At 61.4% G+C, this 57,671-nt stretch carries 51 protein-coding genes, 3 tRNA genes and 2 pseudogenes (1 of these 56 running past the window's edge); 28 read left to right on the top strand and 28 right to left on the bottom strand.

Going from position 1 to position 57,671, the window contains the following annotated elements:
• Nucleotides 1-783, top strand: the end of a protein-coding gene (gene carB, locus L981_RS09345) for a carbamoyl-phosphate synthase large subunit (protein WP_043614319.1). 2,709 nt of this gene lie to the left of the window's left edge; the window shows 783 of its 3,492 coding nt (coding positions 2,710-3,492); its start codon lies off the left edge, out of view; its stop codon occupies nt 781-783.
• Nucleotides 784-915: 132 nt separating this feature from the next.
• A complete protein-coding gene (locus L981_RS09340) occupies nt 916-1,251 on the top strand; it encodes a hypothetical protein (protein ID WP_052201690.1) in 336 nt (111 codons plus the stop codon).
• Nucleotides 1,252-1,305: 54 nt separating this feature from the next.
• Here the strand turns inward: L981_RS09340 and L981_RS09335 are convergent, their stop codons facing one another.
• A complete protein-coding gene (locus tag L981_RS09335) occupies nt 1,306-2,799 on the bottom strand; it encodes an MFS transporter (RefSeq protein ID WP_052201689.1) in 1,494 nt (497 codons plus the stop codon).
• Between the two features lie 292 nt (nt 2,800-3,091).
• Between L981_RS09335 and greA the strand changes: the two genes are divergently transcribed.
• Complete coding sequence (gene greA, locus L981_RS09330; protein ID WP_034791305.1) at nt 3,092-3,568, top strand: transcription elongation factor GreA; 477 nt, start codon at nt 3,092-3,094, stop codon at nt 3,566-3,568.
• A gap of 88 nt (nt 3,569-3,656) precedes the next feature.
• Nucleotides 3,657-4,715: a glycosyltransferase family 4 protein gene (locus tag L981_RS09325; protein WP_043614315.1), complete on the top strand. Its 1,059-nt coding sequence runs from the start codon at nt 3,657-3,659 to the stop codon at nt 4,713-4,715.
• A 38-nt stretch (nt 4,716-4,753) separates the two neighbouring features.
• Here the strand turns inward: L981_RS09325 and L981_RS09320 are convergent, their stop codons facing one another.
• Genes L981_RS09320 through L981_RS09310 form a run of 3 tightly spaced genes read right to left on the bottom strand, consistent with a single transcriptional unit; the run spans nt 4,754 to nt 7,085 of the window.
• Nucleotides 4,754-5,776, bottom strand: coding sequence for a glycosyltransferase (locus L981_RS09320; protein ID WP_043614312.1), 1,023 nt, complete (start codon nt 5,774-5,776; stop codon nt 4,754-4,756).
• 7 nt (nt 5,777-5,783) lie between these two features.
• Nucleotides 5,784-6,605, bottom strand: coding sequence for a glycosyltransferase family 2 protein (locus L981_RS09315; RefSeq protein ID WP_043614309.1), 822 nt, complete (start codon nt 6,603-6,605; stop codon nt 5,784-5,786).
• A gap of 9 nt (nt 6,606-6,614) precedes the next feature.
• Complete coding sequence (locus tag L981_RS09310) at nt 6,615-7,085, bottom strand: Lrp/AsnC family transcriptional regulator (RefSeq protein WP_043614306.1); 471 nt, start codon at nt 7,083-7,085, stop codon at nt 6,615-6,617.
• Between the two features lie 636 nt (nt 7,086-7,721).
• Here L981_RS09310 and trxB point away from each other — a divergent pair.
• The 5 genes from trxB (at nt 7,722) to L981_RS09285 (ending at nt 12,650) form a co-directional block, all read left to right on the top strand.
• Nucleotides 7,722-8,696, top strand: a complete 975-nt coding sequence (gene trxB, locus L981_RS09305) for a thioredoxin-disulfide reductase (protein ID WP_034791290.1) — start codon at nt 7,722-7,724, stop codon at nt 8,694-8,696.
• Nucleotides 8,697-8,812: 116 nt separating this feature from the next.
• Nucleotides 8,813-9,709 (top strand): LysR family transcriptional regulator VtlR, encoded by an 897-nt coding sequence (locus L981_RS09300; RefSeq protein WP_043614622.1) that lies wholly within the window; start codon nt 8,813-8,815, stop codon nt 9,707-9,709.
• Nucleotides 9,710-10,324: 615 nt separating this feature from the next.
• Nucleotides 10,325-10,615 (top strand): helix-turn-helix transcriptional regulator, encoded by a 291-nt coding sequence (locus tag L981_RS09295; RefSeq protein WP_043614302.1) that lies wholly within the window; start codon nt 10,325-10,327, stop codon nt 10,613-10,615.
• A gap of 46 nt (nt 10,616-10,661) precedes the next feature.
• Entirely contained in the window at nt 10,662-11,783 is a 1,122-nt protein-coding gene (locus L981_RS09290; protein ID WP_043614299.1) for an alkene reductase, read from the top strand.
• A 63-nt stretch (nt 11,784-11,846) separates the two neighbouring features.
• A complete protein-coding gene (locus L981_RS09285; protein WP_043614296.1) occupies nt 11,847-12,650 on the top strand; it encodes an aminoglycoside phosphotransferase family protein in 804 nt (267 codons plus the stop codon).
• A gap of 2 nt (nt 12,651-12,652) precedes the next feature.
• On the opposite strand, the gene L981_RS09280 is transcribed toward L981_RS09285, so the two are convergent.
• The gene (locus tag L981_RS09280) at nt 12,653-13,222 is read right to left on the bottom strand and encodes an XRE family transcriptional regulator (protein ID WP_043614293.1); all 570 of its coding nucleotides are present in this window, start codon (nt 13,220-13,222) and stop codon (nt 12,653-12,655) included.
• A gap of 37 nt (nt 13,223-13,259) precedes the next feature.
• Between L981_RS09280 and L981_RS09275 the strand changes: the two genes are divergently transcribed.
• Nucleotides 13,260-13,769: a GNAT family N-acetyltransferase gene (locus L981_RS09275; RefSeq protein ID WP_043614290.1), complete on the top strand. Its 510-nt coding sequence runs from the start codon at nt 13,260-13,262 to the stop codon at nt 13,767-13,769.
• An 88-nt stretch (nt 13,770-13,857) separates the two neighbouring features.
• Nucleotides 13,858-14,820, top strand: coding sequence for a lytic transglycosylase domain-containing protein (locus tag L981_RS09270; protein ID WP_043614287.1), 963 nt, complete (start codon nt 13,858-13,860; stop codon nt 14,818-14,820).
• A 46-nt stretch (nt 14,821-14,866) separates the two neighbouring features.
• Here L981_RS09270 and L981_RS09265 read toward each other — a convergent pair whose 3' ends face one another.
• The gene (locus L981_RS09265; protein WP_043614284.1) at nt 14,867-15,874 is read right to left on the bottom strand and encodes an NAD(P)H-binding protein; all 1,008 of its coding nucleotides are present in this window, start codon (nt 15,872-15,874) and stop codon (nt 14,867-14,869) included.
• A 92-nt stretch (nt 15,875-15,966) separates the two neighbouring features.
• On the opposite strand from L981_RS09265, the gene L981_RS09260 reads away from it, so the two are divergent.
• Complete coding sequence (locus tag L981_RS09260) at nt 15,967-16,890, top strand: LysR family transcriptional regulator (RefSeq protein ID WP_043614281.1); 924 nt, start codon at nt 15,967-15,969, stop codon at nt 16,888-16,890.
• Nucleotides 16,891-16,992: 102 nt separating this feature from the next.
• Here the strand turns inward: L981_RS09260 and gyrA are convergent, their stop codons facing one another.
• Nucleotides 16,993-19,773 carry a DNA gyrase subunit A gene (gene gyrA, locus L981_RS09255; RefSeq protein ID WP_043614278.1) on the bottom strand — a complete coding sequence of 927 codons (2,781 nt, stop codon included), beginning with the start codon at nt 19,771-19,773 and terminating at the stop codon, nt 16,993-16,995.
• Between the two features lie 421 nt (nt 19,774-20,194).
• Here gyrA and L981_RS09250 point away from each other — a divergent pair, with 421 nt between their 5' ends.
• Entirely contained in the window at nt 20,195-20,824 is a 630-nt protein-coding gene (locus L981_RS09250) for a MarC family protein (protein WP_043614273.1), read from the top strand.
• Between the two features lie 91 nt (nt 20,825-20,915).
• On the opposite strand, the gene L981_RS09245 is transcribed toward L981_RS09250, so the two are convergent.
• Nucleotides 20,916-21,470, bottom strand: coding sequence for a single-stranded DNA-binding protein (locus L981_RS09245; RefSeq protein ID WP_043614270.1), 555 nt, complete (start codon nt 21,468-21,470; stop codon nt 20,916-20,918).
• 279 nt (nt 21,471-21,749) lie between these two features.
• Here L981_RS09245 and uvrA point away from each other — a divergent pair, with 279 nt between their 5' ends.
• The 5 genes from uvrA to L981_RS09220 all read left to right on the top strand — a co-directional run bounded on the left by uvrA (nt 21,750) and on the right by L981_RS09220 (nt 31,163).
• On the top strand, nt 21,750-24,671 hold the full coding sequence (gene uvrA, locus L981_RS09240; protein ID WP_043614268.1) for an excinuclease ABC subunit UvrA: 2,922 nt from the start codon (nt 21,750-21,752) through the stop codon (nt 24,669-24,671).
• A 41-nt stretch (nt 24,672-24,712) separates the two neighbouring features.
• Entirely contained in the window at nt 24,713-25,165 is a 453-nt protein-coding gene (locus L981_RS09235) for an N-acetyltransferase (protein WP_052201702.1), read from the top strand.
• Nucleotides 25,166-25,208: 43 nt separating this feature from the next.
• A complete protein-coding gene (locus L981_RS09230) occupies nt 25,209-26,012 on the top strand; it encodes a DUF72 domain-containing protein (protein WP_043614262.1) in 804 nt (267 codons plus the stop codon).
• 786 nt (nt 26,013-26,798) lie between these two features.
• Entirely contained in the window at nt 26,799-30,596 is a 3,798-nt protein-coding gene (locus L981_RS09225) for a vitamin B12-dependent ribonucleotide reductase (RefSeq protein WP_043614260.1), read from the top strand.
• A gap of 138 nt (nt 30,597-30,734) precedes the next feature.
• Nucleotides 30,735-31,163, top strand: a complete 429-nt coding sequence (locus L981_RS09220; protein WP_043614257.1) for a GNAT family N-acetyltransferase — start codon at nt 30,735-30,737, stop codon at nt 31,161-31,163.
• Between the two features lie 136 nt (nt 31,164-31,299).
• Here L981_RS09220 and L981_RS09215 read toward each other — a convergent pair whose 3' ends face one another.
• Nucleotides 31,300-33,648, bottom strand: a complete 2,349-nt coding sequence (locus tag L981_RS09215) for an ethanolamine ammonia-lyase (protein WP_043614617.1) — start codon at nt 33,646-33,648, stop codon at nt 31,300-31,302.
• Between the two features lie 149 nt (nt 33,649-33,797).
• Nucleotides 33,798-34,823, bottom strand: coding sequence for an alcohol dehydrogenase AdhP (gene adhP / locus L981_RS09210; protein WP_043614254.1), 1,026 nt, complete (start codon nt 34,821-34,823; stop codon nt 33,798-33,800).
• Nucleotides 34,824-35,203: 380 nt separating this feature from the next.
• Between adhP and L981_RS09205 the strand changes: the two genes are divergently transcribed.
• Nucleotides 35,204-35,279: transfer RNA gene (locus L981_RS09205), tRNA-Ala, on the top strand.
• Nucleotides 35,280-35,430: 151 nt separating this feature from the next.
• On the opposite strand, the gene L981_RS09200 is transcribed toward L981_RS09205, so the two are convergent.
• Both L981_RS09200 and L981_RS09195 read right to left on the bottom strand, forming a co-directional pair.
• Nucleotides 35,431-36,033 carry a hypothetical protein gene (locus L981_RS09200; RefSeq protein WP_156134020.1) on the bottom strand — a complete coding sequence of 201 codons (603 nt, stop codon included), beginning with the start codon at nt 36,031-36,033 and terminating at the stop codon, nt 35,431-35,433.
• A gap of 118 nt (nt 36,034-36,151) precedes the next feature.
• Entirely contained in the window at nt 36,152-36,880 is a 729-nt protein-coding gene (locus L981_RS09195) for a hypothetical protein (protein WP_156134019.1), read from the bottom strand.
• Between the two features lie 274 nt (nt 36,881-37,154).
• Here L981_RS09195 and L981_RS09190 point away from each other — a divergent pair, with 274 nt between their 5' ends.
• Nucleotides 37,155-37,406, top strand: a complete 252-nt coding sequence (locus L981_RS09190; RefSeq protein ID WP_052201701.1) for a hypothetical protein — start codon at nt 37,155-37,157, stop codon at nt 37,404-37,406.
• Nucleotides 37,407-37,643: 237 nt separating this feature from the next.
• On the top strand, nt 37,644-38,366 hold the full coding sequence (lexA, locus tag L981_RS09185) for a transcriptional repressor LexA (protein ID WP_043614246.1): 723 nt from the start codon (nt 37,644-37,646) through the stop codon (nt 38,364-38,366).
• 85 nt (nt 38,367-38,451) lie between these two features.
• Here the strand turns inward: lexA and L981_RS09180 are convergent, their stop codons facing one another.
• From L981_RS09180 to L981_RS09165, 4 genes are all read right to left on the bottom strand, one after another.
• Nucleotides 38,452-38,784: a hypothetical protein gene (locus L981_RS09180; protein WP_156134018.1), complete on the bottom strand. Its 333-nt coding sequence runs from the start codon at nt 38,782-38,784 to the stop codon at nt 38,452-38,454.
• 209 nt (nt 38,785-38,993) lie between these two features.
• Nucleotides 38,994-39,067, bottom strand: a tRNA-Cys gene (locus L981_RS09175).
• Between the two features lie 152 nt (nt 39,068-39,219).
• Complete coding sequence (locus tag L981_RS09170; protein WP_043614241.1) at nt 39,220-39,954, bottom strand: thermonuclease family protein; 735 nt, start codon at nt 39,952-39,954, stop codon at nt 39,220-39,222.
• A gap of 215 nt (nt 39,955-40,169) precedes the next feature.
• Complete coding sequence (locus L981_RS09165; RefSeq protein WP_043614612.1) at nt 40,170-40,463, bottom strand: hypothetical protein; 294 nt, start codon at nt 40,461-40,463, stop codon at nt 40,170-40,172.
• A 159-nt stretch (nt 40,464-40,622) separates the two neighbouring features.
• Between L981_RS09165 and L981_RS09160 the strand changes: the two genes are divergently transcribed.
• The 4 genes from L981_RS09160 (at nt 40,623) to L981_RS09145 (ending at nt 43,354) form a co-directional block, all read left to right on the top strand.
• Nucleotides 40,623-40,697 (top strand) — tRNA-Asn (locus tag L981_RS09160).
• A gap of 169 nt (nt 40,698-40,866) precedes the next feature.
• A complete protein-coding gene (locus tag L981_RS09155) occupies nt 40,867-42,189 on the top strand; it encodes a DUF6538 domain-containing protein (protein ID WP_043614239.1) in 1,323 nt (440 codons plus the stop codon).
• A 222-nt stretch (nt 42,190-42,411) separates the two neighbouring features.
• Nucleotides 42,412-42,957, top strand: a complete 546-nt coding sequence (locus L981_RS33255) for an ImmA/IrrE family metallo-endopeptidase (protein ID WP_052201686.1) — start codon at nt 42,412-42,414, stop codon at nt 42,955-42,957.
• A 40-nt stretch (nt 42,958-42,997) separates the two neighbouring features.
• On the top strand, nt 42,998-43,354 hold the full coding sequence (locus L981_RS09145; RefSeq protein WP_156134017.1) for a hypothetical protein: 357 nt from the start codon (nt 42,998-43,000) through the stop codon (nt 43,352-43,354).
• On the opposite strand, the pseudogene ligD reads toward L981_RS09145, so the two are convergent.
• A pseudogene (gene ligD, locus L981_RS33685) lies at nt 43,344-44,247 on the bottom strand (non-homologous end-joining DNA ligase). The gene L981_RS09145 and the pseudogene ligD overlap by 11 nt on opposite strands.
• A gap of 134 nt (nt 44,248-44,381) precedes the next feature.
• Between ligD and L981_RS09135 the strand changes: the two are divergent.
• Nucleotides 44,382-44,768: a hypothetical protein gene (locus L981_RS09135; protein ID WP_043614232.1), complete on the top strand. Its 387-nt coding sequence runs from the start codon at nt 44,382-44,384 to the stop codon at nt 44,766-44,768.
• 6 nt (nt 44,769-44,774) lie between these two features.
• On the opposite strand, the gene L981_RS09130 is transcribed toward L981_RS09135, so the two are convergent.
• The 7 genes from L981_RS09130 to L981_RS09100 all read right to left on the bottom strand — a co-directional run bounded on the left by L981_RS09130 (nt 44,775) and on the right by L981_RS09100 (nt 52,965).
• A complete protein-coding gene (locus tag L981_RS09130; protein WP_043614228.1) occupies nt 44,775-45,146 on the bottom strand; it encodes a DUF1515 family protein in 372 nt (123 codons plus the stop codon).
• Nucleotides 45,146-45,385 carry a hypothetical protein gene (locus L981_RS35515; RefSeq protein ID WP_043614606.1) on the bottom strand — a complete coding sequence of 80 codons (240 nt, stop codon included), beginning with the start codon at nt 45,383-45,385 and terminating at the stop codon, nt 45,146-45,148. The genes L981_RS09130 and L981_RS35515 overlap by 1 nt, the downstream gene beginning before the upstream one ends.
• 120 nt (nt 45,386-45,505) lie before the next feature.
• A complete protein-coding gene (locus L981_RS09120) occupies nt 45,506-46,468 on the bottom strand; it encodes a chitinase (protein WP_043614225.1) in 963 nt (320 codons plus the stop codon).
• A gap of 114 nt (nt 46,469-46,582) precedes the next feature.
• Nucleotides 46,583-47,332, bottom strand: a complete 750-nt coding sequence (locus tag L981_RS09115) for a hypothetical protein (RefSeq protein WP_156134016.1) — start codon at nt 47,330-47,332, stop codon at nt 46,583-46,585.
• Between the two features lie 254 nt (nt 47,333-47,586).
• Nucleotides 47,587-50,427: a WD40 repeat domain-containing protein gene (locus L981_RS35000; protein ID WP_052201683.1), complete on the bottom strand. Its 2,841-nt coding sequence runs from the start codon at nt 50,425-50,427 to the stop codon at nt 47,587-47,589.
• 70 nt (nt 50,428-50,497) lie between these two features.
• Entirely contained in the window at nt 50,498-52,567 is a 2,070-nt protein-coding gene (locus tag L981_RS09105; protein ID WP_043614223.1) for a hypothetical protein, read from the bottom strand.
• The gene (locus L981_RS09100; protein ID WP_043614222.1) at nt 52,567-52,965 is read right to left on the bottom strand and encodes a hypothetical protein; all 399 of its coding nucleotides are present in this window, start codon (nt 52,963-52,965) and stop codon (nt 52,567-52,569) included. The genes L981_RS09105 and L981_RS09100 overlap by 1 nt, the downstream gene beginning before the upstream one ends.
• Before the next feature lie 67 nt (nt 52,966-53,032).
• On the opposite strand from L981_RS09100, the gene L981_RS09095 reads away from it, so the two are divergent.
• Nucleotides 53,033-53,287: a hypothetical protein gene (locus L981_RS09095; protein WP_043614220.1), complete on the top strand. Its 255-nt coding sequence runs from the start codon at nt 53,033-53,035 to the stop codon at nt 53,285-53,287.
• A 66-nt stretch (nt 53,288-53,353) separates the two neighbouring features.
• Here the strand turns inward: L981_RS09095 and L981_RS09090 are convergent, their stop codons facing one another.
• The 3 genes from L981_RS09090 to L981_RS09080 are packed head-to-tail and all read right to left on the bottom strand — an operon-like array spanning nt 53,354 to nt 56,896.
• The gene (locus tag L981_RS09090) at nt 53,354-53,923 is read right to left on the bottom strand and encodes a hypothetical protein (protein ID WP_245281610.1); all 570 of its coding nucleotides are present in this window, start codon (nt 53,921-53,923) and stop codon (nt 53,354-53,356) included.
• Nucleotides 53,923-54,636 carry a hypothetical protein gene (locus L981_RS09085; RefSeq protein ID WP_043614219.1) on the bottom strand — a complete coding sequence of 238 codons (714 nt, stop codon included), beginning with the start codon at nt 54,634-54,636 and terminating at the stop codon, nt 53,923-53,925. The genes L981_RS09090 and L981_RS09085 overlap by 1 nt, the downstream gene beginning before the upstream one ends.
• A complete protein-coding gene (locus tag L981_RS09080) occupies nt 54,629-56,896 on the bottom strand; it encodes a tape measure protein (RefSeq protein ID WP_082005950.1) in 2,268 nt (755 codons plus the stop codon). Before L981_RS09080 ends, L981_RS09085 begins: the two co-directional genes overlap by 8 nt.
• 15 nt (nt 56,897-56,911) lie before the next feature.
• Here L981_RS09080 and L981_RS09075 point away from each other — a divergent pair, with 15 nt between their 5' ends.
• A complete protein-coding gene (locus L981_RS09075) occupies nt 56,912-57,283 on the top strand; it encodes a hypothetical protein (RefSeq protein WP_043614216.1) in 372 nt (123 codons plus the stop codon).
• A 112-nt stretch (nt 57,284-57,395) separates the two neighbouring features.
• On the opposite strand, the pseudogene L981_RS09070 reads toward L981_RS09075, so the two are convergent.
• Nucleotides 57,396-57,671: pseudogene (locus tag L981_RS09070) on the bottom strand (hypothetical protein); the annotation flags it as partial.

Genomic DNA, 57,671 nt, shown 5'->3' with positions numbered 1-57,671 from the left:
GCGCTCAATGTCGGCGGCCTGATGAACGTGCAGTTCGCGATCAAGGACGGCACCATCTACGTGCTTGAAGTGAACCCGCGCGCCTCGCGCACCGTGCCCTTCGTCGCCAAGACCATCGGCGCGCCGATCGCCAAGATCGCCGCCCGCGTCATGACAGGCGAAGCGCTCGACGTTGCGATTGCCGCCTATGGCGAAAAGCCGGATCCGCGCAACCTCAAGCACATCGCCGTCAAGGAAGCGGTCTTCCCGTTCGCACGCTTCCCCGGCGTCGACACTCTGCTCGGCCCGGAAATGCGCTCGACCGGCGAAGTCATCGGCCTCGACACCGACTATGCGCTCGCCTTCGCCAAGTCGCAGCTCGGCGCCGGCGTCGACCTGCCGCGCGATGGAACGGTGTTCGTTTCGGTGCGCGACGAGGACAAGACCCGCGTGCTTCCGGCAATCCGCATCCTCGTCGATATCGGCTTCAAGGTGATGGCGACCGGTGGTACGGCCCGCTTCCTCGGTGAACACGGCATTGCCGCCACCAAGATCAACAAGGTCCAGGAAGGTCGGCCTCACGTTGAGGACGCGATCCGTAACCGTCACGTCCAGCTCGTCTTCAACACCACCGACAGCAACAAGGCGATCTCGGACTCCAAGTCGCTGCGTCGCGCGACACTGATGCAGAAGGTGCCCTACTACACGACCATGTCGGGTGCGGAAGCGGCTGCCCATGCCATCAAGGCTCTGAAGGCCGGCAGCCTCGAAGTGCGCCCGCTGCAGAGCTACTTCAAGGCCTAAGAACGAGAGCGGCGCGCGAAACCTTCGCGCGCCGCCGTCATGCCCGAGGACTGTTGTGCTTCAACAGCCCGCTCTCCGCTGAACGCCGCATGAACGACCGGTTCAGCCTGTATTCCCCCAGCACATGTTTCTATGACCCTGCGCACAGAGAGATCGGCGGCTTCGCCGGCGGGCGCGACATGGGGCAAGATCGTGCAACTCTATTTCTTTGATTTGCTGTGGGGCGACGAGCACTTCGTCGATGAAGACGGTATCTGCCATTTCGACGAGGGATCGGCCCTCTATTACGGCCAGCGCATCGCAGACAAGATCGGCCGCGATGCCGACTATGGTTCGCTGAAGGTCCAGGTCCTCTCCAGCAACCGCAAGCTGCTGGCAACGATCGTGCCTTCCATCGGCCGGGGCATCGAACAGCGGGCGCTGCTCGCCCGCCGCCACGTCGGCGCGTCTCTGTCAGCTGCAGCCTGAATCAGTACCAAGAGCAAAGCGCGGGAACAGCCATCCTGCGCTTGATCGCACTGATCAGTCTGCCGCCAGGGCCTCGGCAGCCGTTCTGCCCCGATCACGACGCGCGTGGCTCGCTGCGAGCCGCACGGTTCTGACACCCAAATACAGAGAAGCCGTGGAGATCAGGAACGCGACGACGAAGACCGTGAACAAGGCGGCGTGCATCGTGGCAACGTTCGCCTGCTCGTCGAAACCGCGAAGATTGGCCGTCAGCCCGCAGATCGCCGCGCCGATCGCATAACCGGCCGACTGCAATGTCGGCAGAAACGCCGAGGTCTTGTCCCGCTCTCCTCGCAAGGAGACGTCCATCATCAGTTGGCTGAGCGTGCCCCACGATATGCCGAACCCTGCGCCAACGGCGATCTGGCTCGGGAAGACCAGCCGGTAATCGTCGATCGCGAAGGCGACCATCAGGCCAGCAAGCCCGAGACTGAGAAGCGCTGGACCCGCAGGGATCAACTTCACGCGCAGAGCGTGAGAGTGCAGGCTTGCGACGGCGATTGCGGTCACGCTCCAGGATATCGCCATCAGTGCTGCGGAAAAGCCAGCGGTCGTAGGGCTGAAACTCCAGACATGTTGCAGGCCGTAGATGAGATATACCGAGCCGGACGCCTGAGCGAGGGGCATCAGCAGCACGACCCAAAGTCCGGTGCCGAGCGGTTTTGTGAGCTGAAAAGCACCGGCGGGCAGGATCGAATGCTCTGCCCGGCGGTCTGTTGCGACGGCCGCCCAGAGGATGGTCAGCGCCGTTGCCAGCGCCGCCGCCATCAGGGGGACGCTGCTCGCCGTATTTGAGACCGATATCAGCAATATGCCGGAACCGACGACGGTTAGCCGCAGAAGCGGAATTGGGCGAGGCGTGTCGCTCGATGGCACCTTGCGTGCCGGCACGATCCACAGAACGAGCGCGACGAAGATGACGGTTGCGGGAACATTGACGGCGAAGGCCGCACGCCATGACCAGTATTCCGTCAGGAAGCCGGATACGAGCGGGCCGCCAAAGGCCGCCGTTGCCCAGACGATGGCCTCGGCTCCAAATACCTTCGGGACCAGGCGCGGCGGGAAGAGTTCGGGGATCAGCGCGTAGCAGACCGCTGCAATGATCCCCTCGCCGAATCCTTGAAACACACGACCGGCGAGGACCTGCGGCATGCTGCCGGCGGCAGTCGCGACGAAGGTGCCGACGACAAAGATGAGCGCGGCCGCAATCAGCGTCCCGCGTGCGCCAAACCTGGACTTGAGCGTGGCGGCAACAGCGCCGCCGAGAATGGCAAAGACGAGATAGAGCGTGACGGCCCAGGACAACAGCGTAGCGCCGCCGATCTCTTCGACGGCTGTGGGCAGCGCGGTCGCTACGAAAAACTCGTTGAAGGCGAACAACGCGACCCCGAGGCAAAGGGCAGCCGTCGTCGCCAGATAGTCTGGCCGCAGCAGTTCGCTCCAGCGGCCGTCCTCCTGAAGTGCGGTATCGCCTGAGCCTGCCTTCGTTTCGTCCCTCGCCAGAACCATGCCCAACGTACCTCGTGCTATCTCTTCGGAACACTTCTGTTACGACCTCAACCGCAGTTGAGGTAAAGCGCTTTCTGCGCAGCTTGCCACCCCGTCGCCTCCCCCACAAGTTGCAGCGGCATTTCAGGGTTCGGTGGACGACGGCGAAATATCTGGCTTTCGCGCTTCCGTTTCTGCTATAACGAAGGTTCGAAGTTTCGGACGGTTCCGGCGTTTGCGCGCCGGAGACCGTTTTCTTTTGCGTTGGCGCCGCCCAAAGGGCGGCGCCTCGTGCTTGATGAAGGACATTGAAATGGTCGAAAAAGTGCCGATGACCCAGGGCGGATTCGTCAACCTGCAGGAGGAGCTGCGCTGGCGCCAGCAGGAAGAACGACCGCGAATCATCGAGGCTATTGCCGAAGCCCGTGCACATGGCGACCTGTCGGAAAATGCCGAGTACCACGCTGCCAAGGAAGCGCAGAGCCACAACGAAGGCCGCATTACCGAGCTCGAAGACTTGATCGCCCGCGCGGAAGTCATTGATCTCTCGAAGATGTCCGGCTCCAAGATCAAGTTCGGCGCCAAGGTGAAGCTCGTCGACGAAGACACCGAAGAGGAAAAGACCTACCAGATCGTTGGCGACCAGGAAGCCGACGTGAAGGCCGGCCGCATCTCGATCTCGTCGCCGATCGCCCGCGCGCTGATCGGCAAGGAAGTCGGCGATTCCATCGAAGTGAACGCCCCCGGCGGCTCCAAGGCCTACGAGATTCTCGCCGTCAACTGGGGCTGATCAGCCCCAGTTAGGGGCGAAGCCTTCCTTCGCCCCCTTTTCTCTTTCTCCCAAAGACGATCATTGCTCGCGCAAGGAGTGCGCTTTCGTGGCCGATATCCGGAACGTCGAGGTCATCGCTCCCAATTTCAAGCGCCGTCTCTCGGGCGTGACGTCTACCATCATCCAGTTGATTCCGATCCAGCGCGCGCTCGGCGAAAAGATCGCCGTGCTTGGTCCGGGCTTGCCTGACACACTGCCCTCGATCCGCTTCCGCGATCTTCTGCGTCTGTGGAGCGCACCGGACGGCCGGCCCTGCCGGGTCTGGCATGCGCGCCGCAACGTCGAGATGCTGCCGGCGATCGTGCTGCGCGACCTGCTGGGCATGAAGCTGAAGATCGTCTTCACCTCCGCTTCTCAGCGCCGCCACACCGGCTGGAGCAAGTTCCTGATTTCGCGTATGGACGCGGTGATCGCGACGAGCGGCAAGACCTCCGCCTATTTGCAGGTGCCGAACACGGTCATCCTTCACGGCATCGACACCAAGCGCTTCCAGCCACCGGCCGACGCAGGTGCGGCCAAGGCCGCGCTCGGCCTGGATCCGGCGCAAAAATATGTCGGCTGCTTCGGGCGAGTGCGCAAGCAGAAGGGCACCGATCTCTTCGTCGATAGCATGATTGCGCTTTTGCCGTGCCGGCCCGGCTGGAGTGCCATCGTCGCCGGTCGCGCGACCGGCCCGCATGTCGCATTCGAGAACGAGTTGAAAGAACGGGTCGCAAAGGCCGGGCTCACCGACCGCATCCGTTTCGTTGGCGAACATACCAACATTCCGGACTGGTATCGTGGGCTCGATCTCTTCATCGCGCCGCAGCGCTGGGAAGGTTTCGGGCTGACGCCCCTCGAAGCGATGGCAACTGGCGTTCCTGTTATCGCAACCGACGTCGGCGCATTTTCGGAACTGGTCGTCGTCGGCGAGCAGGAAACCGGAACGGTGATCGCCGCCAACGATCTGCAGGCGATGGTCGAGGCGACTGCCGGCTTCATGGACGATGATCACCGCCGGGCCTTGGCTGGCGCCAACGGTCTAGGCCTAACCCGCGCATCTTTTGCGATCGAGGGCGAGGCCCGCGCGATCAACGCCGTCTATGAACGCCTGATGCGTCTCTGACAGGCTGCCACCGCGTGGCAGCCTCGCACTAAACTCTCTTAGCGCTTCGAAGCGAAGAGCTTCAGATAGGCGTCGGTAATCGCCTGCTTCGAGAACTGGTTCATCAGCGTCTCATGGCCGCGTTCCGCAAGGCGTTCCCCCAGCGACGGATCGCCTGCGATGCGGTCGATCGCCTGGGCAAAGCCGTCAGCGTCACCGATATCGACCATCAAGCCGTTTTCGCCGTCGCGCATGAACCATTGCGGTCCTTCCGATCGGCTGGACACGACAGGCGTGCCTTGCGCCCAGGATTCGAGGATAACGTTGCCGAGCGGCTCATGGCTCGATGCCATGACGAAGATATCCGAAGCCGCAAGGAAAGGCCGCGTGTCCTTCTGCCAACCGGCAAAGCGCACGCGCTTCGACACGCCGAGGTCGGCAGCGAGCTTTTCCAGGTTTGCCCGCTCCTCGCCGTCACCCACCAGCCAGAGATAGGCATCCGGCACCTTGGCGATCGCCTGGATCAGGGTGTGGAAACCCTTGCGCGGGACGAAGCGCCCCATCGACATGACCACAGGCACGTTCTCAGGCGTGTCGAGCGTAGCGCGGCTGATCGGCGCGACCCGCTCGGTTCCGGTGAAGTTGGAAATCACCTCGACGTCGCGCTTCCAGCCGATCTTGCGCACATGCTCGGCAATGCCCGGCGTGTTGCAGACGAGGCAATCCGTGTTGCGGAAATAATCGAGGCGCAACGGATAGTCGCCGAGACGCGAGATCTTGATGCAGCCCTTGTAGTTGGGCATCAGACGGCTGGCGCGCGGCATCCAGGCAAAGAGCGCGTCGGGCCTCTCGCGCCGCGCCATGCTGCTGACCTTCATCGGCAAGAGAATGCGGTCGAGCGACAGGTTGCGGAAGTTGCTTTCGATGATGCGCGTCGCGCCCTCGATGTCCTTCCGCCAGATGCGTCCCGGCCGGATAACCGAGGTCTGCTCGACGCCGCGCTCGCCGAGCGCGTTCACCAGGTGGACGAAGAAGCGCTCAGCGCCACCGTCCTTGCCGAAGTGAAAATGCATGACTTTCATGGAAACCTCACCGCTGGTTCTGCCGCCGATCCATGTCGTCATGGTTCGGGTGGCGCTTCAGCGCGTGCCTCTGATAGATCTTGGCGGCAGTCAGGAAAGCGTAGACCGCCCCCGTCATCGCCTCGATGAAGCCTGGAAAGCCGCAGCGCCACAGGCCGTTACGGAAATAGAGCCGGAGGAAATAGAGCGGCGGGCTGAACAGCATCTTGTAGGGCCGCGCCGACTTGCCGGCGGCGAACTGCTGGTCGGCCTTGAGCGTCGAATACTTGTTTTCCTTGAGGATCTGCTCGTCGATGATCAGCGGCCGGTAGTGCAGCAGACTGCCCTTGGGGGCAGCGCCGACCGCGCCATCCGGCACGATGCCTTCGTGGACCTTCTGGTTAAGGTCGTAGCGGCCCCTGCCCTGGCGGATAAGCCGCAGATTCCGTCGCTCGTGCGCGCGCTCCGGCGTGTAGCCGTAGCCGATCAGGTAGGGCCTGCGCGCGACGCGCCAGCCAACCGTCTCCGGTGGCGCATCGAGCAGTGACGGCAGCAGCGCCTTCAGCGGTTTGTCGAGGCGTTCGTCGGAATCGATGTTGAAGCACCAGGGCTGCGTGCATTGATCAAGCGCGAACTGCTTCTGGCCGGCATAGCCCCGCCACGGCTCATGCAGGAAACGGATCGGCCAGCCATTGTCGATATAGGACTGCACGAGTGCCGGCGTTCCGTCGGTCGAACCGGAATCGACGATGACGATTTCTGAGCATTGCTCGAGGCTCTCGATGCAATTGCCGAGATAGGCTTCTTCGTTCTGGCAGATGATGAAGGCGGACAGCGGAAGCTTGTTCATGGGCAGGCCTTAGATCTGGACGAGGCCGATATCCTTGACCTGGCGAATGGTCAGCATCGTGCGCACCGTATCGACGCGTTCGTTGGCCGTCAGCACTTCGATGACGAAATCCTGGAAAGTCGTGAGGTTTTCGGCGACACAATGCAGGAGAAAGTCGCTTTCGCCGGAAACCGTCCAGGCCTGCCGGACGATCTGCCATTCGGCGGTGGCGGCCGCGAAGGCCTTGAGATCGGCTTCCGACTGGCGCTTCAGGCCCACCATGCAGAAGGCGACGAGATCAAAGCCGAGCGCCGGAGCGTTCAAGAGCGCGTGATAGCCCTTGATGACGCCCGTCTCTTCGAGCTTGCGCACGCGCCGGAGGCACGGCGGCGCGGAGATGCCGACCCTTTGCGCGAGATCGACATTGGTCATCCGGCCATCACGCTGGAGCTCGCGAAGGATCTTGAGATCGATAGCGTCGAGCTCGACTTGTTTCGTCATGAACGTTCGTCCTTTTCGTGGTGACTTTGAGCGCGAGGCAAAGTCGAAAACTTGTGTCTGCCGATGGTGAGGTTGCCCCGATCGTGGGCGACGTCGACTGATGCGTCCCTATCCCGGCGCTGCCGCGATCGTCTCGGTCGAGATTTTCGGCAAGGCGCGCTCGTCAAGGGCAAGGTCGTCTCGAGTCGGTGCGTGGCCGAGCGCAGCGCGTTCGCAGTGCAACCATGCACGGCCGGCATTCAACCCCATATGCTTCTCCAGCAAAGTGAATCCGCGTGAAATATCGTCAAACCCGCTGGACAACAAGCAGCCCGGCCGACTATTCGCGGGAAAACGGCGTTGGCGATGCCGGCAGATGTGCAAATAGAGGTGGACATCGTCAGAAGCGACACGAAGTGCGCTCAACTGCCGCCGCGCGCTCCGGCGCGAGACGCGGATCGATGCCGGGCCGCCCCCTGTGCCTTAAGCGCGTCATCTGGTGGCAAAACCGGGCTTCAGGCTCAAGCACTTGTGTGTATCAGGCTGTGCGCTCTTGAAAGTCATGGTGGGGAATACCTAAAGTATGGAACGATTTCCCATTGACGCAATGGAATCGGATGGGGACGCAATCCTCTCCGATGAACGAAGGACAAGATTATGACTGCCCGTCACGTGAAAGTGCTGATCATCGGCTCCGGCCCGGCTGGCTACACCGCCGCCATCTATACGGCGCGCGCCATGCTCGAGCCCGTGTTGATCGCCGGCATGGAACAGGGCGGCCAGTTGATGATCACGACGGATGTCGAAAACTACCCGGGCTATGCCGATCCAGTCCAGGGCCCTTGGATGATGGAACAGATGCTGAAGCAGGCGACCCATGTCGGCGCCGAGATCGTCAACGATCTCGTGACCGATGTCGATCTGTCGGTTCGTCCGTTCCGCATCAAGACCGACAGCGGTAACGACTGGACGGCGGACGCACTGATCATCGCCACCGGCGCCAAGGCCAAGTGGCTCGGCATCGAGACCGAACCGACCTTCATGGGCTTCGGCGTCTCGGCCTGCGCCACCTGCGACGGCTTCTTCTATCGCAACAAGGACGTGATCGTCGTCGGCGGCGGCAACTCGGCCGTCGAGGAAGCGCTCTACCTGTCGAACCTCGCCAAGACCGTGACCGTCGTTCACCGCCGCGATTCCTTCCGCGCCGAGAAGATCCTGCAGGAGCGCCTGTTCGCCAAGCCGAACGTCAAGGTGATCTGGGATCACGAAGTCACGGAATACCTGGGCGCGCCGGCCAAGCCGCCGATGCCCGCTTCCGTCAACGGCGTGAAGCTGCGCAACACCAAGACCGGAGAAACCTCCGACATGGTCACCGACGGCGTGTTCGTCGCAATCGGTCATGCGCCGGCGGTCGAACTTTTCAAAGGCAAGCTTCGGCAGAAGTCCAACGGCTATCTCTGGACCGCAGCCGATTCGACGGCGACCGACGTGCCCGGCGTTTTTGCCGCAGGCGACGTGACGGACGACATTTACCGTCAAGCGGTTACGGCGGCCGGCATGGGCTGCATGGCAGCGCTTGAGGCCGAGAAATACCTGGCGGGTCATATGCCCGTCGCAATTGCAGCCGAATAGAAGCTGCGAATCGGGGTGGTGTCGCTGAGGCACCTCGCCCGTGTGGGAACAGATGCATCAGCCACGCCCGGAAGACAGGACCCCGTCTTCCGGAGTGGTTTCTTATGGGGGACTTCATGTCGCTGGACTGGGACAAACTGCGCATTTTTCACGCGGCGGCCGAGGCTGGGTCGTTCACCCATGCGGCAGACAAGCTTCATCTTTCGCAGTCCGCGATCAGCCGGCAGGTCAGCTCGCTGGAGCAGGATGTCGGCATCAAGCTGTTCCACCGTCATGCGCGCGGCCTGATCCTCACCGAACAGGGCGAGATCCTCTATCGCACCGCGCATGAAGTGCTGATGAAGCTCGAAAGCGTCAAGGTCCAGCTGAGCGAGACCACCGACAAGCCGAGCGGCAAGCTGCGCATCACCACCACGGTCGGTCTCGGCCAGGGCTGGCTCACCGACAAGATCCAGGAATTCATGTCGCTGCACCCAGAGGTGCAGGTTCAGCTCATCCTCGACAACGAGGAACTGGACGTGAACATGCGCCATGCGGACTGCGCCATCCGCCTGCGTCAGCCGCAGCAGTCGGATCTCATCCAGCGCAAGCTCTTCACCGTGCACATGCACGTCTATGCAGCTCCGTCCTACATCAACAAGTATGGCGAGCCGCAGTCCGTCGAGGATCTCGACAACCACCGCATCATCACCTTCGGCGAGCCCGCGCCGAACTATCTGCTCGACGTCAACTGGCTTGAGATCGCCGGCCGCGATTCCGATAATCCGCGCGTGTCGCATCTGCAGATCAACAGCCAGACCTCGATCAAGCGCGCCTGCCTGCTCGGCATCGGCGTCGCCATGCTGCCCGACTATATCGTCGGCCGCGACCCTGGCCTCATCCAGCTGCCGATCAGCGCCGACATCCCGTCTTTCGATACCTATTTCTGCTATCCGGACGAGATGAAGAACGCAGCCAAGCTCAAGGTCTTCCGCGACTACATCGTCGCCAAGGCCCGCAACTGGAACTTCTAGCGCGCTCCGCGCGAATGCTCATTTTCCGAGCATTTTCCCGAGAGACTGCCAACCTTCTGTTTTTAAATCGATATTACCAATGCGCCGACTTTATTGTGCGGCGCATTTTTATTGTGCACCGCAGAAATAGGCAGGGATGCGCGCATGACATGGCTGTCATGCACAGAAAATGATTGTTGCGCGCCCAAAAAAGCAGCATACCAAACTCAGCTGATGCATCTTTGGTGGCTTCTCCTCCCAGTGCCACCGCAGCAGCTGTTCCCCTCTGGAGGTTTAATTACCTTCACAACTTATAAGGGCCCAAGTCATCTTGTGGCCCTCTTTTTTTGTCTACTGTTAGATACAGGCGAACCGTGACGAAAATCACAGCCGGCTATTGAAAGCCGATACTTCGCTTCCCATATTAAAATGCAGCTGATGCATTCTTGGTGGCTTCTCCTCCCCGCCACCGCATTAGCTGTTCCCCTCTGGAGGTTCTTATTACCTTCACAACTACAAGGGCCCAAGTTTTCTTGAGGCCCTCTTTTTTTGCCTGCAGCACGCTCACGGTCTTGTGATTTGAATATCGTGTTTTAGCGATACATCTATCGATAAAACACGATACGGCGATATACGATGGACCGAGACGAAATCCTCAAGGCGCTTGCCCATCCCGTGCGGGTCAACATCCTCGCCTGGCTGAAGGAGCCGCAGCGCCATTTTCCGAGCCAGGAGCATCCGCTCGATCTCGGCGTATGTGCCGGCCAGTTCGAACGCTGCGGCCTGTCGCAGTCGACCGTTTCCTCGCATCTCGCTGTGCTTCAGCGCGCCGGCCTGGTGACCACCCGCAAGGTTGGCCAATGGATTTTCTACCGCCGCGATGAAGAGACGATCGCCGCCTTCCTCAAGAGCCTCGGCGATCTCTAAGACGCACCTTCTCCCCAAGCAGACCTCCTCCCTGAAAGGACCTCCCATGGCCTCGCTTTTCGACCCCATCACCATCGGCGACATCGCGCTGAAGAACCGCGTCGTGATGGCGCCGCTGACCCGCAACCGGTCGCCGGGCGCTGTTCCGAACACCCTGAACGTGACCTATTACGAGCAGCGTGCGACGGCCGGCCTGTTGATCACGGAGGGAACGGCAATCACCCAGCAGGGCCAGGGCTATGCCGACGTGCCGGGCCTCTATACGCCGGAAGCGCTCGACGGCTGGCGCAAGGTGACGGACGCAGTGCATGCCAAGGGCGGCCGGATCGTCGTCCAGATGTGGCATGTCGGCCGCATTTCGCATGATTCGCTGCAGCCGGGCGGCGGCAAGCCCGTGGCCCCGTCGGCCATTCGCGCCAAGTCCAAGACCTATCTGGTCAACGCCGACGGTACCGGTTCCTTTGCCGAAACCTCCGAGCCGCATGCGCTGGAGATCGCCGAGATCAAGGCGATCGTCGAGGACTACCGCGCGGCCGCACGCGCCGCGATCGACGCCGGCTTCGACGGCATCGAGATCCACGCGGCCAACGGCTATCTCATTGACCAGTTCCTGCGTTCGGGTTCGAACCACCGCACGGATGCCTATGGCGGCTCGATCGAGAACCGCGCCCGCTTCCTGTTCGAGGTCATGGATGCCGTGACGAATGAAATCGGCGCCGGCCGGGTCGGCATCCGCCTTTCGCCTGTCACCCCTGCCAACGATGCCTTTGATCCGCAGCCGCAGCAGGTCTTCGGCCATGTGGTCAAAAATCTCGCCCGCTATCCCCTCGCCTATATCCACATCATCGAAGGCGCGACCGGCGGCCCGCGCGACCACCAGCAGGGCGACCAGCCATTCGACTACGACGCGCTGCGTTCGACCTATGTCGCCGCTGGCGGCAAGGCAGCCTGGATGACCAACAATGGCTATGACAGGGCGCTCGCCGTGAAGACGGTCAAGGACGGCGAAGCCGACCTCGTCGCCTTCGGCAAGCCGTTCATCGCCAATCCGGATCTCGTCGAGCGGTTGAAGCGCGATGCGCCGCTCAACGCGCCGGATCAGGCAACCTTCTATGGCGGTGGCGCCAAGGGCTATACCGACTATCCGGCCCTTGAACAGGTCGCCTGACACTCCCACATGGCAATGCTCCGCCTCCTTGGCGGAGCATTTGTCCTTGGGAATGAAGAGCTTATGTTTTCGCTATATTCAGAAAAATGGTCATTGCATCCTGACGGCGACGTCATCGTAACCCCCTCCAGCCGTCTTTACCCCGTCCGTTATCGCGGCCAGCAGGCGATGCTCAAGGTCGCCGAGGACCCGGAAGAGAAGTATGGCCGCCTGCCGTTGCTCTACTGGAACGGGCAAGGCGCTGCAAAAGTCTATGAAGCCGATGGCGACGCGGTGCTGATGGAGCGCACGGACAGCCAGCGCAACCTCTTCCACATGGCGATGACCGGAAGCGACGAGGAAGCCACACGCATCATCTGCCGCACCGTCGCCGAGCTTCATGCGCCGCGCTCCACACCGGTTCCCAGCGATCTCGTGCCGCTCGACAAGTGGTTCGCTTCATTGGAGGCGGCCGCTCCCGCTCAAGGCGGGCTCTTTGCCCGCGCGCTCGAGGCGGCGAAAAGCCTGTTAGCCGATCCCGAACCGCCGGTCGTCCTGCATGCCGACGTCCACCACGCCAACATTCTCGATTTCGGCGACCGCGGCTGGCTGGCGATCGACCCGAAACGCGTGCTCGGCGATCGCGGCTACGACTATGCGAACCTCTTCTGCAATCCCGAACTGCCCCTGGTTACCGCTCCGGGCCGGCTGCAGCGGCATCTGCCCATCGTCGCCATGGAGACCGGGCTTCACCCACACCGCATCCTCAACTGGGTGCTTGCCTATGCCGGGCTTTCCGCAGCCTGGTTCCTGGAAGACAACGACGAATTCGGTGTCGAGAACGACCTCGAAATGGCGCGGATCGCCATCGCAGAGCTCGACCGCTAAGCTCACCCCGTCCGCAACAGAACGACGGCGTAGATACAGGTCTCTCCGCCGGCGTTGCGGAAGACACAATCCTGCGGCGGGCCGAGCTCCAGGCAATCCCCGACGCCAAGCGTATGGGTCTCCAGCCCTTCCACGAAGGTCAGGCGCCCTGCACTCACCCATATCCACCGGCGATGGAGCGCATAGGCGGATGCCGGGATCGGCACCTCGGCGCCGGCCGGAAGCTCGACCTCGACCAGCTCGAGCGGCAGGTCCGACATCGGCGACACGTGGCGCCGGAGGTAGCCGGTCTGCGGATCGCGCCACACCGCCTGATCCTGGCGTCGCGACAGCCTGCCCTGGCTCATCTCGGCCCGCGCGATCAGGCTGGACATGGTGAGCCCGAACGCACCGGCGAGCTTTGCCAGCAGCGTCGCCGTCGGGCTGCTGTCGCCCCGCTCGACCTTGTGGATCATCGCGCGCGATACGCCCGAGCGCTCCGAAAGATCGCTCAGCGACCAACCGCGCGCCTCTCTTTCCAGACGAATTCGTTCACTGAGCCGTTGATCCAGGCTGTCCACTTTAGTATTCATATCGTAGTCATATAGTGAACGAATGCGAGGAGCAAGCATGCTGATCCGGGCGGCCATCCAAGACGATCTGCCAATCATCTGCGACATCTACAACGACGCCGTGGCGAACACGACAGCGATCTGGAACGATACCCTGGTCGATGTCGCCAATCGAACAGCCTGGCTGAAGGCGCGCACGGACGCGGGCTATCCGGTGCTGGTGGCGGTCTCGGACGAAGGCGATGTCATCGGCTATGCGTCCTTTGGCGATTGGCGCGCCTTCGATGGCTACCGCCACACGGTCGAGCACTCCGTCTATGTTCACAAGGATCGGCGCGGTGGCGGTATTGGCCGGAAACTCATGGAAGCGCTGATCGCCGAGGCCGAGCGGTTGGGCAAGCATGTGATGATCGCCGGGATCGAGTCGGAGAACGCAGCCTCGATCCGCCTTCATGCCCAACTGGGTTTCGAGGATACCGGCCGACTGCGCGAGGTCGGCACGAAGTTCGGCCGCTGGCTCGACCTGACATTCATGCAACTGGTGCTCCAGACGGGCTCGCCGCGCTAAGCCGCGGCGTCGCCTCGACAATGGTCGTTTGTCGAGGCGGCGGGAGATGCTATGAACCTTCAAGGACTGTTTCTGGAAACATTTTGACGTGGGTCTTCGGCAGAAGGTCAGATCGGGCGCCTGGGCACGTGTCGCGAAAGCGGCACTGGCGCTGGCTGTCAGCATTCCGTCGCTGAGCGCCGTCCCCGCGGCGGCTCGTATCGATGATCTCGCTCCAGGGCCCAAATGCGTCTATTCCGGCCCGTCGGCTACCGACCCCGCCAAGTCGCTCTGCATCAGCAAGGAAAACTTCGCCCGCGATATCTGCGGCGTGATCGACCACTATGCGACGGTCAACGACCTGCCCGCGGCCTTCTTCGCCCGACTGATCTGGCGCGAAAGTCTGTTCCGGCCCAATGCCGTCAGTCCGAAGGGTGCCGAAGGCATCGCGCAATTCATGCCGGGAACGGCGAAGATGCGCGGGCTCAACAACAGCTTCGATGTGGTCGAGGCGCTCGGCAAGTCGGCGGAATATCTGAACGAACTCAAGTCGCGCTACGGCAATCTCGGCTATGCGGCTGCCGCTTACAATGCCGGCGAGAACGGGCTCGAACGTTTTCTCGAGGTCGATTGGCTGCCGGCGGAAACGCGCAACTACGTGCTTGCGATCACCGCTTACAGCGTCGAGGACTGGCGCGACAATCCGCCAAAGATCCTCGACCTGACGCTCGACAAGAACAAGACCTTCATCGACGGCTGCGTGGCACTCGCCAGCACCCGCAATCTGCGCGACATCGAGGTGATCGACGAGGCGGAATGGGCGCCCTGGGGCGTGCAGCTTGCCGCGCATTTCCAGAAGTCGGTGGCGCAGCGATTGTTCGTCAGCGCCGTCAAGCGCCTGCCGGAGCCGATCCGCAGCGAGAAGGCGCTTCTCCTGCGCGAACGCAATGCCAGCTTTGGCCTCAGGATTCGCTACGCCGCACGCATCGGCCGCGAGACCCAGGCGGACGCAAACAAGCTCTGCGCCACGATTCGCAAGAGCGGCGGCGCTTGCCTCGTCTTCCGGAATTGACAGGCATAGAGGGCTGGTCGAAATCGATCCTGGACATGGGCGCGCCCTAGCCTGCGGCGACCCCTTGTCGAAGCGCCGGCCGGTCGTTCAGGCAACCAAGCCCGCGGAGCGTCGTTGCGACAGCCTCGTCGATCGGCGTGTGCGGCTCTTCACCGAGCACCGCGAGCAGCCGTTCGTTCGGCATTCTCAAGGGTTCACGCCAGAGATAACGCATCTTGCGCAACTCCCTGAAGAGCGGAACGAAGGGCGACGCCAGGTCGATCAGCCACCACGGGAAGGTGCGGACGGGAAGCGCGGGCTTGCCAACGACCCGGCGGATCGCCGCAATCATCTCGGTGCCATTGCGGTCGAGGAAGCCCTGCATGTGGTAGACGGCGAAAAGCGGCAGGTCCTCGGCGCGCTCGACAAGGCGGATCATGGTTTCGGCCACATCGGGCAGATAGGCCCATTGATGGCCGATGCCTTCGCGGCCCGGATAGGTAATCGCGCCCAACGGTTTGCCCGGTTTCACCAGCCCTTGCGAAAACCAGTTATTGGCCGCACCGGGACCGAAGAAGTCGCCTGCCCTGACGATGATGACGCCGACACCCGCCTCCGACGCATCCTTCAAGCGACGCTCCATCTCCTTGCGAATTTGGCCCTTGTCGGTGTCCGGGTTCTGCGGTGCGTCCTCCGTCAGGACGGGAAAAGCGTCGCGGCCGAAATTGTAGATCGTTCCTGGCAAAAGGATGCGTGCGCCGGTGACCTTGGCAGCAGCGATCGTATTGTCGAGCATCGGCAGCACCAGGGTGCCCCAATTGCGGTAGCCAGGCGGATTGACCGCGTGCACGATCAGATCGACGTCTTCGGCAGCAGTTCGAACGTCGCTCGCGTTCATGGCGTCGCCTTGCCGCCAGTCGAACGCCGGCTCGGTCTGCGCCGCGGTCGCGGCGTTTCGGTTCAAGGCACGCACCTGCCAGCCACGCCTTTTGAGCCCGCGCGCGACGGCGCTGCCGATACCGCCCGTCGCGCCGAGCACCAGCACGCATCTTGTTTTCTGCTGCATCTCGGTCATGTCACGCTCCATCCGTTTCGATGAAGGCAGGATCACGGATTCACGCGCTAAACGGAATTGCCGAAAAATATTGCACGGCTATACTGAAATGCATGAACAAGATGGATTTGAGCTGGGATTTCTATCGAACCTTCCTCGCGGTTCTTGACGAGGGATCGCTGTCGGCCGCCGCTCGCGAGCTTGGCCTGACGCAGCCGACCGTTGGCCGGCACGTGGACGCCATGGAAGCCGCACTCGGCTATCCGCTGTTCGTGCGCTCCCCGCACGGCCTGTTGCCGACCGATGCCGCGCTGGCGCTCAAGCCCTATGCCGAGACGCTCGCCGCGACGTCGGCTGCGCTCTTGCGCGCCGCTTCGAGCCAGCGCGATACTGTCAGCGGCACAGTGCGCGTCAGTGCCAGCGAAGTCATCGGCATTGAGGTGCTGCCGCCGATCCTCACAGAACTGCACGAGGCCTATCCGGAGCTGACGATCGAACTCTCCGCCTCGGACATGGTCGAAGACCTCTTGCGTCAGGAGGCCGATATCGCCGTGCGAATGGTGGCACCCGCGCAGGATGCGCTGATCGCCCGCCATCTCGGCGCGGTTCCCTTGAGCTTTCATGCCCACCGACGCTACATCGAGCGACGCGGTATGCCGCAGACACTGGCCGAGCTTAGCGATCACAGCCTGATCGGCTATGACCGCGAGACGGCGGCGATCCGGGCGATCGTCGCCCGCTCGCCGGAACTGCCGGCGACACGTTTTGCGCTGAAAGCCGATAGCAACCTTGCCCAACTGGCTGCAATCCGCGCCGGCTTCGGCATCGGTATCTGCCAGAACGGGCTTGCGGCGCGCGATCCCGATCTTCTCCCGGTGCTGCCGGACCTGTTCGAGATGAAGCTCGACACCTGGCTGGTGATGCACGAGAACCTGAAGACGGCGCCCCGCTGTCGCGTCACGTTCGACGCGCTTGCCGCGGGGCTGCGGGCCTATATTCGTGGCACTGCGCTCGCAGACGCGAGCACCGAGATCTGATTTCAGGCAGCTCCCGCCGACGGCTCGATACTGGTGCCGCCCCACGAAAAAGCCCGCCAAAATGGCGGGCTTTCTGTTTCCTTGGCACTTCAAGTGAAGCGCTTAATCCTCGGATTCGGCTGGCGTTTCCGGCACACCGTTTTCGATGCCGGCTTCTTCGCCTTCCTCTTCATCGCTCTCCGGCTCGCTGATGCGCTCGACCGACACAACCTTCTCATCCTTGGCGGTCGAGAAGATGGTGACGCCCTTGGTCGCGCGGCTCGCAAGCCGGACGCCATTGATCGGCACGCGGATCAGCTGGCCGCCATCGGAGACGAGCATGATCTGGTCGTTGTCTTCGATCGGGAAGGCAGCAACAAGAACGCCGATTTCCGTCGTCTTCGAGGTGTCGGTGGCGCGGATGCCCTTGCCGCCACGGCCAGAGGTGCGGAAATCGTAGGACGACGAGCGCTTGCCGAAGCCCTTCTCCGAGACCGTCAGCACGAACTGTTCGCGTGCCTTCAGCTCCTCGAAGCGTTCGTTCGACAGCTCTCCGCCGTCAGCGACTTCCTCGCCGACCAGGGCGATTTCTTCCTCGTCGCCATTCGTCGCCCGACGTTCCGCCGCTGCACGCTTGAGATAAGCTGCACGCTCCCACGGTTCGGCCTCGACATGGCCAAGGATCGCCATCGAGATGATGCGGTCGCCGTCGCCGAGGTTGATACCGCGAACACCGATCGAGTTACGGCCGGCAAAGACGCGCACGTCATCGACCGGGAACCGGATGCACTGGCCGAGCGCTGTCGTCAGCATGACGTCGTCACGCTCCGTACAGGTGTCGACGGAGAGGATCTCGTCACCCTCTTCCTCGAGCTTCATCGCGATCTTGCCGTTGCGGTTGACCTGGACGAAGTCCGACAGCTTGTTGCGGCGAACCGTGCCGCGCGTCGTCGAGAACATGACATCGAGGTTTTCCCAGGTCGCCTCGTCCTCAGGCAGCGGCATGATCGTCGTGATGCGTTCGCCGGGTTCCAGCGGCAGCATGTTGATCAGAGCCTTGCCGCGCGATTGCGGCGTGCCGATCGGCAGGCGCCAGACCTTCTCCTTGTAGACGATGCCACGCGAGGAGAAGAACAGAACCGGCGTGTGGGTGTTGGCAACGAATAGCCGGGTAACGAAATCCTCGTCCCGGGTCGCCATGCCGGAGCGGCCCTTGCCGCCACGGCGCTGCGCGCGATAGGTCGTCAGCGGTACGCGCTTGATGTAACCGAGATGCGAGACCGTCACGACCATGTCTTCACGGGCGATGAGATCCTCATCGTCCATGTCGGGGCCGCCCTCCATGATCTCGGACCGGCGCGGCGTGCCGAACTCGTCGCGGATGGCGATGAGCTCGTCCTTGACGATGCTCATGATGCGCAGGCGCGACGACAGGATGTCGAGGTAATCCTTGATTTCCTCGCCGATCTTGTTGAGTTCGTCGCCGATTTCGTCGCGGCCGAGCGCTGTCAGGCGCTGCAGGCGCAGATCGAGAATGGCGCGGGCCTGCTCTTCCGAGAGGTTGTAGGTGCCGTCCTCGTTGATGCGGTGACGCGGGTCGTCGATGAGGCGAATGAGGCTCTCGACGTCGTGGGCCGGCCAGCGGCGCTCCATCAACTGCTCGCGCGCGGTCTGCGGGTCCGGCGCCGTGCGGATCAGCTTGATGATTTCGTCGATGTTGGCGACGGCAATCGCAAGGCCGACGAGCACATGGGCGCGGTCGCGTGCCTTGCGCAGCAGGTACTTCGTGCGCCGGCTAACGACTTCCTCGCGGAACGAGACGAAGGCGCGCAGCATGTCGAGCAGCGTCATGTGCTCCGGCTTGCCGCCGTTCAACGCCACCATGTTGCAGCCAAACGAGGTTTGCAGCGGCGTGTAGCGGTAAAGCTGGTTCAGGATGACATCGGCATTGGCGTCGCGCTTGAGTTCGATCACCACGCGGTAGCCCTGGCGGTCCGATTCGTCGCGCAGGTCCGAGATGCCCTCGATACGCTTCTCGCGCACCAGCTCGGCCATCTTCTCGATCATCGTCGCCTTGTTCACCTGGAACGGGATCTCGGTGATGATGATCTGCTCGCGGTCGCCGCGCATCGGCTCGATATGGGCGCGGCCGCGCATGATGACGGAGCCGCGGCCGGTCTCATAGGCCGAGCGAATGCCCGAACGTCCGAGGATGAGCGCGCCGGTCGGGAAGTCCGGACCCGGGATGATTTCCATCAGTTCCGGCAGTTCGATCGCCGGATTGTCGATCAGCGCCATGCAGCCGTTGATGACTTCGACCAGGTTGTGCGGCGGAATGTTCGTCGCCATGCCGACGGCGATACCGCCAGCGCCGTTGACTAGCAGGTTCGGGAACTTCGCGGGAACGACTGCCGGCTCCTGCAGGGTGCCGTCATAGTTGTCGCGGAAGTCGACCGTTTCCTTGTCGAGATCGTCGAGCAGCGAATGGGCGGCCTTCTGCAGGCGGCATTCGGTGTAGCGCTCTGCTGCCGGCGGGTCGCCGTCGACGGAGCCGAAGTTGCCCTGGCCGTCGATCAGCGGCAGGCGGAGCGACCAGTCCTGCGCCATGCGCGCCAGCGCATCGTAGATCGCGGCGTTGCCGTGCGGGTGGTACTTACCCATCACGTCCCCGGTCACGCGGGCGCATTTGACGTATTTCTTGTTCCAGTCGATGCCGAGCTCGCTCATCCCGTAGAGGATGCGGCGGTGCACGGGTTTCAGACCGTCACGCACGTCGGGAAGCGCGCGGCTGACGATAACGCTCATCGCGTAATCGAGATAGGACCGCTGCATTTCCTCGATGATGGAAATCGGCTCGATGCCTGGCGGAGTTTTTCCGCCGCCGGGGGTGCTTTGCTCAGTCAATGGTGATCACGATCTTTGTTCAGAATCAGTCGGATATTTATAGCGGATTGCCATCGGAAGCGCCAATTTGCGGCCTTCGGCGCCACTTGTCCGCCGGACTGTGAAGATGTCCTTGTAATGCCTTGATTCGCTGTGCGATTCACGCGGTAATCCCAGCAGGGACCGATGAGCCGCACGGCAGTTGTGAACAGTCTTTTGCCGCCGGAGCAGGCTTTTGTAGGGCATGGCGCGCGAAATCGGAAGAGCCGGGCCGCCAATGACGTCCGCGGCGCCCGTTTGCGCCTCACCTGGGCGTAGCGATTGCTGATTAAGTCATTGCTGAGACTTTGTTTGTCTGCCCCTTCCCAATGCCCGGCCGCTTGCCTAACAATGTAGCCATGCCACCGGGAAAACCCGGGGCGAAATCCGGAAGGGGAAACGGATGTTCAATGTCGACCTGTTGGTCAATGCGCTCACCACGCTTCTCGTCACGCTCGATCCGCCCGGCCTCGCGCCGACCTTCCTGAGCCTCACCGTCGGGCTCAGCCGCCAGGAACGCTTTCAGGTGGCCACACGCGGCTCGCTGATCGCCTTCTTCATTCTCGCCGCCTTCGCACTCTTCGGCAACAGCATCCTCGGACTGCTCGGCATCTCGATCGGCGCTTTTCGCATCGCCGGCGGCCTGCTGCTCTTCTGGATCGCCTTCGAGATGATTTTCGAGAAACGCCAGGAGCGCAAGGAAAAGACCGGCGAGAACGCGACGGTCAAGGACCACATTCACAACATCGCGGTCTTTCCGCTGGCCCTGCCGCTCATTGCCGGCCCGGGCGCAATTTCGGCAACGATCCTGCTTGCCGGCTCGTTCCCGACCGCCGTCGAGCGCACTCAGCTCCTGATCGTCATCGCCCTGTCGATGCTCAGCCTCTTCCTGGCGCTGGTCATCGCTGAACGCGTCGATCGCTTTCTGGGTGTCACCGGCCGCGCCATCCTCACACGCCTGCTGGGCGTCATCCTGGCGGCGCTGGCGGTGCAATTCGTCGTCGACGGGGTGAAGTCGGCGATGGCGGTTTAGATCGGGACCCTGGCCAACGTCCCAGCGAAGCCACAACGAAAACGCCACGTCGCAAGGACGTGGCGTTTTCGTCAATAGGATTTGCGTGTCATCAGAACGGAATGTCGTCGTCCATGTCGCGCGAGAAGCCACCGCCCTGGCCGCCTTGACCGCCCTGGCCGCCTCCGGAACGGCCGCCGCCCGAGGACTGGCGAGGCTGATCGTAATCGTCGTAACCGCCGCCGCCATAGTTGCCGCCGCCGCCGAAGTCGCTCGAACCGCCACCGCCGCCACGGCTGACGCCGCCGCCTTCGCCGCGGCCGTCAAGCATCGTCAGTGTCGAGTTGAAGCCCTGCAGCACGACTTCCGTCGAGTAACGGTCGTTGCCGTTCTGGTCCTGCCACTTGCGGGTCTGCAGCGCGCCTTCGATGTAGAGCTTGGCGCCCTTCTTCACATATTGCTCGACGACCTTGCACAGGCCTTCGTTGAACACCACCACCTGGTGCCATTCCGTCTTTTCCTTGCGCTCGCCGCTGTTGCGGTCGCGCCAGGTCTCCGAGGTGGCGATGCGCAGGTTGGCGATCGGCCGGCCGTCCTGCGTGCGCCGGATTTCCGGGTCTGCCCCGACATTTCCGATCAAGATCACCTTGTTGACGCTTCCAGCCATGTTGCTTTTCCCGTGGTTTCACCGGGCCATAGACCCGGCTTGGAATTTCAAGAGCGCGCATCTTAGCGGTCAGAACCCGCCGATACGCCCCGCCTCACACATAATCCACAACAGTTTTGGTCGTTTTATGAGTGATTTGTTCTTTATTTGTTCTAGTATTTGGCTATGATCCTGTCAACCGACTCGAATTGGCCGCCTGTTTTGCCGATTGCGCCTCGACATGGGCGTTAGCGTCATTACATAGGGGGCTTTCAACCGACATGCAAAAGCTGGCTTCCGATGAGTGAACTCAAGACCATCTCCATTCGTGGTGCGCGCGAGCACAATCTGAAAGGCATCGACCTCGATCTGCCGCGCAACAAGCTGATCGTGATGACCGGCCTTTCCGGCTCGGGCAAATCGTCGCTTGCCTTCGATACGATCTATGCTGAAGGCCAGCGCCGTTATGTCGAAAGCCTTTCGGCCTATGCGCGCCAGTTCCTCGAGATGATGCAGAAGCCGGATGTCGACCAGATCGACGGCCTGTCGCCGGCGATCTCGATCGAGCAGAAGACGACCTCGCGCAACCCGCGCTCGACGGTCGGTACCGTCACCGAAATCTACGACTATATGCGCCTACTCTTTGCGCGCGTGGGCGTGCCCTATTCGCCGGCGACGGGTCTGCCGATCGAAAGCCAGACGGTCAGCCAGATGGTAGACCGGGTGCTCGAATTCGGCGAAGGCACCCGCCTTTATATCCTTGCGCCGCTCGTGCGCGGCCGCAAGGGCGAATACAAGAAGGAACTTGCCGAGCTGATGAAGAAGGGCTTTCAGCGCGTCAAGGTCGACGGCACCTTCTACGAAATCGCCGAGGTTCCGGCACTCGACAAGAAGTACAAGCACGACATCGACGTCGTCGTCGATCGCGTGGTCGTCCGCCCCGACCTCGCCTCGCGCCTTGCCGACAGCCTTGAGACCTGCCTGACGCTCGCTGATGGCCTTGCCGTCGCCGAGTTCGCCGACAAGCCGTTACCGCCAGAAGAAACCGCCGCCGGCGGTTCGGCCAACAAGTCGCTGAACGAAACCCACGAGCGCGTGCTGTTTTCGGAAAAGTTCGCCTGTCCGGTTTCCGGCTTCACCATTTCCGAGATCGAGCCGCGGCTGTTCTCGTTCAACAATCCCTTCGGCGCCTGCCCGACCTGCGACGGTCTCGGCAGCCAGCAGAAGATCGACACGGCGCTGATCGTGCCGGAAGAGCATCGGACGCTGCGTGACGGCGCAATTGCGCCCTGGGCGAAATCCTCGTCGCCCTACTACAACCAGACTCTGGAAGCGCTCGGCAAGGTTTTCGGCTTCAAGCTCGGCAGCCGCTGGAACGAGTTGTCGGCTGCGGCGCAGAACGCAATCCTGCACGGAACGGAAGAAAAAATCGTCTTCCATTACGAGGATGGCGCCCGCTCCTACAACACCACCAAGAACTTCGAAGGCATCGTGCCCAACCTCGAGCGCCGCTGGAAGGAAACCGACAGCGCCTGGGCGCGCGAGGAGATCGAGCGTTATATGTCGGCTGCGCCCTGCCCGGCCTGCGCCGGTTTCCGCCTGAAGCCGGAAGCGCTGGCGGTCAAGATCGACAAGCTGCATATCGGTCAGGTGACCGAGATGTCGATCCGCATCGCCCGTGACTGGTTCGAGGCCCTGCCGGAACGTCTGAATGCCAAGCAGAACGAAATCGCCGTCCGCATCCTGAAGGAAATCCGCGACCGACTGCGCTTCCTCAACGACGTCGGTCTCGAATATCTGAGCCTGTCGCGCAATTCCGGAACGCTTTCAGGCGGTGAAAGCCAGCGCATCCGGCTGGCCTCGCAGATCGGCTCGGGGCTGACAGGCGTTCTCTACGTGCTCGACGAGCCGTCGATCGGCTTGCATCAGCGCGACAACGCCCGCCTGCTCGACACGCTTCGGCATCTGCGCGACATCGGCAACACGGTGATCGTCGTCGAGCATGACGAAGACGCGATCCTGACGTCCGATTATGTCGTCGATATCGGCCCGGCTGCCGGCATCCACGGCGGCGAGGTCATCGCACAGGGGTCGCCATCGGACATCATGGCCAATCCGAAATCGCTGACCGGCAAATATCTGTCCGGCGAGCTTTCGGTCGCCGTTCCCTCCGAACGCCGCAAGCCGAAGAAGAAAAAGGAAATCACCGTCGTCGGCGCCCGCGCCAACAACCTGAAGAACGTCACCGCCTCGATCCCGCTCGGCGTCTTCACCGCTGTTACCGGCGTCTCCGGCGGCGGCAAGTCGACCTTCCTGATCGAGACGCTCTACAAGGCCGCCGCCCGCCGTATCATGGGCGCGCGCGAAAACCCGGCCGAGCACGACCGCATCGATGGCTTCGAGCATATCGACAAGGTAATCGACATCGACCAGTCGCCGATCGGCCGTACCCCGCGCTCGAACCCGGCGACTTATACCGGCGCCTTCACGCCGATCCGCGATTGGTTTGCCGGTCTGCCGGAGGCAAAGGCCCGCGGCTATCAGCCGGGCCGCTTCTCCTTCAACGTCAAGGGGGGCCGCTGCGAGGCCTGCCAGGGCGACGGCGTCATCAAGATCGAGATGCACTTCCTGCCGGACGTCTACGTCACCTGCGACGTCTGCCATGGCAAGCGCTACAACCGCGAAACGCTCGACGTGCATTTCAAGGGCAAGTCGATCGCCGACGTGCTCGATATGACCGTCGAGGAAGGCGTCGACTTCTTCGCCGCGGTCCCTTCGGTGCGCGACAAGCTCGTCACGCTCAACCAGGTCGGTCTCGGCTATATCAAGGTCGGCCAGCAGGCCAACACGCTTTCGGGCGGTGAAGCCCAGCGCGTCAAGCTCGCCAAGGAACTGTCGAAGCGCTCGACCGGTCGCACGCTCTATATCCTCGACGAGCCGACCACCGGCTTGCATTTCCACGATGTAGCCAAGCTTCTTGAAGTCTTGCATGAGCTGGTCAACCAGGGCAATTCGGTCGTCGTCATCGAGCACAATCTGGAAGTCATCAAGACCGCCGACTGGGTGATCGACTTCGGCCCTGAAGGCGGCGACGGCGGCGGCGAGGTCATCGCCAAGGGTACACCGGAAGAGATCGTGAAGGAGAAGCGGTCCTATACCGGCCAGTTCCTGAAGGAGCTGCTGGAGCGCCGCCCGATGAAAAAGGTCGAAGCGGCGGAGTAAATCAGCCGATCTGATCGGCGCGCTTTAGGAGTGTTGGCATGATGCGGCCTGCTCGTCTCGAAGATCTGGCCGCCGTGCAGAGCGTGACGGAGGCGGCCTATGAGCCCTATCGGGCGCTGCTTGGTGGGCCGCCGCTCCCGGTCACCGAAGACTACGCGCCTCGTATCCTTCGCGGCGAAGTCTGGCTTCGGGAGCGAAATGAGGCTGTGTCGGCGCTTGCCGTTGTCGAACGGCACGCCGATCACCTTATGATCTTCAGCCTCGCGGTTGCCCCGGCCTATCAGCGCCAGGGGCTCGGTATCGAATTGCTGCGCTTCGTGGATGCCAAGGCGGCCGAGTGGGGCTTGTCCGAGGTGCGGCTCTACACCAATTCACGCATGGAGCGAAACATTGCGCTCTATCGCGCCTATGGATTTCAAGAAACGGGTCGCCGACCCAATCCCTATCGTCCAGGGTGGACACTCGTGGACATGACGAAATCGATCAAAGAGTAAAAAAGTAGGCGGTCAAGCGAGGGCCGTCGTTGAGGAGGATGGCATGGCAAAATCCGGAAAGATTCGCGTTGGTATCGGCGGCTGGACCTTCGAGCCCTGGGAAGGCACCTTCTATCCCGACACACTGGCAAAGAAGCGGCAGCTTGAATTCGCCGGCAAAGAGCTGCGGGCGATCGAGGTGAACGGCACCTATTACTCGTCGCAGAAGCCGGAGACCTTCGCCAAGTGGGCGTCGGAAGTGCCTGATGATTTCATCTTCTCCCTGAAGGCGAGCCGCTTCGTCACCAACCGCAAGGTTCTGTCGGAAGCCGGTGAATCCATGGAGCGTTTCCTGACGCAGGGCCTGACCGAGCTCGGCCCCCATCTCGGCCCCATCCTCTGGCAGTTCGCGCCGACGAAGAAGTTCGAGCCCGACGATTTCGAAGGCTTTTTGAAGCTTCTGCCGGAGAAACAGGACGGCTTGCCGCTGCGCCATGTGGTCGAGGTCCGCAACCCGACCTTCCAGTCTCCGGATTTTGTCTCGCTGCTGGAGAAATACGGCGTCGCCGTCGTGCTCGCCGAACATGCGGACTATCCGATGATCGCCGATGTCACCGCCGATTTCGTCTATCTCCGCCTGCAGAAGGGCAGCGACGAGATCAAGACCTGCTATGCCGCCGACAAGCTCGACCTGTGGGCCGACCGCGCCAAGGCGTTTGCAGCCGGCGACGAGCCGGGCGGCCTTGAGAAAAGCGCGCCTGATCGCAAGGCCAAGAAGGAACCGCGCGACGTGTTTGCCTACTTCATCACCGAAGGCAAGGTGAATGCGCCGAACGGCGCACGCGAGCTGCAAAAGCGCGTCGACTGACATCAGCGGGGCCAGATTGCGCGCAGACGCGTCTGGCCCGCTTGGGGTGCATCGGCGCCCAAGAGGCCTCCCACGCGTTGGTCCCAGGCCTGTCGCAGGGCGTCGATGAGCCGCCGTGTCGCGGGCTGCGCCAACGTCGGCTGTGCACCAAATGCCGGTGCTTACCGGACCGCTAAAAACGAATCACTGTCCCACCCCATATCGCTTTCGCTGACGCAACCGAGCCTTCCGTAAGGGACACTTTTTATGCGGGTTTTTACCCGTCAAAATTTCGTTTGCGCGCCGACCGTTGCGTCAGTTTCACAGGCAACCTCCGGAAGTGCCTGATTTTCATGGCATTGGCCGATGTCCCCGTTTTCCACAGCTGACCCACACAACATCTAGCGCTCAAACTTCCGTCATAAACCACCCCTTGACGCCCCCGGACGATTCACGGTTAATGGATTTCACGTTGCAACGGCGGCGGACCGGATTGTTCAAGTCCCGGTTCCTCTCCCAAAATCGGCGGTTCTGAAAGGCGGCAGTCATGGATTTCACCATGGGGTCGCCCTGAGGATTTCTGTGCGATTTTTCGGGTCCACCGGGGCAATATTTGGCTGGCATGAAGAAGTTGTTGATACTATATTTAGTATTTGCAGCCAGCCTATCTCACAAGATACAGGGTCACCCAATTATGGGTTTCTCTCCAAGGACGGAAGCTGAGACTGGCTGCGGGATGCCCCTCGCGGCCGGGCGGGGACAATTGCGCCTGTGGCGGGCGCTAGGCAACACGAAGGACCAGGGACAATGAAGATCGAACGTCGTTTCACGAAAGCCGGGCAATCCGCCTATGCGGAGATCGAATTCCGCAAGGCTACGAGTGAAATCAAGAACCCCGATGGTTCGATCGTTTTCCGCCTTGCCGATATCGACGTGCCGGCTCAGTTCAGCCAGGTTGCCGCCGACATTCTCGCGCAGAAGTATTTCCGCAAGGCCGGCGTACCCGCCAAAATGAAGCGCGTCGAGGAGAACGATGTCCCCTCCTTCCTCTGGCGCGCGGTTCCCGACACGGATGCGCTGAAGGCGCTGCCGAAGGATGAGCAATACGGTTCCGAAACCGATGCCCGCCAGGTCTTCGATCGCCTGGCCGGCACCTGGGCCTATTGGGGCTGGAAGGGCGGCTACTTCGACACCGAAGAAGACGCCTCCGCCTTCCAGGACGAACTTGCCTACATGCTCGCCACGCAGCGCGTCGCGCCGAACTCGCCGCAATGGTTCAACACCGGCCTGCACTGGGCCTATGGCATCGACGGTCCTGGCCAGGGCCACTTCTATGTCGACCCCTTCACCGGCAAGCTGACGAAGTCGAAGTCGGCTTACGAGCATCCGCAGCCGCATGCCTGCTTCATCCAGTCGGTCGGTGACGATCTCGTCAACGAAGGCGGCATCATGGATCTCTGGGTGCGCGAAGCGCGCCTGTTCAAGTACGGCTCCGGCACCGGCTCCAACTTCTCCTATCTCCGCAGCGAAGGCGAAAAGCTCTCAGGCGGCGGCAAGTCCTCCGGCCTGATGTCGTTCCTGAAGATCGGCGACCGCGCCGCCGGCGCGATCAAGTCGGGCGGCACCACCCGCCGCGCCGCCAAGATGGTCGTCGTCGACATCGACCATCCGGATATCGAGGAATACATCAACTGGAAGGTCAAGGAAGAGCAGAAGGTTGCCGCCCTCGTCACCGGTTCCAAGGTCGTCGCCAAGCATCTGAAGGCGATCATGAAGGCCTGCGTCAACTGCGACGGCACGGACGACGCCTGCTATGACCCGAAGCAGAACCCGGCACTGAAGCGCGAAATCCGCGCCGCCAAGCAGGCGCTGGTTCCGGAAAACTATGTCCAGCGCGTCATCCAGTTCGCCAAGCAAGGCTACAAGGACCTCGAGTTCAAGACCTACGACACCGACTGGGATTCGGAGGCCTACCTCACGGTTTCGGGCCAGAACTCCAACAACTCGGTCTCGATCAAGGACGACTTCCTGCGCGCCGTCGAAACCGATGGCGATTGGCACCTGACCGCCCGCAAGGACGGCCGCGTCATGAAGACGCTGAAGGCACGCGACCTCTGGGAATCGATCTCCTACGCCGCCTGGGCGTCGGCCGATCCGGGCCTGCACTTCAACACGACGATGAACGACTGGCACACGAGCCCCGCCGCCGGCCCGATCCGCGCGTCGAACCCGTGCTCGGAGTACATGTTCCTCGACGACACCGCCTGCAACCTCGCCTCCCTGAACCTGATGACGTTCAAGGACGCGGCGACCAAGCGCATCAACATTGCCGACTACGAGCACGCCGTCCGCCTGTGGACCATCGTTCTCGAAGTCTCGGTCATGATGGCGCAGTTCCCGTCCCGCGAGATTGCCGAGCTTTCCTACGAATACCGCACGCTCGGCCTCGGCTACGCCAATATCGGCGGCCTGTTGATGTCCTCGGGCATTCCCTATGACAGCGCCGAAGGCCGCGCCATTGCCGGTGCGCTGACCGCGATCATGACCGGCATCTCCTACGCCACCTCGGCCGAGATGGCCGAGAAGCTGGGTCCGTTCCCGGGCTTTGCGCCGAACCGCGACAACATGCTGCGCGTCATCCGCAACCACCGCCGCGCCGCCTATGGCGAGACGACCGGTTACGAAGCGCTGTCGGTCAACCCGGTTGCGCTCATCCATGGTGACAATCCGGATCAGGACCTCGTCATCCACGCCATGAGCGCGTGGGACAAGGCCCTGGAGCTTGGCGAAAAGCACGGCTACCGCAACGCCCAGGCAACGGTTATCGCGCCGACCGGGACGATCGGTCTCGTCATGGACTGCGACACGACCGGCATCGAGCCTGACTTCGCGCTGGTCAAGTTCAAGAAGCTTGCCGGCGGCGGCTACTTCAAGATCATCAACCGCGCCGTTCCGGAAGCGCTGCGCTCGCTCGGCTACGGCGAAAGCCAGATCGCCGAGATCGAGGCCTACGCGGTCGGCCACGGCAACCTGAACCAGGCGCCGGCGATCAACCCGTCGACGCTGAAGGCCAAGGGCTTCACCGACGAAAAGGTGGAAGCGGTCAACGCCGCGCTGAAGAGCGCCTTCGACATCAAGTTCGTCTTCAACCAGTGGACGCTCGGCGCCGACTTCCTGAAGGGCACGCTGAAGGTCACCGACGAACAGCTCGGTTCGATGGACTTCAACCTGCTCGACCACATGGGCTTCTCCAAGAAGGACATCGAAGCGGCGAACATCCACGTCTGCGGCGCGATGACGCTGGAAGGCGCACCGTTCCTCAAGAACGAGCACCTGCCCGTCTTCGATTGCGCCAACCCCTGCGGCAAGATCGGCAAGCGTTACCTGTCGGTCGAAAGCCACATCCGCATGATGGCCGCCGCCCAGCCGTTCATCTCGGGCGCGATCTCCAAGACGATCAACATGCCGAACGAGGCGACCGTCGAGGACTGCAAGAACGCCTACATGCTCTCCTGGAAGCTGGCGCTGAAGGCAAACGCGCTCTACCGCGACGGCTCCAAGCTGTCGCAGCCGCTGAACGCCTCGCTGATCGAGGACGACAAGGACGAGGATGCGCTGGAGGATCTGATCCAGGCGCCCGCCGCCGCCCAGGCCGTCACCATCACCGAGAAGATCGTCGAGCGCGTCATCGAGAAGGTGATCCGCGCCCGCGAAAAGCTGCCGAACCGCCGCCAGGGCTACACCCAGAAGGCCGTCGTCGGCGGTCACAAGGTATATCTGCGCACCGGCGAGTTCGGTGACGGCCGCCTCGGCGAGATCTTCATCGACATGCACAAGGAAGGCGCCGCCTTCCGTGCGATGATGAACAACTTCGCGATCGCCATCTCGCTCGGCCTGCAATACGGCGTACCGCTCGAAGAGTATGTGGAGGCCTTCACCTTCACCAAGTTCGAGCCGGCCGGCATGGTCCAGGGCAACGACGCGATCAAGAACGCGACGTCGATCCTCGACTACGTCTTCCGCGAACTGGCGGTTTCCTATCTCGGCCGTCACGATCTTGCTCACGTGGATACGTCCGATTTCGGCAACACCGCACTCGGCAAGGGCATCCAGGAAGGCAAGACCAACCTGATCTCGACCGGCTGGACCCGCGGCTACAAGCCGACGATCGTCGGCGGCACGGGCGAGCGGGCCTCCAGCGAGCCCAAGGGCTCGTCGACGGGTGCCCCCGCTCGCGCCTCCTCGGGTGCGACCGTGACGGCGATCGCCGGCAACACGGTGCGCAAGCTGGAAACGACGACCGCGATCGCCACTTCGGAAATCGTCGCTTTCAAGCGCGACTATGAAGAGCGGGCTGCGGAGCTGGCAGAAGAGATCGCCGACGAAGTCGAGCAGGAAGTCACCGCCCTCTTCTCCGACAAGGCGGCCGCCGAAGCGGCATCGGCCAAGTCGGATGCCAAGAAGGTTGAAGCCGAACGCCGCGCCCGCTCGATCATGCAGGGCTACACCGGCAACATGTGCACCGAGTGCCAGAACTTCACGATGGTGCGCAACGGCACCTGCGAGAAGTGCGACACCTGCGGCGCAACGAGCGGCTGCAGCTGAGCACCACGTCGTCGGTGACGACGACGGCCGACTGTCGACTGCAATCATTGCCAACCCGAAGTTCTCTTCGGGTTGGATTGCTTTAGAGAACAAAACGAGAATTTATGGACCGAGCCGACATTTGACCGAGGCCCCGTGATGCCACCCCCGATCATCGACATCATTCTCGAAGACCCGAACCGGGATGACCTCAGCGGCATCGTTGCGCCGCTGGATGCCTACAACGATGCCCATAGCGGCATGGTCGACCTACCCGGTTTTGCCATCGTGCTTCGCGATCCGGAGACGAAAGTCGCGACGGGTGGGCTCTATGCGACCGATGGATATGGCTGGGCCTTTATCCGTTACCTCGCCGTTCCCGATGAATACCGCGGCCAAGGCCTTGGCCGACGCCTGATCGAGGAAGCGGAGAAGATCGCGCGCCAGCGCGGCTATGTCGGCCTCTGGCTCGACACCTTCGAATTCCAGGCCCGGCCGTTTTATGAAAAGCTCGGCTTCGAGGTCTTTGGTGAACTCGAAGGCGGTGAAGGGGCGATTGCGCGCTACTTTCTGAAGAAGCGGTTCTGACGTCGGAAAGTCACGCCCCGAAGAAGCAACCGCGTTTTCTGCCCTCCGAAAGCAGCAGCATGCGGCGGCGACACGATGCACGACCGCCGACGCCACCGGACAGCGAGTGCCTTGTTGCCCTACAACGCGTTCAGGGTCACCCGAAGCGCCGGCTGCCGTTGACGTCCTTGCCGATGATCTCCCGGATAATGGTCAGGGTTTCCTTCGCCGCCTCCTTGGGTGCAAGTGCGGTATCGGCAACGTTGCTGACCAGCTTCGTCATGTCGTGATCGATGTCCTTCTCCGCCCAACGCTTTCCTTTGGCGACGGTGATGTAGACCGAGTAGGCATGATGCATGGTCCCGGGCCGCTCGCCGATGATGTGGAGAATTCCTCGAAACGTGTTGGGATCGGCCTCGGCGAACAACGTCTCGCCGATCCTGTAGCCGGCCCGCACTCTGCCGCTGGTGACCAGGATGTTCTTGTCGCTCACCGAGACGCCGGCATCGCCGAGCAGCCTGCGCATTTCCTCCAGATAGGGCGAAAGGTGGCCGTCATCCATGATGGCCTTGGCGTTCAGGCCATCTGAAATGACGATCTGGCCCTTGGGCATATCGCCTTTCCACGACGCCCTGATCGCTTCGATCGCCTTGATTGAGTCCGGGCTCAGCGTTTCACCGGTGGTCGGGTGTGCGATGTAGTCGTTCCGATCCTTGGACAGGGTGCGAACCGGGACGACACTGGGCACGGCCGCAATGAAATCCGGCGTAAGTTCGGCCCAAAGCGAGAGTTTGGCGTCGTCGTAAAGACCCCTCACCTTCGTCGCAAGCGTCGGGTTGAGATCCCATATATTCTCGCCATGGCCCGTCGCCAGATCCACGCCCCTTGCCTCGACTTCCGTCATCATCCGCCGGCCCTCGGCGTAAACCTTGTCCTTCGGCCGCTTGTCCCCCTTGGCAAGGCGGTACTGGTAATAGACCCAGAGGGGATCGCCATAATTTGACGTGTAGGTGTTGTCCTTGCCGACTATTCCAAGTCGTTTGTAGAAATCCCACATCGCATCGTTGACCTTGAAGCCGAACTTATCCCGCACGCGCACGTGATCCTGAAATGCGGTCGTGAGATAACTCAGCATCGGGTCGTTCTTGGTAGGCAGAGCAATCAGGTAGGCCGGGTTGGCCGGCATGATCTGGTCCTGGCACCAATCGAGATCGTCCAGGCTGACGGTCATGTGCAGCGTGGTGCAAATGTCGAGGCCGATGGTCAGGCCGTGGAGCTTGCCCATCACCATGTCCTCGAGGCAGCACCGCACGAGTTGTTCCCGGCTCTTGAACACTTCAGGCCCAATGAAGCCGGCGACATCGTTGACATGCAGCCATGCGCCCTTCGGCTGCACTTTCGCAAGCTCCATGCCGATGGCCCGGCTGAACCCGTACTTCCGGGACTCAAGCACCATCATGTCGACACCGTTTGCCGCGCCGTTGGTGAATTCCGATCCTTGCCCGGTTTCGAAGTAGAGACCGTAGCGCTCCCCTGCCTTCACGCTTGCATATTTCAGGATCTTCTCATTGGTGATGTCGAAGATCTTGTTGCAATCATCCGTACCGGCAAGGCTCTGGAACACGGTGGAAACTGTGCCGGGAAAGTCTTGGCTGACCTCACCCTGGACGTCGATGTGGGCAAGCACGCACCAGGGGATGACGTCCACCAGCTTGAACGTATCCACGATGTCCTTCAGCGCCCGCTGCACCGTGACGACGCTGTCGACGGTGCTGTCCACCGGGTTGGTACCGATGACGATATCTCCGGTCGCGTAGGAGAACGCATCGAAGACTTGCCACATGATGTCGTCGGGATGGTCGGTCGGCGAATTCGGCTGGATCCGTGCGCCCATGTATCCTTTGGCCCCCAACTTGGTCCCGGGCATGACATTGAAGATCTTCTGGCTGACGGCGATCAGTTCGTCATTGCTCATCAGCTTCGGCACACAGCCGATGGTATCGCTGGTCAGGCCATACATGACGCCTTTGATCTCATCTTCCGATTTGGTCAGAAGAAATTCCTTCAGCTGGCCCATGGTCCAGTCCTTCAGCTTTTCCTGCTGGACCTTGTCGGTGGTCTGCCAGATCAGTCGTTGCAGATCGTCCTCAAACAGAGGGTGACGATCGAGGTCTGCGATCTTCGTTCTTGCCAGCAGGGCGCGTGCGTTCGTTCGGGACGCGTCACTGTCCGCAGCCACACCGATTGTTTGGTCGCCTTCCTTGAAGGCATTCGCGCATCCCAGCACCTGCCGATAGGTCGTCTCGTCAAAGCCACCCTTGATCCTGCTGATATAGGCGAAGACGTCCTCATCCTGCTTCACCTCGTCGATTGCGAGGTTGCTTGCGCCCGCTGCGGCACGGGCAGCGTGACTGTAGGCGGTCAGCGTGGCCGCTGCGGTCCCCGCCACCAGCAGGAGGTCGCGCCTGGACAGTGCATGCTGGTCTGAGAACATGCCTTTGCGCATTGCCATTTCCTTTCCGCAAAAGGTCTATCGGCATTTCGCCGGACGACTCACTGGCGACTGGCGATTGAAGGAAAGCGCACAAGAATAAATGCTCGACACGTGTCACGTGGGCATGGACCCGCGAGCATCGGCCAGCCGGGCCAAGTCGATTACTGCAGGCTCATCACGATGCGACCGTCGATCTTGCCCGCTTCCATGCGGCGGAAGATCTCGTTGATATTCTCGAGGCTATCCCACGAGAAATGCGGCGCGACCTTGCCTTCGGCGGCGAATTGCAGCGATTCCTCCAGGTCCTGGCGAGTGCCGACGATCGAACCACGCACCGTGATGCGCTTCAGAACCGTTTCAAAGACCGGCACAGAGATCATTCCGGGGGGCAGGCCGACGAGCGCCATGGTGCCGCGCGAGCGCAGGAAACCGAACGCCTGCTCCATCGCAGCCGGCGAGACGGCCGTCACAAGCGCTCCATGCACGCCGCCGGTAGCCTTGATGACCTGCTCGACCGCATCCTTCGCCTTGCCGTTGACCGTTATGTCGGCGCCCAGTTGCTTTGCCAACGCCATCTTGTCGTCAAAAATGTCGGCGGCGACGACATGCATGCCCATCGCCTTTGCGTATTGCACGGCCATGTGGCCGAGCCCACCTATGCCGGAAACTGCAACCCATTCGCCGGGACGGACTTCGGTCTCCTTCAATCCCTTGTAGACGGTCACACCCGCGCAGAGCACCGGCGCGGCAGGGCCGAACTCCAGCGCTTTCGGCAGGCTGCCGACGAAATCAGGATCCGCCAGTCCATACTCCGCAAACGTTCCGTTGACCGAATATCCCGTATTCGACTGGGCCGCGCACAGCGTCTCCCAGCCGGTACGGCAATGCGGACAGTAGCCGCAGGCGCTGTGAAGCCAGGGAACGCCGACCCGGTCTCCCTCTTTCACTCTTTTGACGCCGGCGCCGACCGCCGAGACATAGCCGACGCCCTCGTGTCCGGGAATGAACGGTGGACTGGGTTTTACCGGCCAGTCTCCATTTGCGGCATGGAGATCGGTATGGCACACGCCCGTTGCTTCGTATTTGACCAGGATCTGCCCCGGCTGCGGCGTTGGCACCGCCAATTCGTCGATCGTCAGCGGCGCCCCGAATTGCCGGACCACGGCCGCCTTCATCATCTGAGCCATTTGCCAATCCTCCTCCAATCGCCGGGCCACGGAGAGGTTTCTGATGGGAACAGCGGGCCGGCAGGGGCCTATCTCACATACGAAAATCGTGTAATTGGCGCGGGCATCATGGCGTTCACAACCAGTGCCCGGACGGCATTTCATGGTTGGCGTGTATCGCCGACACTTCAACGAGGCTCATGGAGCGCCATCGTCCGGTTGCAGGGTAAACCCGCCGGCAGAGTTCGACAATGGGTGGAGTTCAGAAGCGATTCAGAGCCCGACGGCCTCGCTCCTACTAGCCGGATCGAGCAACACTTATCGGGCAACGACGTTCGAGCGGGCGTGCTGGCGCGCGTCTATTGACAGGCTCGGCGGCCGTCGTGTTGACTGGATGGCACGGGGCCGTAGCTCAGTTGGGAGAGCGCCGCAATCGCACTGCGGAGGTCGAGGGTTCGACTCCCTTCGGCTCCACCAAGGCAAACAGAATTGAGCCAATTGCCGAAGCACTGGAAGAGTGGCTGATTTGTAATCAGCAGATCGCAGGTTCGAGTTTCTCTGGGGACACCACTCGTCCCGGCCACCGCCCGGCCTTCGCGCAACAACGCCCGCTCACGCGCCCCTGTTTTCAGAGGCTGAACGGATCCCGCGCGGAGCGTTTTTCGCTCGGTGCATTGAACGGATCCGCCTTCTTCTCCTTGGACTTGCGGCCTTCGTCGGCGATGATCTCGTCCACTGCCTTCTGGCACTTCATCAGCTCTTCGGCCGCGGGGCCGGTGCCGCGCAGGCTGAGATTGGCGATGACGCGATCTTCGAACGCGATGGCTAGGCCCCGCTTGCGCACGAAGCCCGTCAGGAACTCGGCGTCGGTGACGTTCACGAACAGAAACTTTCCGCTCGCGTCGCCAGCGGCGGTCGCCGAAGCGCTCCAGGGCTCGGTCTTGTCGAAGCGGAACGTCAGGTCGTATTCCTTGCCGACCTCGAGCGACCGCCAGTCGTCGCTGGCGAAGCTCATGTAGAGCGGCGACTCAGAGCCCTTGGGATAGAACCCCAGCCGCAAGGTGACGCCGCCGTCGAATTCCGACGAGATGAAGCAGGAGCCCTCCATCGAGGTGTCGGATGCAACGGTCCAGCCGTCGACGTCCTTCCACTTGATGATTTCGGACTCCTCAGCCGCGGCCGATCCCGCGGCGATCAGACAGCTTACCAATCCGACCAGCAATCTACGCATGCAAAACCCCCGTTTGCCCGCATTTTGATAGGTCCCCGCGCCGCTGTCGAGGGTACCGAGCCCGATACCAGCAACATTTTAGGAATATTCACCTCTCTGCGGCAAGCGGACGCGCCCATCACATGGCGAAAGGATCTTTCGACGACTTGGTCTGGCCGCCACCGGCAAAGGGATCGTTGTTCGGGGCAGTGCCACCGGCGCCGGCAAAGGGATCGTTCGCTGCCCCCTGCCCGCCATTCGGGATCAAGGCGCTCACCGCCTCCTGACATTTGAACATCTCGCTCACCGCTTTCATCGAATCGCGCAGGCTGAGGCTCGCGACGACGCGTCCCTCGAAGGCCAGCGCCAAGGTGTTCTTGCGAACGAATTCGGTAAAGAAGTCGGTGTTGGAAAAGTTGACGACGAGGGCCTTGGCGCCGGTAAGATCGACGCCGAACGCAACGGCCGGCCACTGGCGACCACGGTCGAGCTGCAAGGCGACATCGTATTCCCGCTGCGGCTCGATGGATTTCCAGTCGGCATTGCCGATCGAAAGAAACGCCAGGTTCGCCGACCCCCGCGGATAAAAGCCGATACGAAGGATCGCACCCGCATCATAGCTCGTCGCGGCGTAACACGAGCCTCCCAGGGAAGGATCGGAACCCACCGTCCAGGCGTTGATCCGTTTCCAGATGTTCGAACGCCCTTCTTCAGCAGACGCCGCTCCGGCCGTGAGCAACAGACCGAGCACCACCAACGACAATCTACGCATGCAATTACCCCACTTTCCACGCAAAGTTATCTTTTTTTGACCTCCTGTCGAGACGGTGAAGCCCCTTCCTCGCAGGGATTTTTGCGCATCCCCCACCCCCGGCCCCAGAGCCGATAGTGCCAGTGCGTTCTTCGCCCGTCGCAAGAGGAACGGTCAAGATGAACTCGAGGTGCAGCGGCTGGCGCAAATCAGACACAGCCTGCAGGCAAAGAGCTGTTGAACACGGCAGAGTGATCGCCATGCTTGCTGGACTTCGGAACGAAAGCACGGTTCACATCGTTTCCCACCCTGTAGTGCCACCCCCTTCATCAAGTGGACGTTCCCCGTGCTTGCCGCCCTGCTTCTCGCTTCGATAGTCGCATCGCCCAATATGCCTGACGTCAAGCTCAGCGCTGCGACGGTGGATGAACTCCAGACCGATTTCGAACGGGCCGTGCCGTGCCACCAGATCGATGGACGCAACGTGTGGAAGGGCGCGCTGGCGTTCTACATCCAGTCCTTCGTTTATGACGGCGACACGCCCGTCGCGACCGACGCGGCCGACGCGGTGCTTCCGGAAGACAACAGCGCAGAGACGGTGAAGGAGTTCGAGGACGCCTGCTCGACCTCGCAAGCGACCTAAATCTCTCCTCATAGAGCCCCGCGATTCGCTCGAATCAGCTGCGCGACTGGCGCCTGCCGGCGCGTTTTTGGCACGCAACCGTCGCCGAAAAGCGCCCTGCTCCCGCAAAAGTGACCGATAGACACCCGCAGAAGCGGCCAATTGCCTGAATTCACGGAATTTTAGGCACTTGCGGAACACATATGGAACAGATAGTGTCTGTTCTTGATTTGTTTCACGCCTCTGGAGCGACGTGCCATGCTGACCCGCAAGCAACAGGAATTGCTTCTGTTCATTCACGAACGCATGAAGGAGTCGGGCGTACCGCCGTCATTCGATGAAATGAAGGATGCGCTCGACCTGGCGTCGAAGTCCGGCATCCACCGTTTGATCACCGCGCTCGAAGAACGCGGCTTCATTCGCCGGCTGCCGAACCGGGCGCGCGCGCTCGAAGTCATCAAGCTTCCGGAAGCTTACGCCGCCGGCCAGCAGCAGCCGCGCAGGGGCTTCTCGCCGAGCGTGATCGAAGGCAGCCTTGGAAAGCCGCCGGCGGCCGCTCCTGCCGCGCCGAAGCCCGCCCCGGTTGCCGAAAGCACGTCCGTTTCCGTCCCGGTGATGGGGCGCATCGCTGCCGGCGTTCCGATCTCGGCAATCCAGAACAACACCCACGACATCACCGTGCCGCTCGACATGATCGGCAGCGGCGAACATTACGCCCTTGAAGTGAAGGGCGATTCGATGATCGAGGCCGGCATCTTCGATGGCGACACGGTGATCATCCGCAACGGCAACTCGGCCAATCCCGGCGACATCATCGTGGCGCTCGTGGACGACGAGGAGGCGACGCTGAAGCGCTTCCGTCGCAAGGGCGCGTCGATTGCGCTCGAAGCCGCCAACCCCGCCTACGAGACGCGCATCTTCGGACCGGATCGCGTGAAGATCCAGGGCAAGCTTGTCGGGCTGATCCGCCGCTACCATTGAGCTGCAGACAGCACACCGAATCAAAAAAGAGCCTCGCCAAGGCAATTGGCGAGGCTCTTTCTATTTCGGGTGAAATCCAGATTGTCTATTCGTGGATCGTATATTCTCCGAGCTCGCAGAGATCCTGCGTGTCCTCGGTCGTATCGAGGGCCGAGCCCTCCTCGAATTCGAATCGCATGTCGTATTTGCAGACGTCCCGCCCGTCGGCAATGGTGATCTCCATGCTCTCGCCGGGGTTCAGGACCTGCCGACCGAAAACATCGTCTTCCCACTCATTGACGCCGACCGGTGACGTATAGAAGTTCGTCAGTACCACGCTGGTGTTGTTCTTCAGCTGGAAAACCAGGTCGTCAGCGTGCGCCTCAATAGCGGTCGCCGCAAAACACGCCAACGCCGTCAGGATCAGTCTCTTTTTCATTGATGCCATTGCCTCCGTTCTTAATGTTGACGGACGCTACCGATGCGGCTGATCTCAGCGGAGTCATCGTTCCCCCTCTACCGATTTCACCGAAGCGATAAGATCCGACGGAGGCATAGGAGACGTGGCTTGCGCGGACGTGGGGTCGCGAAACGACCCGCGCTGCCCTAAGGCAGAACGTCAAACCAATTCAAACGAGGTGAGATTTTTGGAGGCCTCGCCCGGAATTGAACCGGGGTACAAGGATTTGCAGTCCTCTGCGTCACCACTCCGCCACGAGGCCTCACAGCTCGGATAACCAAGCGTTGGCGCGGATTTAGAATGATTGCAGAAAAACCGCAAGAGGCATTTTCTGAAAAACGCGCCGTCGATTTGTTGGATAGATACTTTCCACAGAACGATCGCCGATGCCCGCCGATCGGCTCCCGGTTGATCTCAGCACCAGGGCGTCGGGCGTCCATCCCACGGGCGCACGAGCCCCTCGGAGACAAGCACGCGTCCAAGAGATTGATCGCCACGGGTAACCAGGCGCAGTTTTTCGCCGGCCTTGGCGTCTGATCGCCCGCCTGCCGAAACCAGCTTGAAGTCGCCCGCGTTCAGCAACTCGCGCAGGCGCTGCTTGGCGTAGAAGCCGCGCGAACGCTCCTTGTCGCAGCTTGCCTGGCGGATTCGCGGCGCATCGACGTCGGCGACACGGATCGTCTCGCCATGAAAGACGAAGGTGGAGCCATCGATCACGCAGTTGTCGTTGCGAATGCCGCAGAAATAAAACTGGTCGGTGCGGATGGACGCCGTCTTCACCTCTTCATTCGGCCGCACGACGGGGGTTGGCGGCGTGACGCCGACATTCACCGACGGCACCGGTGCGGCCAGGGCGACCTTCGTGACCGGGTCGGGCTTCGGATTAGGCTTGTGCCTGTCCGCCTGATGCGCGACGCGCTCCTGCGCTTCAGGAACGGCACGCGGAGGCTTCGGCTTCGTTTCCGTTCGCGACGCAAAAGCCACGACATCGGAAACCACGGGCCAGTGCCGCAACTCGGCGCGATGGTCATAGGCCATGACGCCGCCAAGGGTGAGCGCTGCGGCCAGATACCACGGCGCCATGCCGCCCTGCTTGCTGCTGCTTCTGCCCGAACTGCGGCGTCGACGTTTCGTAGTGGCTTTGGCCATCGGTCCCCATCCTGATTCGAGACCGCATTATGCGTTTGATGGGTTGCCGAAAAGTTTTCGAGGGTACCCCAACAGAGGGGAAGCCTGCGACGAACCGGTCATTCGCCCTGAGCATCACGGCGGTTCTTGAAATATTCGGGAATCGAACCGCGACCGCCCGAAGGACTGGGAACGGCCCCTGCCCGCAACAAGAGGAGCGGCAAACGGCGTTCGGCTCAGGAACCCTTCGAGGAATTGGTTTTCCCGCGCCAGCGCGCCCACCAGACGGCCAGGCGACGACGACGGCGGCGAACCGAGGGAATGTCGTGGGAAAGCACGATCAGGCCCAGCGGTATCATCCAGAAGCCCAGCACGGGCAGGAAGCCGAGAAAACCGCAGAACACCAGCAGCGAACCCAGCAGGATGCGCAAGAGCGGAGAGTCGGGCAGCGCGATGCGCCATTTGCCCAGCACGATCTGTCGTGTCTGCGGATCAATGCCGAAATGCATCTGCTTCCTGTTTTTATTCATCATTCCCTATCCGGCGTGTTTTCCCACAATTGGGGACTTCTCCACAGCCTCGCAACGGAACTTGTCATTTTTTTTGAAAAAAGCGCTTGGCAAATCAGAAAAGCATGCGTATTAGCAGCCTCACTTCTGAAGCGCACAGCACAACAGCGGCGCGGATGATCCCTGGTAGCTCAGCGGTAGAGCATTCGACTGTTAATCGACAGGTCGCCGGTTCGAATCCGGCCCGGGGAGCCACTTTCTAAAGGCCTGCACCTCACGGTGCAGGCCTTTTCTTTTAGGCCTTTCAATAGCTTAGCTGCAATCTTGAAAGCGCCAGCGATCAGACCTCCCCGCTGCACCTTGCTTTTTTGGTTACATTTTGGGTACTTTTCGGACCACAAAAGGCTCTGAAAGGCGCTCATTCATGGGATCTGACGATCTCTCCCGCTACGTCGTGAAGCATCCAGCCAGCGGAATTTACCGCTATTATCGCCGCGTCCCGACGGAAGTCGCTCACCTCGACCAGCGATCCCACGTCAAGCAGTCCCTAAAAACGAAGAATTTGAAGGAGGCGCTGGAGAAGGCCCAATCGGTGCACGAGGCCGCTGAGAGCCTTTGGCGAGCGCTGCTGGCTGGCAACGACAACGAAACGGCGTTTGCGCGCTACGAGGCCGCTGTGAGGCTCGCACAGTCGCTCGGCTTCACCTATCGACCGATCACCGAAATCGCGTCGCTCCCGCTTGAGGAAATCGAGCGGCGGCTGGCTGTCGTTGGAGAAAACCTCGATAGATCGCAAATGATCGTCGACGCGGTCGCAGGAACGGTCGATGAGCCGGCGCCGCGCCTCAGCAACATCTGGTCTCTTTACGAGAAGCACAATGCCGCAGGCCTCACCGGCATGTCGAAGAATCAGCTTCGAAAGACCAAAGTGTCGCGCGAACGGGCAATCACTTACGCGATCGACGTGATGGGGGATCTTGAGCTGGGCGCAATCACTCGTCCCGACGTGCTGAAGTTTCGCCAGTGGTGGACGGACAAGATTATCGACGAGGGTCTGAAGGCCGACACGGCCAATCGCTCGTTCAGCGACATCATGGGCATGCTCACGCCCATAGACGCAGCGCTACACACGAATTACCACGCGGTATGGGAAAAGGCCCGCATCAAGGAGACGAACGCCACTAAAGGCCGCAGCCGCCCGCCCTTTTCCAGCGAATGGATCGCATCGAAGATCCTGCTGCCGGGCACCATGGATATGCTCGACGAGGATGCGCGCCTGGTCGCCTACGTGATGGTGGAAACGGGCGCCCGCCTTGGCGAGATCTGCAATCTCAGGCCGCAGGATATCCGTCTCGACGATGAGGTCCCGCACATCGAAGTGGCGGAGCGCGATGATAGGCGGCAGAAGAGCGACTATTCGATCAGACGCGTGCCGCTCGTCGGGGTTTCGCTGTGGGCCATGCGCCAGCGGCCGCAGGGCTTCAAGAAGTATCACGACAAGGCCGACTCCGCCTCTGCGCTGATCAACAAGGTCCTGCGAAATAACGGCTTGATGCAGAGCGATGACCATTCAATCTACTCGCTACGCCATAGCTTCCAGGATCGAATCGAAAACGCGAACTGCTCCGATCGCATGCAGGCCGACCTGATGGGCCACGAGTTCGGGCGACCGCGCTATGGTGACGGAGCGGAGATGAAGCGCCGGCAGGCGTTTCTCAGTGGGATTATGTTCGCGTGGGTAATGTGAGATCATGTCTCACCGACGGATGTCGCGGGCTTCGCACAGGAACTTAGAAGTGCATACACCGTTTCGTTACCATGATGCGTCATGATAGCCCTATCTGATCAGTCGAGCGCATCTTTACCGCAACGCACAATGACACCATATTGTGTGGAATCGATGTTGATTGTAACGTCCGGCCACAGCTCACGGGAGGCTTTCAGGCTGTGATGCCGGAAAGGAGCGCGAATGACAATGGCTCAAGCTCATCACTACGGTGGTGGGGGCTTCGCCCCATCTTCGGCAGAGCCGAAGGTTGCGCGGTGGGATCACGCTAAGAAATCAGCGGACAGCCTGACCGCTCTATACACCACTCCGCCAATCCCTGTGCTCGAAATCGCAGAGTCAAACGGCGTGAACGTTGTCTTTGCAGATTTCGGAAAACAGAACGAGATGGTCGCTGGTTTTTGCGACTTTAAGACTGCACGCCTTTATGTGAACAAGGATGATCGCGTCGAGCGCCAGTTCTTTACGATCGCTCATGAGTTCGGTCACTGGATGCTTCATCGGGATCTATTTCTGGCTCACCCTGAAAAGTATCCGGTTCTGCCTCGCTTCCAGAATGTCCCTGCACACACTCCGATGGAACAGGAAGCAAACTATTTCGCCGCTAATCTACTCGTCCCGGCCAGGTTGCTGCGTCCTGTAATGCACGCGCCAGTCACCTATCTGGCTAACATCTTCCGCGTCTCAAAGACCATGATGGAGTATCGCGTAAAGAATGTCAGGGCCTGATGAGCCGACCGATGATAAGCTCCCGACGCCAGAGGATATCTTGGCGTCGGAAGACTTTAACATTGATCTTAGCGAAGAATATCAAACAGACGTCGAGCGAGCCTTCAGCCGTGACGCTGTCCGATCCGAGGCTGAGTGGGCGCATCTAAAGGGCCTTCAGGATCACTATTGGCACAAAGGCAATTGGTCCTGGTTCCTCATGGCAATTATGTCGGCCATGATAATCTTCCAGTCGACACTGCTCGGATTAGTGGGCTCGGGAGTTTGGGACTTCTCGAAATACGAATGGCTGCTGCCGGCGTTGCTCGTACAGAACCTCGGTCAGATAATCGCACTGGCCTTCGTCGTCGTCAGATCGCTTTTCAAGGATCAGGGTTTCGTCAAACCTATGAAGTAACCCGCTTCTCCACGCCCTTGAACGACGGATGACGCAATTTCCCGTCTTCCGTCCAGGCGCGATACTCGACATCGGCGACAAGAACCGGCTGCGTAAACACCGCCCCCTTGCGCGCCAGCTTCACCGCCGGCGTTGTGGTCGAGATCGTTTTCCAGCAGCTTCCGCAGCTCACGCGATAGCTCATCGCTCCAGCCAGTCCCCACGCCACCGACATAGTTCAGCTCCTCGCCCTCGCGCTTCGCCAGTAGCAGCCGACCAATTCGACCCGGCTTCGTCGATGGCTCGAAGCCCACGATCACGAACTGGTCGCGCCTGGTGCATTTTATTTTTAGCCACTCCGGCCGACGGCCCGAGTGATACGACTTGTCCCGCCGCTTGGCGATGATCCCTTCCAGTCCCAGCTCGCAAGCGACTCGAAAGAACGCGGCGCCATCGGCATCCACCTCCTCCGAAAGACGGATCGCGCCATCCCGGCCGGCGAGCAGCTGCTCGAGCAGGATGCGACGCTCGGCCAGCGGCATCCGGCGCAGATCGCGACCGTCGAGGTAGAGGAGATCGAAGGCAAAGAGGAGGACTTCGCCAGGGCCATGCACGCCCGGCCGGCGCCCGAGGGCGCGCTGCAGCAGGCCGAAGTCGGATCGGCCCTTGCCGTCGAGCACGACGGCCTCGCCGTCGATGATCGCGGTATTGACGCCCAGGAGCGGCGCCGCGGCAGCTATGGAGGGGAAGCGTTCGGCCCAGTCATGGCCATTGCGCGTCAGGATGAGAACTCGATCGGGCTCGATATGGAGTGCGACTCGGTAACCGTCCCATTTCACTTCAAAGGCCCAGGCAGGGCCTGTAGGCGGCTTATCGACGAGCGTCGCGACGCAAGGCTCGACGCGGACCGGCATCGGGTCCGGAGGCGGTCTCTGCTTCGTGGTTCGATCCATGCGGGCATTAACGCACAGATCCGCGAAAACGTCTCATTGACTCTCGCGACAACGAGAACGTAATAGGAACAAAATCCCATCGAGAGGAGAAGATCATGCCGAACGAGATCAAGCTCAAGTATCACTGGCGAAGGCTACCGGGCGACCCGGAGACCCTCTTTCACGGCAATGATGGAGACCGCCGAATGGGGCGCGTCGAGAAAGGCGTTACCGGAAGCCATTATCTTTGGTTCATGAACTTCCAGCACGGCATCAACGATCCCGCCGTCGCCGTTACCTTGAACGGCGCAGCGGAGAGCGCGAGAGAAGCCGCAGCGGCCTGCGAGCGCTGCTATGAGGCCGTGTTGAATGTCACATGGCCAGGAATGACGGTAGCACTGCGCGACCGCCTTTTGGGGCATGAGCAGGACATGAAGGATCGCAAGGCGCAGTGGGAAAGAGATAAGCGCCGAGAGGAGATCGGCTTGACGGTCATCCGCTAGAAACAGTCAGACCTTCCCAATGATGACGAATACGATCCGCCGGATGGCCTCGGCGAAACTCACGCCGAGCGCCATCGCAGCAATGCCAGTTACGCCGAGCGCGCCGATGCCCATCAACTTCCATCGACGAACATCGTCAGTCACTGGCTTCATCTCCGCCACATCCTCGCCGATTGTGGCAACCGAGGCCTCGACATGCCCGACGCGATCGACAAGCTGATCCATACGCTGATGCACGGCGGCGCGGCTCGCCGCCGCTTTGTCTTCCGCCCGCATCGACCCTTCTTCCAATCGCCGAATAGATTCCTGCAGGCTCCGCATGCCTGCGACCAGCTCGCCAAGCTGGCGATGTACTGCCGCATCTTCTGATGGTGCCATTAGTCCCGTTCCCCGTGCCTCTCACATTCCGCCTTCGTCCAGACCGCCGCGGCGCAGATGCCGACGACGGTCCGATCAATTTTCCGCTGATCTTCCGGCGTTACCCCCCGCGCGCCGATGAGATCAGTTCCGACTACCCGCCGCAGACCGTCGACACTTGCCGGCGCCGAAGTCCCACATCCCTGGAGAGCAAAGGTCAAAGCGAGAGCGGACATCGTCCGCAGCGCGGCCAGCTTCATTGTTCTGCCTTTCGATTGAAGTTCGGGCATCGTCGCCGCCTCTCCAGTAAATCCAGAGCAGAAAGCTGGCGACGATCGCGAGCACGGCCACGGCCGCGATGGTACGAGGCGTCGAGAGCATCACACGCCCTCGATCGCCGTCTTGATCTCACGAACGGCCGCGATGATCTGATGCCGCAGCACCAGGCCGACGCCGATCGCGACGAGACCGACGCCGCCGATCGCGAGCACTGTCTGCCAGTTGGCGCCAGCAAGCGCGGAAATCCCCGTGCCGGCCGCCGAGGCGCCGCCGAACAGCCAGCCCCAGAGGTTCGTCTTTTTCTTCACTTCGGTTTCGACAGCCGGCGGCACGACGGTTTCCGTCACCGGCGCCACCTTCACCTCTGGTTTCGACGCCTCGCCGGGGACCAGCGCGACAAGCCGCTTGTGCAATGCCGCGCGCGTGCGGGGTCCGACGTCGCCGTCGACATCGAGGCGACTGTCAGACTGAAACTGCCTGATGTTATCCGGCCGGTAGCCAAGTACGACCAGCGCCAGGCGCGCGAAGCGGTCGACGCGATCGGCGAAGCCGTTCTTGCCGCCGTTGATCTTCTTCGTAATCGTCTCAACGTCGCCCTGGTCGGCCCAGCGGTTAAGGTCACGCTCGCTCCAATAGAAGATCGGCACGAGCCCTTCCCACGGATCGCGATTGACCGCGTCCGGATTGACGACGAAGTCCGGGCAATCGAGCCCCTGCCGCCGGCACCAGTCGCGGAACAGACGGTAGTTGTATTTCCCGGTCAGCTGCATGGCCGTGCGGCCTGCATACTTCCTGCCGTCGCCATCGCGCTCCGGCGTGTTGCCGAGATCCGGGCGAGTATCGTAGCGCTCTTGCGCCGGCGTCGGCCCCCAGATCTCGCGATCGAAGCGGAAGTCCGCACTTTCGTGCCCGAGCTGCGCAAAATAGTGGACGAGCCGATGCGGCTTATCGAGGCCGAACATGTCCCCGTAGCGATCGAGCGCGACGAGCACGGATTTCAGGTTGTCTTCCTTGACCGGCCCTTTCGCGGCCGTGCGGATTTGCTGCGCGGTGATGACGCTCATTAGGGATGCCTCATTTTCGGGGAATGCAGGCCATCATCCAACGCGGCATAGTGCCGGCAGGAGAAAGGGTGATGGGACTACAGTTGAAAGGCTCGCCCGGGGTGCCGGGCGAAGCTAGGCGGGTTTCTCAAAGACGGCGTAGAACTCCATTGAGTTCCAAAGAGTCGGGTAAATCCGCGCAACGGGCATTTTGATGAACCCCCGTTCGAATAGCTGCCGCATAACCACTCGGAAGCTGGCCGGCGTGAAGATCCAGCTATGAACGTCGATGTATTGCCCCATCGCAAGCCGCGCTTGCTCTAGGACGTTCTCGAAAACACCAGGGCGCTCTGTAAAAAACTCGTTATCAATCCGCCTGCTGCCGTGATCCCCGGCCCAATGTCTCGCCGGGTCGTTATGTGTGAGGTTCATGGTGTGCTCAAGAACCTTCCCGGGCGGGTGAAATTGCCGTCCCTCGATGTACGCGGCCACGGCATCAATGAACCGAGTTTCCGGGTGAAAATGATCGAAGCAGTATCGCTTGTCAGGCGCGATGACATAGTATCGGCCGCCGGGCTCCAACAGATCGAAGACGCCGTTCAGGTGCCTGATCAGATCGACTTGATGCTCGATGGAATGGCAACTGAACACATTTCGAAAACGACCGGAAACTGACGACAGATCGCCAGCCGGATGGTTGAAATCGATCTCCTGCGCAGCCTCGATCCCCGCCAACAGATGCTTCCTGTTCTCCTCCTCCTCGGAATAGGTGATGATCTTGCGGGCGCGCGCAACCATCTGCTCCTTATTGAGGATGTCGAAGTATTTAACGCTGTAGGCAGGTCGTCGCAGGCACGGATTGAGAAACGGCCCGATCTCGAGCACTGTCTCGCTCCGAGGAACGAGATCGAGAAAGGCGGACCGGCCCGACACCTTCGAGCAGACCCGTCCTTCTGACATTCCATGATTGCGGTAGTGTTGCTCAAGCCCCTCTCTGCTGTGCGAGAGAAGGTCACTGTGCCGTCTTCGGTAGATACGGCCATCGAATTCGGCCGGCAGGCTTGTTCTCCGAAAAAACACGGTTCTCCGTCCGAGCTACAGGGTAAGGTTGTCGTTTGTGCTGCCTTGCACGGTCAAGGTCAAGGCGTTGCGGCTCCAATGGTGTTGTTGGTCCCGTTGTTCACATTGGGAGTAGTGACACTCTCGTAGCGATTGTTGACGACGAGGATGTCGTGAGAGCCACTATTGAGGACGTTCCCCGACGGCATAAAGCCGTACTGGTTCGCGGTGATAATGCCGTGATGTGAGCCGGAAATAGCCTGCACGCCGGCCGCACCGGTCACGGTTCCCTGACCTTGGAAGTGGGTATTCGTCACCGACCAGCGATAACCTGCGGTTCGGATCCCGACCTGATTGACCTTGTCAATAATGAAGAAGGTGTTGGCTACCTCCATACTGGTCGCCTCGGTCGACAGAACCTCGATCCCGGCAACCCGGGTATTCATGTGTCCCCCGGTCACAAGCAAACCGTCGTTCGCGTGCTGCCCCGCGGGAACATAAACGCCACACCGTCCGCCCACGAAGTCACTGCCGTTCACAACGATACCCTGGACGTATTCGCCGACCAGAATTGCGTTCTCGAACTGCGAGAAGAAGCAATTATTGAACGTGTGCTTGACGCAGTAGTCTCCGGTGGCGCTCTGCAATTCAATCAAGTTGCCGCGCCCATTTGGATCGCCGATCGGCGTGCCGGGGCCAATGAAACGGCAATTGTCGAACACAAGGTTGTTAGTTCGATAGCCGTAAACGGCCGTCTTCCAATGGTCCGAGACCTTATAGCCATCCAACCCTTTGAACACGACATCCTTGAAGATGTTGTACTCGGCCGCAGCCGGGTCGCCGTAGGCTGGGCTAATCAGACGGAACGCTGACATAGCTGTTGTCTCGCTATCTGTCTGGACATTGAGATGCGCGAGATTGAATGAGTTGAACACGGTCTGATAGTTCAAGGTAAGCGCAGCGGTTAGCTCCCCCCGAAAATTCAGAAGCGTCTGACGGCCAGTCCCTTCAATGGCGATGCTCTGGAAAGGTGCCGTGCAAGTCAGCGTCACCGGTGCGGAAACATTGAAGGTGCCGTTCGGGATCTTCCCCTTCTTCGAATCGAACAGGCAGGCATTTAGGAAACTCCCCCACGGCGTCGTATAATCGTCGGCAACGCCGGGAGCACCGAAATCGGTCTTGAGGTCCACATAGCCCTTCGATGCGATCTTCAGATAGGTCGCTCCGAGAATGACGTCAGTGGACCGATAGCCGCTGATGGACGTCATGACGCGGTTGCCTGTGCCACTGATCGACACCGACACGAACATCTTCAGGGCCGGCGACCAGCAGACTGAACGCCAGTCATTATCCGCCGCACTGGTCGTTGCCGACCAGCTGATGCCATCCGAGGAAAGCATGAGCCGGTTGCCGGTGCCCGAGCCGGCCACAGCGATGAATTCGCCAAGGTCGGGTGACCAGCAAACCGAACGCCAATCATTGTCGGACGCACTGGTTCGCGCCGTCCAGTTGATGCCATCCGGCGAGGTCATGACACGGTTGCCCGTGCCGGAGCTCGAGACGGCGACAAGCAGTCGCAGCTCCGACGACCAGCAGACCGAACGCCAGTCGTTGTCGGCCGCGCTGGTGCGCAGCGTCCAGGTGATGCCGTCCGGCGAGGTCATCGCCCGGTTGCCGGTGCCACTTCCGGCGACAGCGACGAAGAGCTTCAGCTCCGGAGACCAGCAGACCGAGCGCCAGCTATTATCGGCTGGCGACGTGCGCAGCGTCCAAGTGATGCCGTCCGGCGAGGTCATGACACGGTTGCCCGTGCCGGTGATCGCGGTCGCGACAAACAGCGAAAGCTCCGGCGACCAGCAGACCGACAGCCAGTCATTGTCCGCGGGCGTCGTGCGCGCCGTCCAGTTGATGCCGTCGGGTGAGGTCATCACCCGGTTGCCAGTGCCCGAACTTGCCACGGCCACGAAGAGCCGCAGTTCCGGCGACCAGCAGACCGAGATCCAGCTGTTGTCGACCGGGCTGGTGCGCAGCGTCCAGGTGGCGCCGTCCGGAGAGGTCATCACCCGGTTTCCGGTGCCCGTGCCGGCCACAGCGACAAACAGGTGAAGATCCGGAGACCAGCAGATCGACAGCCAGTTATTGTCTGCCGGAGACGCGGCGCTCACCCAGGCATAGGCGTTGACGGCATCGCGCGCCTTCTTATCCGGCGCCACTTTTCGCGCCTGGTAGAACAGCGCAAGCGGCGTCTTATCCGCCGCAGCGGCAGCAGCAGCCTGCGCTTGGTCCCTCGCCAGCTCGGCAGCAGCCTGCGCTGCCTCGGCAGCAGCGACAATGGCGCTGGAGACCTGGTCGTTGATGAGGCGGAACGTGCTGCCCGATACAACGCCAAGAACGATCATTCCGGACACAAGGCCGCCTGCAGCGACGTTGTTGCCGGTGTTCGTCTTGATCGTCAGCGGCGCGCCGCCGTTGAAGCTGACCGTCACCGGCGCGGCCGTGTTCGCCTCGAAGATGTTCATCCAGACGAGAGCCGACGCCGAAACCGGAATGCTGGTCGTGACCTGGATGTCGTTGGCCGTGCCGGCGCCCACGTCATTCGCGATGATGAAGGAGAACGGCAGATCGCCGGCACGCGTCCAGGAGCCGGTGCCAACACCGCCGACTTTTCGATAGATGCCATTGTTGGCGACGGTGGCGTCTCCAAGCACCCAGGCCATGCTGTTTGCGGGTCGCGCCAGATCGGCATCCATCACCGCCTTGCTGGAATAGATCAGGCCACCATTCGAGGTGAAGGCATTGATGATTGCTTCATAGCCCGTAAGCAGGCGCCGGATCTCATCCTTCTTCGGCTTGTTCTTGCCCGACGAAGGCACGCCGTAGGTGACGAAGTCGCGGTAAACGATATTTGCGGTGTCGGCCATGCCTGTCCCCATGCGAAGGCGCTCCGGCGCCGGGCCAGAGCAGTGATTTCAGGAAGAAAGCGAGAGGTCGTCAGGTGACGATTGCGGAGCCCGTCGCAACGGCCGCAGCCGGTACGCCGGAAGAATTGATGGCTACGATGAAGCCGTAATAGGTGCCGGCGCTTAAGCCGGTGACGATGCGCGTGTCATCCGCCGCGGGCGCGCCGTACTCGGTCGCGACCAAAGTGGCGCCGGTCATGCTGTTCGTCGTGTTGAGGTAGAGCCGAGAAGCGAAGTATTTCGGGCTGTTCGGCGCGGTCCAATCGAACTGTGCCTGACCCACACCACCGGTCAGGTCGGCATTGGTCACGATGCCGGGCGCAACCGGGTCGGCCGTCGCCGTGCGGATCTCGTAATCGGTCCATTCCGAGCTTGCGCCGTTCGACCAGGCACGAAGCCGGAACCGGTACTGCACGCCATCGGAAAGGTAGCCGGAGCGAACCTGTGTCTCCTCCGCTTGCGACGTCACCGAGCGCGGAGGCTCGATCTCGGACGTCGGCTGCCACTCCAATTCATAGACCAGAGCGTCCGAAACGAAGTCCCAGATCGCGAGACCGTAGGCTGCAGTCGCGCCCCCACTGACAACCTCCGTCGCGATCGAGACGCCGAAATTCGTCGGCAACGGAACGCCCTGCGGCGGCAGAGGCGTCACGCTTGCCCCAGGCGCCCCCTCCTCAGTCGCCGCATTGAAGGCGTAGAGGTTTGACGGCACCACGATGCCAGAGAATTCGATCGTCAGGTTGCGCAGCGAGAGCTTCGGCGTCGCCGTTATCTCGATGACCACTTCCGTCAGCCGAGGCGGCAGGTGCACGCGAACGAAGCGACGATAGGGCACGTTCTTCGCCGCCTCGTAGTGGGCAACGATCGTCACGCGCGGGGCGTTACGCCGTGTGTATTTCAGCTTCTGCAGACGGGCCACATGGTTGTGGCTTTGGAGCGCCTGGTTGTCGACGGTCACCGTCCGCTCGGTATCCTCACCGGCATAGGGATCGCCGTAGATCGCCGCGTCCACCGTGTTGTAGCGGCTTGCCGGATCAGTGAAACGGCCGCGCACTGCAAGCACTGTCGAGGCGCGTCGCTGGTTGACGTCATGGGTGCAGCGGATGATGTCATCGGCCGTCAGTCTGATATCCGGCTCGACATACTGCCCGGCATGCACTCCGATCAGCCCGTCCGGCCGCTCATACACGACCAGCTCGGCGGCCTCATCCATCAACCGGCCAACCTGCACCGGGTCATTGTTCGCCCGAAACCAGAAGCCGCCATGATAGCGCTTCTCGGTCCCGCCGCTTCTGTTGATCACGTCCTGGTCGCCAACATTGGCGGCACTGATCCAGTCCGGCAGGTACATGTCGGCATAGTTGAGCTTGCCGCCGACTGGGTGGCAAAGGTGCCAGAGCCGCATCAGCGGTAGGTTTTGGGTGAATTCCCAGGTGTTATCATCGTCAGGGTTATGGCCCGGGGCCCGAGGGTCGAAGAGCAACGCACCATCGATCACCGCCGAATGCTGCGGCATCTGGTTTGGGAACACCTTGAGGTAGTCCTTGCTGCTGGCCGTTGCGCAAGTCATCAGGACCGTCGCCAGGCCATCGCCGCGATGATTGTTGCTCCAGATCGTCGGGAACGTGGTGACCATGAACGGATAGGCGGTCTCAGCGTCGAGCCCGAGCCGAGTGTTGAGCCGGACATAGGCGCCCCCCTTGTAGAAATAGTTTGCCGGGGAAGTGACGATATCGCCGGTAAGCGTCACCGCATCATCGTGCAGATAGTGCTGCACGTACCCGGCGATGCGGTGCGCCGCCACGATCAGCACGTGATAGGCAACGCCACCAGACTCCTCGAGCGCCGCATAGTCACTGCCCTTCTTCACTCGGCCAAGAGCGTAGGTCAGCGGCGGGACAGGCTGCTTCAGGTTATAGCTGCCGTCCTCCGGTTTCGGCACGGAAGGTTTCTGCACGAACAGCCCTTGCAAGGCCTGCGCGCCGAAGGCGAGACCCGCATACGCGAGCGCATAGGTACCGAGATAGAGCAGGTTCGCGCCAACGACGGATGTCGCGATCGACGAGACAATGAGCGCGGTCAGTTCGATCACACCAGGCATCAGATCATCCAGATTGCGAGCGGCATCGCCACCATCGGGCCGATGCTGTTCTTGAAGCGCACCAGCCAGCGCTCCCCGTCGTGGATCGCGCCGAACTGGCGGTGAATGTTAAAAGGCGAGCCAATGACGCCGATCGAGCCGCAGGAGGGCTGCTGCACGCGCCGCCCGCCGATCCGGCTGGCGCAGTCGGCGACGAGCGACACCACGCCGCCAGCATGCTCGACGATCAGGCGGAAACCGTCGTCGCTGTCATATGTCCCGCGCAGATGCGCCGCCGGGTCCGGATGGCCGAGCCAGAGCGCCCAGGACGCGAGGAGGAGACAGCAATCGACATCGACGCCAGGCCGCCATGGCTTCTCGCCGTAGGCGCGCAGGAAGTCCGCCAAAGTTGAGTTCATGAAATCTACTCGCTCGACTCTCAGGGAACGCCGTGCTTCATTCCGCCTCGAAGATCGGGAGGATTGAATGACTGACGATGGGTGGAAGATGCCGGAGAGCATTACGCTTGGAGCGAACCTGATGTTCGCTCTCAATTTATGTACAACCTTGATCGACAAGGGCGTTCTGACCAGGCAAGAAGCCGCCAACATTATGGTCGAGACAGCTAACGATATCCGATCAGGCTCAGAAGACGGCGCAGGAGAGATCCTTGGGGAGGCCACCGCCGGACCTTACGAACGGTTGGCGGCCATGCTTCTAGGCTACGGAACAGAGCCCTGATCTCATCTTTCGGCGGCTTGGCCGATCGCACCGCATTTGCGGGGTCATTAGACATCCTTTAAGTCCTCACCAGTTGGGCCATCTAATCGTGTTGTCGATCTGAAGCGGGATGCGCTCGCAGAACCGATCCGGCGGCGCCGTCGGGTTGAGCACCTTCGATCGCGCTTTCTGGTCGACGTCCGAAAGCACGGCCCCATTCGTCAGCGTGCGCAGCGTGAAGCGGTTCGTGATTTCGATCGTGATCGTCGACAGGATCTGGTCATCGGTCGCCGCGTCATCGAAGATGATGTCGTCGATCGTGCCGGTGAACTTGATATCCGGTGAGCCGACCGGCTGGTCGAATTCGTCACAGTCCTGGATCAGGATGCGAACCCGCGTCCCGATCACTTCCCCGTCCTGATAGTCCGACCAGATGACATTCGACAGTTCCTGGTCGATGCCGGAAAGCGCCAACGACAACGTGAACGCTTCCGCATTGATCGCCAGCTCGATCTGGTCGAGCGCCGATTCCGTCAGCACGCACGGCCGCCAGGTGTTTCCGTCCAGGTCGACGAACAGACCACCCGACCCATCCCAAAGCCGCACGGTCTTCGACGGGAAATCGATCTGCGCCAACACACGAAGAGACTTGATCATCACGACACCAAGGAAGCCCAATAGTCCGTTGCCTCGACAAAGGAGACGCTCGGGAAGAAGTTCTTTGCGATCGCGTCTTGCGTCAGGTCCATGCCGCGATCCTGGGCCAGACGGCAAAGGCATGTGGGCTGGTCGAACTCCAGATCCGAACCCGAAGGGATGAGCGCTCGAACCGTCGGTGAGATAGGAACCGTCCAGACATCCCCGCTGACATCGATCACAGGGCCCGTCTCATAAGCTGCATGCTCAAAGGAGAACTTGACCCCAACCAGGTTCGCCGCTGCATTGATGATTCGCAGGCGGATTGTGGTGGCGCCGACCGGCGTCACTCCTTCCGTTACCACCGAAATCGCGCCCTGACTGTAGGGCGTATCATCATCAAACGACGCATCGTCGCCGTGCGGCACCTCTCCCGACGGTTCGAACGCGCCAGAGAGATAGGGCGCCGAAAGCGACACACGCAACGGAACCACGATCAGGCCAGATCGGCCACCCAGCTTTTGGCGAATGGCCTGCCAGGTTTGCCACTGTTCCCGGTAACGGTTCTGCAGCACCACATTGGCGTAGTCGATGCTCCAATATCCGAGATCCGTTCGGATTGCAGGCTCGACGCCGCCGAGGGACCGACCGCCCGACCTGGTGAACGGAACCAAGCTTGCGGAGATCTGCTGCGGGCGCAGAACGCAGATCGGCCAAACGATATTGTCAGCCATTTCGATAATCCCCACCTGCAGTGTCGCGCTGGTATTGCGCCATAGCGGCGGGCGCCTGCTTGTTTGACTGTTTCACAGCAACGTTGATGATGGTTCCGCTCGCCGTCTGAATGCGCTGATCGGCGATTTCAGCGATGACGGAAGGATCTGCCATCAAGTTGATATTGACGCTTTCTGCCCCTGCCGAAGGAGCCGCCACCGGCGGCACGCGAAGGTCGACCGGGATGCGCCGGCCATCAGGGAGAGGTACGGCCGCTTCTGGCCCCGCCTCACCAAAGATCGCTGCGGATCGAGAGACGCCGCCGCGGGAGAATGTTTTCAAGGGTTGAGGCCTACCGTTGGCGGCAACACCCCCCTTTGCGAAACCAAACAGCGAAAGGAGGCCGCCGAACAGGCCGCCGCGGCCGCCGTCACCACCCCCAAGCCCAGCCAGAGGGCCAGTCCCCAGCAAGGCAGCCTGAGCGACCGCCTCGATCAGGGTGTTCAGAAATTTATCCAATGCGGCATTGCCGGTCTCGATCTGCGGAATGAGATCGGAAAACGCATCAAATGCGGCATCCCCCAGGAAGTCGGCGGCTTGCCGAGCCTGATCTTGGCTCTCCGCCAGCCGATCGGCCGAGGCGGATGCGTTCGCGTAGCCTGTCGCAAGCTCCGTGATCTTGGATTCGAGTTCCGGCGTGATTGCAATCCCCGCCTTCTGCGCCGCCGTAAGCAGATCCTGTTTCGAGCGCGCAAACTCGATGGAAAAACCATAGTCCTCGACGAGCGGGTTGATCTGCGCTTGGGCTGCGGTCTCCGACTGGATTGCCGCGGTGCGCTCTTTGATCTGCTCGATCTCGCGCTGATACTCGTTTTCGCCACCACCTCCGCCGCCGCCACCGCGACGCCGACGACCACTGCCGCCACCACCACTACTACCGCCTGCCGGCGCCTTGAAGTTCTTCAGCGAAACCGGCTTTACGTTGCTGCTGAGCAGATCCTGAGGAACGCCCTGCAACGGATTGAACGGCACCTGAAAGTTTCCAGATCCGCCTGCCGGGATCGCCTCCAAGCCGCTATCGCCGATCTTATACCCGCCGACAAAATCAGACATACCCGCAGCCGCCGCACGAACCTCGGCAAGCTTTGCCTGCACCTGGCTCAACTGCGCGATCGCGTCGGCATTGTCGAAGCCGAGCGACGTATTGAGAGCGATCCGATCCTGAAGGGTCTTTACGTCGCGCTCAAGCGAGGCAACATTCTCCTCCGCCTCTTCTTTGTCGAGATTGAAGACGTTGCCATTCGCGTCGGTCACACCGAGCATCTGATTGAGATCGGCGAAGATCTGCGCATTGCCGAGACTGCCGAGGAACCCACGGAAGCTCGCTTCGGCATCCTTGATCTTCTGGATCAGCCCGGAAACATCGAAATCATTGATGGCATTGGCGGCATTGTTGACGCCGAGCGCAAAATTCTCCCCCGCCCCCGTCGCTTGGTTGAACTCGCGCACGACATCCGTCAGCGCGTTGTAGAGGTTGGTCGACGCCTGCGCGGCGGTGAAGGTGGAGCTTGCCGCCTTCTCCTCGAGAATGACCGCGCCCGCCTCGAACGCTCGGAAGAAGGCCTCCGACGAGATCTGTCCGTCGACGACGAGCGCCTTCAACTGCGAAACCGATCCCCCCGCTTCCTTAAGACCAGCGGCGACGGCTTGGGCGATCGTCGGCGCACCCTCAAGTATCGAGTTGAACTCTTCGGCCTGCACCTTGCCGCTGCCGAGAGCCTGACCGAGCTGTAGCAGCGCACCGCTTGCCGTCTGAGCATCCGTGCCAGCGACGCGCAGTGCAAGTGCGACATTATTGGTGAAGCCGAGCAGCTCCTCGGTGGAAACGCCGAGTTCCTTCTGCGCCTGAGCAGCTTTTCCGTAGAGGGCGGCCAACGTCTCGATTGGCGCCCCGTTCTGCTGCGCAGCCTTCGCCAAGCCCTGATAGACGCGCTCCAGCTCAGCACCCGAAAGCCCAGCCACCTTCAGCGAGTTGTCGATGCGCGTTGCCGATTCCGACAACCGCAGCAGGCCGCGCGTGACCGCTCCACCGGCGAGAACCCCGACAACACCGCGACCGATGCCGACCAGATCGGTAGCCAAGTTCTGGTTGAGCGTCGCGAAACGCTGCTCGATCGCACGCGCCTGCTTGTTTGCCGTCGCATTGGCGCGGCTTAAAGCATTTTCGAAGGCCTTTGTTCTAGCCTCCAAAGCAACTATAAGTCGTTCAACATCAGCCAAAAGGGAGGCTCCTAAATGGAATTCACAGGCGCTATCGGCGCGATCATCATTCTCGTGCTACTGCTGGCCGTGGTCATTTGCCCGTTCGTCATGATCTATCGACCGGCCGATGCGGGTCCGTTCGGCGTGCTCGTCCTTTTCCTGCTGGCCGGCTACTACGTCACGGAAGGCAAATCGGCCTTCACCGAGATAACGGCGGCAGTCTTTGCCGTTGGAGCCTTCCTTTTGGCTGCGCTCATCGCGCTCGCGAGGATCGCGGAGCGTGCCTTCAGCCAAGCCACAGGCCAACAACTCGCTCCAGACCACCCACCCGTCCCGCAAGGCCCCGATCTGATCACGCCGAGTGAGCCAAAAACTGGCGGAAAGTGGACGACGGCTCAGCGTTAAAAGCCTTCAATTCCCAATTCAGCCAGGCGGTCATCTTTCATACTCGGAGCTTTCTCCTCGACTGGATTGATCGCCCGGAAGCCCGCCATGGCGCAGGACAGTTCCCACAGCGTCATGCGTCCGATGTCACGGTGGATGATACCTGCCCACTGGTAGAAGCTGGCGAAGCGCCATTTTCCGCGCGGGAGCGGGCTTTCTTCGCCGTCCCCTCTCCCGCCTTCCCCTCCCCCGGCATATCGTCCTCGCTGCCGAAGAGAGCCGCCATCATGACGGCCTGCGCCGTCAGTACGAATTCCGTGATGGGGCGATCGTGGATGACCCGCATGACGAGCTTGCGGGCCTCATCCTTCGACATCCCTCCGCCTTCAAGACCGAGCCGTATCGGCTC

The sequence above is a fragment of the Ensifer sp. ZNC0028 genome (genome assembly GCF_000799055.1).
GTDB lineage: Bacteria > Pseudomonadota > Alphaproteobacteria > Rhizobiales > Rhizobiaceae > Ensifer.
The sequence above is the reverse complement of the archived record's forward strand: the minus strand, read 5'-3'. Positions and strand labels throughout refer to the sequence as shown.

Coding starts and splice junctions, on each gene's coding strand:
- L981_RS09340 (WP_052201690.1), top strand. CDS start 916: ATGACCCTGCGCACAGAGAGATCGGCGGCTTCGCCGGCGGGCGCGACA.
- L981_RS09335 (WP_052201689.1), bottom strand. CDS start 2,799: ATGGTTCTGGCGAGGGACGAAACGAAGGCAGGCTCAGGCGATACCGCA.
- greA (WP_034791305.1), top strand. CDS start 3,092: ATGGTCGAAAAAGTGCCGATGACCCAGGGCGGATTCGTCAACCTGCAG.
- L981_RS09320 (WP_043614312.1), bottom strand. CDS start 5,776: ATGAAAGTCATGCATTTTCACTTCGGCAAGGACGGTGGCGCTGAGCGC.
- L981_RS09315 (WP_043614309.1), bottom strand. CDS start 6,605: ATGAACAAGCTTCCGCTGTCCGCCTTCATCATCTGCCAGAACGAAGAA.
- L981_RS09310 (WP_043614306.1), bottom strand. CDS start 7,085: ATGACGAAACAAGTCGAGCTCGACGCTATCGATCTCAAGATCCTTCGC.
- trxB (WP_034791290.1), top strand. CDS start 7,722: ATGACTGCCCGTCACGTGAAAGTGCTGATCATCGGCTCCGGCCCGGCT.
- L981_RS09300 (WP_043614622.1), top strand. CDS start 8,813: ATGTCGCTGGACTGGGACAAACTGCGCATTTTTCACGCGGCGGCCGAG.
- L981_RS09295 (WP_043614302.1), top strand. CDS start 10,325: ATGGACCGAGACGAAATCCTCAAGGCGCTTGCCCATCCCGTGCGGGTC.
- L981_RS09290 (WP_043614299.1), top strand. CDS start 10,662: ATGGCCTCGCTTTTCGACCCCATCACCATCGGCGACATCGCGCTGAAG.
- L981_RS09285 (WP_043614296.1), top strand. CDS start 11,847: ATGTTTTCGCTATATTCAGAAAAATGGTCATTGCATCCTGACGGCGAC.
- L981_RS09280 (WP_043614293.1), bottom strand. CDS start 13,222: ATGAATACTAAAGTGGACAGCCTGGATCAACGGCTCAGTGAACGAATT.
- L981_RS09275 (WP_043614290.1), top strand. CDS start 13,260: ATGCTGATCCGGGCGGCCATCCAAGACGATCTGCCAATCATCTGCGAC.
- L981_RS09265 (WP_043614284.1), bottom strand. CDS start 15,874: ATGACCGAGATGCAGCAGAAAACAAGATGCGTGCTGGTGCTCGGCGCG.
- L981_RS09260 (WP_043614281.1), top strand. CDS start 15,967: ATGAACAAGATGGATTTGAGCTGGGATTTCTATCGAACCTTCCTCGCG.
- L981_RS09250 (WP_043614273.1), top strand. CDS start 20,195: ATGTTCAATGTCGACCTGTTGGTCAATGCGCTCACCACGCTTCTCGTC.
- L981_RS09245 (WP_043614270.1), bottom strand. CDS start 21,470: ATGGCTGGAAGCGTCAACAAGGTGATCTTGATCGGAAATGTCGGGGCA.
- uvrA (WP_043614268.1), top strand. CDS start 21,750: ATGAGTGAACTCAAGACCATCTCCATTCGTGGTGCGCGCGAGCACAAT.
- L981_RS09235 (WP_052201702.1), top strand. CDS start 24,713: ATGCGGCCTGCTCGTCTCGAAGATCTGGCCGCCGTGCAGAGCGTGACG.
- L981_RS09230 (WP_043614262.1), top strand. CDS start 25,209: ATGGCAAAATCCGGAAAGATTCGCGTTGGTATCGGCGGCTGGACCTTC.
- L981_RS09225 (WP_043614260.1), top strand. CDS start 26,799: ATGAAGATCGAACGTCGTTTCACGAAAGCCGGGCAATCCGCCTATGCG.
- L981_RS09220 (WP_043614257.1), top strand. CDS start 30,735: ATGCCACCCCCGATCATCGACATCATTCTCGAAGACCCGAACCGGGAT.
- L981_RS09215 (WP_043614617.1), bottom strand. CDS start 33,648: ATGCGCAAAGGCATGTTCTCAGACCAGCATGCACTGTCCAGGCGCGAC.
- adhP (WP_043614254.1), bottom strand. CDS start 34,823: ATGGCTCAGATGATGAAGGCGGCCGTGGTCCGGCAATTCGGGGCGCCG.
- L981_RS09200 (WP_156134020.1), bottom strand. CDS start 36,033: ATGCGTAGATTGCTGGTCGGATTGGTAAGCTGTCTGATCGCCGCGGGA.
- L981_RS09190 (WP_052201701.1), top strand. CDS start 37,155: ATGCCTGACGTCAAGCTCAGCGCTGCGACGGTGGATGAACTCCAGACC.
- lexA (WP_043614246.1), top strand. CDS start 37,644: ATGCTGACCCGCAAGCAACAGGAATTGCTTCTGTTCATTCACGAACGC.
- L981_RS09180 (WP_156134018.1), bottom strand. CDS start 38,784: ATGAAAAAGAGACTGATCCTGACGGCGTTGGCGTGTTTTGCGGCGACC.
- L981_RS09170 (WP_043614241.1), bottom strand. CDS start 39,954: ATGGCCAAAGCCACTACGAAACGTCGACGCCGCAGTTCGGGCAGAAGC.
- L981_RS09165 (WP_043614612.1), bottom strand. CDS start 40,463: ATGAATAAAAACAGGAAGCAGATGCATTTCGGCATTGATCCGCAGACA.
- L981_RS09155 (WP_043614239.1), top strand. CDS start 40,867: ATGGGATCTGACGATCTCTCCCGCTACGTCGTGAAGCATCCAGCCAGC.
- L981_RS33255 (WP_052201686.1), top strand. CDS start 42,412: ATGACAATGGCTCAAGCTCATCACTACGGTGGTGGGGGCTTCGCCCCA.
- L981_RS09135 (WP_043614232.1), top strand. CDS start 44,382: ATGCCGAACGAGATCAAGCTCAAGTATCACTGGCGAAGGCTACCGGGC.
- L981_RS09130 (WP_043614228.1), bottom strand. CDS start 45,146: ATGGCACCATCAGAAGATGCGGCAGTACATCGCCAGCTTGGCGAGCTG.
- L981_RS35515 (WP_043614606.1), bottom strand. CDS start 45,385: ATGAAGCTGGCCGCGCTGCGGACGATGTCCGCTCTCGCTTTGACCTTT.
- L981_RS09120 (WP_043614225.1), bottom strand. CDS start 46,468: ATGAGCGTCATCACCGCGCAGCAAATCCGCACGGCCGCGAAAGGGCCG.
- L981_RS35000 (WP_052201683.1), bottom strand. CDS start 50,427: ATGGCCGACACCGCAAATATCGTTTACCGCGACTTCGTCACCTACGGC.
- L981_RS09105 (WP_043614223.1), bottom strand. CDS start 52,567: ATGCCTGGTGTGATCGAACTGACCGCGCTCATTGTCTCGTCGATCGCG.
- L981_RS09100 (WP_043614222.1), bottom strand. CDS start 52,965: ATGAACTCAACTTTGGCGGACTTCCTGCGCGCCTACGGCGAGAAGCCA.
- L981_RS09095 (WP_043614220.1), top strand. CDS start 53,033: ATGACTGACGATGGGTGGAAGATGCCGGAGAGCATTACGCTTGGAGCG.
- L981_RS09090 (WP_245281610.1), bottom strand. CDS start 53,923: ATGATCAAGTCTCTTCGTGTGTTGGCGCAGATCGATTTCCCGTCGAAG.
- L981_RS09085 (WP_043614219.1), bottom strand. CDS start 54,636: ATGGCTGACAATATCGTTTGGCCGATCTGCGTTCTGCGCCCGCAGCAG.
- L981_RS09075 (WP_043614216.1), top strand. CDS start 56,912: ATGGAATTCACAGGCGCTATCGGCGCGATCATCATTCTCGTGCTACTG.